At 62.1% G+C, this 57671-nt stretch carries 53 protein-coding genes (2 of these 53 cut by a window edge); 4 read left to right on the plus strand and 49 right to left on the minus strand.

Features of this window, described 5'->3' with window-relative positions:
• The 38 genes from B2U07_RS03245 to B2U07_RS03430 form a co-directional block, all read right to left on the minus strand.
• On the minus strand, window positions 1-1189 hold the 5' portion of the coding sequence (locus B2U07_RS03245) for a chemotaxis protein CheA (protein WP_296275764.1). It extends 1040 nt beyond the left edge of the window; the window shows 1189 of its 2229 coding nt (coding positions 1-1189); it begins with the start codon at window positions 1187-1189; its stop codon lies beyond the left edge, outside the window.
• A 12-nt stretch (window positions 1190-1201) separates the two neighbouring features.
• The gene (locus B2U07_RS03250; RefSeq protein ID WP_161865592.1) at window positions 1202-1990 is read right to left on the minus strand and encodes a protein phosphatase CheZ; all 789 of its coding nucleotides are present in this window, start codon (window positions 1988-1990) and stop codon (window positions 1202-1204) included.
• A gap of 19 nt (window positions 1991-2009) precedes the next feature.
• Window positions 2010-2384 (minus strand): chemotaxis response regulator CheY, encoded by a 375-nt coding sequence (locus tag B2U07_RS03255; protein ID WP_169968482.1) that lies wholly within the window; start codon window positions 2382-2384, stop codon window positions 2010-2012.
• 98 nt (window positions 2385-2482) lie between these two features.
• Window positions 2483-3229 carry an RNA polymerase sigma factor FliA gene (fliA, locus tag B2U07_RS03260; RefSeq protein ID WP_197858206.1) on the minus strand — a complete coding sequence of 249 codons (747 nt, stop codon included), beginning with the start codon at window positions 3227-3229 and terminating at the stop codon, window positions 2483-2485.
• The gene (fleN, locus tag B2U07_RS03265) at window positions 3226-4056 is read right to left on the minus strand and encodes a flagellar synthesis regulator FleN (RefSeq protein ID WP_197858205.1); all 831 of its coding nucleotides are present in this window, start codon (window positions 4054-4056) and stop codon (window positions 3226-3228) included. The genes fliA and fleN overlap by 4 nt, the downstream gene beginning before the upstream one ends.
• A gap of 90 nt (window positions 4057-4146) precedes the next feature.
• Window positions 4147-5457 carry a flagellar biosynthesis protein FlhF gene (flhF, locus tag B2U07_RS03270; RefSeq protein ID WP_296275768.1) on the minus strand — a complete coding sequence of 437 codons (1311 nt, stop codon included), beginning with the start codon at window positions 5455-5457 and terminating at the stop codon, window positions 4147-4149.
• 11 nt (window positions 5458-5468) lie between these two features.
• Window positions 5469-7616: a flagellar biosynthesis protein FlhA gene (flhA, locus tag B2U07_RS03275; RefSeq protein ID WP_296270958.1), complete on the minus strand. Its 2148-nt coding sequence runs from the start codon at window positions 7614-7616 to the stop codon at window positions 5469-5471.
• Between the two features lie 183 nt (window positions 7617-7799).
• Window positions 7800-8936 carry a flagellar biosynthesis protein FlhB gene (gene flhB / locus B2U07_RS03280; RefSeq protein WP_296275770.1) on the minus strand — a complete coding sequence of 379 codons (1137 nt, stop codon included), beginning with the start codon at window positions 8934-8936 and terminating at the stop codon, window positions 7800-7802.
• A 9-nt stretch (window positions 8937-8945) separates the two neighbouring features.
• A complete protein-coding gene (gene fliR / locus B2U07_RS03285) occupies window positions 8946-9722 on the minus strand; it encodes a flagellar biosynthetic protein FliR (RefSeq protein WP_296275772.1) in 777 nt (258 codons plus the stop codon).
• 12 nt (window positions 9723-9734) lie between these two features.
• Window positions 9735-10004 carry a flagellar biosynthesis protein FliQ gene (gene fliQ, locus B2U07_RS03290; RefSeq protein ID WP_013714993.1) on the minus strand — a complete coding sequence of 90 codons (270 nt, stop codon included), beginning with the start codon at window positions 10002-10004 and terminating at the stop codon, window positions 9735-9737.
• 11 nt (window positions 10005-10015) lie between these two features.
• Window positions 10016-10756, minus strand: coding sequence for a flagellar type III secretion system pore protein FliP (gene fliP / locus B2U07_RS03295; RefSeq protein ID WP_419096318.1), 741 nt, complete (start codon window positions 10754-10756; stop codon window positions 10016-10018).
• Window positions 10757-10800: 44 nt separating this feature from the next.
• Window positions 10801-11232 carry a flagellar biosynthetic protein FliO gene (fliO, locus tag B2U07_RS03300; protein ID WP_296275776.1) on the minus strand — a complete coding sequence of 144 codons (432 nt, stop codon included), beginning with the start codon at window positions 11230-11232 and terminating at the stop codon, window positions 10801-10803.
• Between the two features lie 2 nt (window positions 11233-11234).
• Window positions 11235-11702 (minus strand): flagellar motor switch protein FliN, encoded by a 468-nt coding sequence (fliN, locus tag B2U07_RS03305; RefSeq protein ID WP_197858198.1) that lies wholly within the window; start codon window positions 11700-11702, stop codon window positions 11235-11237.
• A gap of 69 nt (window positions 11703-11771) precedes the next feature.
• Window positions 11772-12743 carry a flagellar motor switch protein FliM gene (fliM, locus tag B2U07_RS03310; RefSeq protein WP_296275778.1) on the minus strand — a complete coding sequence of 324 codons (972 nt, stop codon included), beginning with the start codon at window positions 12741-12743 and terminating at the stop codon, window positions 11772-11774.
• Window positions 12744-12755: 12 nt separating this feature from the next.
• Window positions 12756-13274 (minus strand): flagellar basal body-associated protein FliL, encoded by a 519-nt coding sequence (gene fliL, locus B2U07_RS03315; RefSeq protein WP_197858196.1) that lies wholly within the window; start codon window positions 13272-13274, stop codon window positions 12756-12758.
• A gap of 275 nt (window positions 13275-13549) precedes the next feature.
• Window positions 13550-14776: a flagellar hook-length control protein FliK gene (locus tag B2U07_RS03320; RefSeq protein ID WP_296275780.1), complete on the minus strand. Its 1227-nt coding sequence runs from the start codon at window positions 14774-14776 to the stop codon at window positions 13550-13552.
• 67 nt (window positions 14777-14843) lie between these two features.
• Window positions 14844-15197: an Hpt domain-containing protein gene (locus B2U07_RS03325; RefSeq protein WP_296275782.1), complete on the minus strand. Its 354-nt coding sequence runs from the start codon at window positions 15195-15197 to the stop codon at window positions 14844-14846.
• 30 nt (window positions 15198-15227) lie between these two features.
• Complete coding sequence (locus tag B2U07_RS03330) at window positions 15228-16916, minus strand: fused response regulator/phosphatase (protein WP_296275784.1); 1689 nt, start codon at window positions 16914-16916, stop codon at window positions 15228-15230.
• Window positions 16916-17221 (minus strand): STAS domain-containing protein, encoded by a 306-nt coding sequence (locus B2U07_RS03335; RefSeq protein ID WP_161865577.1) that lies wholly within the window; start codon window positions 17219-17221, stop codon window positions 16916-16918. Before B2U07_RS03335 ends, B2U07_RS03330 begins: the two co-directional genes overlap by 1 nt.
• A gap of 85 nt (window positions 17222-17306) precedes the next feature.
• Entirely contained in the window at window positions 17307-17756 is a 450-nt protein-coding gene (gene fliJ / locus B2U07_RS03340) for a flagellar export protein FliJ (RefSeq protein ID WP_013714983.1), read from the minus strand.
• A gap of 49 nt (window positions 17757-17805) precedes the next feature.
• Entirely contained in the window at window positions 17806-19149 is a 1344-nt protein-coding gene (gene fliI, locus B2U07_RS03345) for a flagellar protein export ATPase FliI (protein ID WP_296275787.1), read from the minus strand.
• The gene (fliH, locus tag B2U07_RS03350; protein WP_296275789.1) at window positions 19139-19936 is read right to left on the minus strand and encodes a flagellar assembly protein FliH; all 798 of its coding nucleotides are present in this window, start codon (window positions 19934-19936) and stop codon (window positions 19139-19141) included. Before fliH ends, fliI begins: the two co-directional genes overlap by 11 nt.
• Window positions 19937-19939: 3 nt before the next feature.
• A complete protein-coding gene (gene fliG / locus B2U07_RS03355) occupies window positions 19940-20956 on the minus strand; it encodes a flagellar motor switch protein FliG (protein ID WP_024307703.1) in 1017 nt (338 codons plus the stop codon).
• Complete coding sequence (gene fliF, locus B2U07_RS03360; protein ID WP_296275794.1) at window positions 20949-22733, minus strand: flagellar basal-body MS-ring/collar protein FliF; 1785 nt, start codon at window positions 22731-22733, stop codon at window positions 20949-20951. Before fliF ends, fliG begins: the two co-directional genes overlap by 8 nt.
• A 10-nt stretch (window positions 22734-22743) precedes the next feature.
• A complete protein-coding gene (fliE, locus tag B2U07_RS03365; RefSeq protein ID WP_161865573.1) occupies window positions 22744-23073 on the minus strand; it encodes a flagellar hook-basal body complex protein FliE in 330 nt (109 codons plus the stop codon).
• Window positions 23074-23451: 378 nt separating this feature from the next.
• The gene (gene fleR / locus B2U07_RS03370; protein WP_296275798.1) at window positions 23452-24867 is read right to left on the minus strand and encodes a sigma-54-dependent response regulator transcription factor FleR; all 1416 of its coding nucleotides are present in this window, start codon (window positions 24865-24867) and stop codon (window positions 23452-23454) included.
• 3 nt (window positions 24868-24870) lie between these two features.
• Complete coding sequence (locus tag B2U07_RS03375; protein WP_296275800.1) at window positions 24871-26094, minus strand: sensor histidine kinase; 1224 nt, start codon at window positions 26092-26094, stop codon at window positions 24871-24873.
• 277 nt (window positions 26095-26371) lie between these two features.
• Window positions 26372-27844 (minus strand): sigma-54-dependent transcriptional regulator, encoded by a 1473-nt coding sequence (locus tag B2U07_RS03380; RefSeq protein ID WP_296275802.1) that lies wholly within the window; start codon window positions 27842-27844, stop codon window positions 26372-26374.
• Window positions 27845-28104: 260 nt separating this feature from the next.
• Window positions 28105-28398: a flagellar protein FliT gene (gene fliT / locus B2U07_RS03385; protein ID WP_296275804.1), complete on the minus strand. Its 294-nt coding sequence runs from the start codon at window positions 28396-28398 to the stop codon at window positions 28105-28107.
• Window positions 28399-28423: 25 nt separating this feature from the next.
• Window positions 28424-28804 carry a flagellar export chaperone FliS gene (fliS, locus tag B2U07_RS03390; protein WP_296275806.1) on the minus strand — a complete coding sequence of 127 codons (381 nt, stop codon included), beginning with the start codon at window positions 28802-28804 and terminating at the stop codon, window positions 28424-28426.
• Window positions 28805-28911: 107 nt separating this feature from the next.
• Entirely contained in the window at window positions 28912-29304 is a 393-nt protein-coding gene (gene fliS, locus B2U07_RS03395) for a flagellar export chaperone FliS (RefSeq protein ID WP_296275808.1), read from the minus strand.
• Window positions 29305-29307: 3 nt separating this feature from the next.
• Complete coding sequence (fliD, locus tag B2U07_RS03400; protein WP_296275810.1) at window positions 29308-30774, minus strand: flagellar filament capping protein FliD; 1467 nt, start codon at window positions 30772-30774, stop codon at window positions 29308-29310.
• 77 nt (window positions 30775-30851) lie between these two features.
• The gene (locus tag B2U07_RS03405; protein ID WP_296275812.1) at window positions 30852-31244 is read right to left on the minus strand and encodes a flagellar protein FlaG; all 393 of its coding nucleotides are present in this window, start codon (window positions 31242-31244) and stop codon (window positions 30852-30854) included.
• Between the two features lie 72 nt (window positions 31245-31316).
• Window positions 31317-32801, minus strand: a complete 1485-nt coding sequence (locus tag B2U07_RS03410) for a flagellin (protein WP_296275815.1) — start codon at window positions 32799-32801, stop codon at window positions 31317-31319.
• Window positions 32802-33054: 253 nt separating this feature from the next.
• The gene (locus B2U07_RS03415) at window positions 33055-38613 is read right to left on the minus strand and encodes a glycosyltransferase (RefSeq protein ID WP_296275816.1); all 5559 of its coding nucleotides are present in this window, start codon (window positions 38611-38613) and stop codon (window positions 33055-33057) included.
• Window positions 38614-38684: 71 nt separating this feature from the next.
• On the minus strand, window positions 38685-39095 hold the full coding sequence (locus B2U07_RS03420) for a sugar 3,4-ketoisomerase (protein WP_296275818.1): 411 nt from the start codon (window positions 39093-39095) through the stop codon (window positions 38685-38687).
• A gap of 147 nt (window positions 39096-39242) precedes the next feature.
• A complete protein-coding gene (locus B2U07_RS03425) occupies window positions 39243-40352 on the minus strand; it encodes a DegT/DnrJ/EryC1/StrS family aminotransferase (protein WP_296275820.1) in 1110 nt (369 codons plus the stop codon).
• Between the two features lies 1 nt (window position 40353).
• On the minus strand, window positions 40354-40818 hold the full coding sequence (locus tag B2U07_RS03430) for an acyltransferase (RefSeq protein ID WP_296275823.1): 465 nt from the start codon (window positions 40816-40818) through the stop codon (window positions 40354-40356).
• A gap of 128 nt (window positions 40819-40946) precedes the next feature.
• Between B2U07_RS03430 and B2U07_RS03435 the strand changes: the two genes are divergently transcribed.
• From B2U07_RS03435 to B2U07_RS03450, 4 genes are read left to right on the plus strand one after another with little or no spacing between them, the layout of a single operon-like run.
• Window positions 40947-42011, plus strand: coding sequence for a CDP-glycerol glycerophosphotransferase family protein (locus B2U07_RS03435; protein ID WP_296275825.1), 1065 nt, complete (start codon window positions 40947-40949; stop codon window positions 42009-42011).
• Window positions 42011-42532 carry an adenylyl-sulfate kinase gene (locus B2U07_RS03440; RefSeq protein WP_013714963.1) on the plus strand — a complete coding sequence of 174 codons (522 nt, stop codon included), beginning with the start codon at window positions 42011-42013 and terminating at the stop codon, window positions 42530-42532. Before B2U07_RS03435 ends, B2U07_RS03440 begins: the two co-directional genes overlap by 1 nt.
• Window positions 42529-43101 (plus strand): hypothetical protein, encoded by a 573-nt coding sequence (locus B2U07_RS03445; RefSeq protein ID WP_296275828.1) that lies wholly within the window; start codon window positions 42529-42531, stop codon window positions 43099-43101. The genes B2U07_RS03440 and B2U07_RS03445 overlap by 4 nt, the downstream gene beginning before the upstream one ends.
• Window positions 43098-43823 carry a formyltransferase family protein gene (locus B2U07_RS03450; RefSeq protein WP_296275830.1) on the plus strand — a complete coding sequence of 242 codons (726 nt, stop codon included), beginning with the start codon at window positions 43098-43100 and terminating at the stop codon, window positions 43821-43823. Before B2U07_RS03445 ends, B2U07_RS03450 begins: the two co-directional genes overlap by 4 nt.
• 12 nt (window positions 43824-43835) lie before the next feature.
• Here B2U07_RS03450 and B2U07_RS03455 read toward each other — a convergent pair whose 3' ends face one another.
• The 11 genes from B2U07_RS03455 to flgE all read right to left on the minus strand — a co-directional run.
• Complete coding sequence (locus B2U07_RS03455) at window positions 43836-44576, minus strand: phosphocholine cytidylyltransferase family protein (RefSeq protein ID WP_296275832.1); 741 nt, start codon at window positions 44574-44576, stop codon at window positions 43836-43838.
• Window positions 44577-44583: 7 nt separating this feature from the next.
• On the minus strand, window positions 44584-45186 hold the full coding sequence (locus B2U07_RS03460) for a gamma-glutamyl-gamma-aminobutyrate hydrolase family protein (protein WP_296275834.1): 603 nt from the start codon (window positions 45184-45186) through the stop codon (window positions 44584-44586).
• Window positions 45183-47510 carry a PEP-utilizing enzyme gene (locus B2U07_RS03465; protein WP_296275835.1) on the minus strand — a complete coding sequence of 776 codons (2328 nt, stop codon included), beginning with the start codon at window positions 47508-47510 and terminating at the stop codon, window positions 45183-45185. Before B2U07_RS03465 ends, B2U07_RS03460 begins: the two co-directional genes overlap by 4 nt.
• A 67-nt stretch (window positions 47511-47577) precedes the next feature.
• The gene (locus B2U07_RS03470; protein WP_296275837.1) at window positions 47578-49266 is read right to left on the minus strand and encodes a flagellar hook-associated protein 3; all 1689 of its coding nucleotides are present in this window, start codon (window positions 49264-49266) and stop codon (window positions 47578-47580) included.
• Window positions 49267-49328: 62 nt separating this feature from the next.
• Window positions 49329-51374, minus strand: coding sequence for a flagellar hook-associated protein FlgK (flgK, locus tag B2U07_RS03475; RefSeq protein ID WP_296275839.1), 2046 nt, complete (start codon window positions 51372-51374; stop codon window positions 49329-49331).
• Between the two features lie 9 nt (window positions 51375-51383).
• Window positions 51384-52568, minus strand: a complete 1185-nt coding sequence (gene flgJ / locus B2U07_RS03480; protein WP_296275841.1) for a flagellar assembly peptidoglycan hydrolase FlgJ — start codon at window positions 52566-52568, stop codon at window positions 51384-51386.
• Between the two features lie 14 nt (window positions 52569-52582).
• Window positions 52583-53662 carry a flagellar basal body P-ring protein FlgI gene (locus B2U07_RS03485; RefSeq protein WP_031306690.1) on the minus strand — a complete coding sequence of 360 codons (1080 nt, stop codon included), beginning with the start codon at window positions 53660-53662 and terminating at the stop codon, window positions 52583-52585.
• Between the two features lie 254 nt (window positions 53663-53916).
• Entirely contained in the window at window positions 53917-54615 is a 699-nt protein-coding gene (gene flgH / locus B2U07_RS03490; protein WP_197858175.1) for a flagellar basal body L-ring protein FlgH, read from the minus strand.
• A gap of 39 nt (window positions 54616-54654) precedes the next feature.
• On the minus strand, window positions 54655-55440 hold the full coding sequence (gene flgG / locus B2U07_RS03495) for a flagellar basal-body rod protein FlgG (protein WP_296275843.1): 786 nt from the start codon (window positions 55438-55440) through the stop codon (window positions 54655-54657).
• Window positions 55441-55486: 46 nt separating this feature from the next.
• On the minus strand, window positions 55487-56227 hold the full coding sequence (locus B2U07_RS03500; RefSeq protein WP_296275845.1) for a flagellar basal body rod protein FlgF: 741 nt from the start codon (window positions 56225-56227) through the stop codon (window positions 55487-55489).
• Window positions 56228-56440: 213 nt separating this feature from the next.
• Window positions 56441-57671, minus strand: partial view of a flagellar hook protein FlgE gene (gene flgE / locus B2U07_RS03505; RefSeq protein WP_296275847.1) — the 3' portion only. It continues 140 nt past the right edge of the window; 1231 of the gene's 1371 nt are visible here — the last part of the coding sequence; its start codon lies beyond the right edge, outside the window; it ends in the stop codon at window positions 56441-56443.

A 57671-nucleotide genomic window follows, 5' to 3' on the forward strand; every position in this document is an offset into this window, starting at 1 on the left:
TGGACATGGCCTCGTCGCCACTGTTGAGCCCCAGGCGAACCAGGCGGTTACGTACCAGCACCAGCTCGCCGACCATGTTCATGATCTCGTCGAGGCGCGCGGTATCGACACGCACGGTGGTTTCCGCTTCGCTCGCCGCCGTTGCCTTTTCGGCAGCTGCAGGCGCGGCGCTGGCACGGGCAGCAGCAGGCTCAGCCTTGGCAGGTGCAGGGCTGGCGGGTACGGCGGTCTTGGGCGCCGCAGCCGGTTTGGCCGCAGGCACCGGGGCCGGCGCCGGCTCGCTGGGCGCCACGAACTTGCCCTTGCCGTGCAGTTGATCGAGCAACGACTCGAACTCGTCGTCGGTGATCTCGTCACTGGCCGCAACAGGTGCAGCGGCAACGGCCGCGGCAACCGGCGCCGCGGCTTCGGCTGCGCCAGAGAACTGACCCTTGCCATGCAACTGATCGAGCAGCGCTTCGAACTCGTCGTCGGTTATGTCGTCGCCTGCCGGGGCAGCAGCCGGCGCAGAGGCAACGGCAGCGATCGCAGCAGGCGTCTCGACCATGCCGGAGAACTGCCCTTTGCCGTGCAGTTGGTCGAGCAGCGATTCGAACTCGTCATCGGTGATCTCGTCACCGGCAGCACTCTCCGCACTCGGAGCGGCAGCCGGCGCCTCACCCAACGCGTCGAGCAGTTGCTCGAATTCGCTGTCGGTGATATCGCCCGAGGCAACGGACGCAGCAACCGCCTGGGGCTCCGGTTCGGACTCGGGTTGCGGCTGCGCCTGCTGCACCGATTCAGGGGCCGCTTCGCCGCCACCCGGTTCGGCCAGGCGCGACAGGGCCGCCAGCAGCTCCGGCGACGCGGGCGTCGGCTCACGCCGCTCACGCACTTCGCCGAACATGCCATTGACTGCATCAAGAGCCTCGAGCACTACATCCATCAGCTCCGAATCGACGCGACGCTCACCCTTGCGCAGGATGTCGAAGACGTTTTCGGCGATATGGCAGCACTCCACCAGCTCGTTGAGCTGGAGGAAGCCCGCTCCGCCCTTGACGGTATGGAAACCGCGAAAGATGGCATTGAGCAGGTTCATGTCGTCCGGTCGGCTTTCCAGCTCGACTAACTGTTCGGACAACTGTTCGAGAATCTCGCCGGCCTCTACCAGGAAATCCTGGAGGATCTCTTCATCGGCGCCGAAGCTCATATTGTGTGCTCCTTAGAACCCTAGACTGGACAGCAGGTCGTCGACATCGTCCTGGCTGGAGGCAACGTCATCACGCTTATCGGCATGAATCTGCGGACCTTCACCCCGCGATGGTTCTTTTAATTTTTCCTGTTCGGCGCGCAGCACTTCGTGGTCGTGCTGAATACCGGCGAAACGGTCGACCTGGCTGGCCATGAGCACCAGCTTGAGCAGGTTGCTTTCCACTTCTGTCACCAACTGGGTGACACGCTTGATCACCTGACCGGTAAGGTCCTGGTAGTCCTGCGCCAGCAGAATGTCGTTGAGGTGGCCGGAGAGCTTGGCGCCGTCTCGCTCGCTACGGGCGAGGAACAGCTCGACACGCTTGGCCAGCTCGCGAAAACCATCGGCACCGATTTCGCGGCGCATGAAGCGGCCCCACTCGACACTCAGGCTGTGCGCCTCGTCGCTCAGGTCGTTGACCAGCGGTGCGCTCTGCTCGACCAGATCCATGGTCCGGTTGGCGGCCTTCTCGGTCATGGTCACGACGTAGTTCAGGCGCTCGGTAGCGTCGGCGATCTGCGACAACTCCTGAGCATGAGGCATGCGCGGGTCGAGCTGAAAGTTGACGATAGCGTTGTGCAGCTCACGAGTCAGTTTGCCGACTTCGTGATACAGCCCGCGGTCGCGGACCTTGTTGAGTTCGTTGATCAGTTGCACCGCGGCGCCGAAGTTGCCTTGTTCGAGGCTATCGACCAGATCGCGCGCATTGTTTTTCAGGGTCGACTCGAGGTCACCCAGCGTGGAGTCATCGTGTTCCATAGCACCCTCGCGGCCGGCATCAGCCGTTGACCCGCTCGAAGATCTTTTCGATCTTTTCCTTCAGCACCTGGGCGGTGAAGGGTTTGACCACGTAGCCATTCACGCCGGCCTGGGCCGCCTCGATGATCTGATCGCGCTTGGCTTCAGCGGTCACCATCAGCACCGGCAGGTGCTTGAGACGCTCGTCGGCACGTACGGCACGCAGCAGGTCGATGCCGGTCATGCCGGGCATGTTCCAGTCGGTCACCAGAAAGTCGAAGCTGCCGCTTTGCAGCATCGGCAGCGCCGAGGTGCCGTCATCGGCTTCCGCGGTGTTGGTGAAACCCAAGTCCCGCAAGAGGTTCTTGATGATCCGTCGCATCGTCGAAAAATCGTCAACGATGAGGATTTTCATGTTCTTGTCCAAGTCGACCTCCGTCAGTCCCAAACGTATTGCGCTTGCAACTACGTCCTTTAATCGTGAAACCGTTTCTGCCTGCGAGTACGCTGCGTTCAGCCAGCGCGCCATTCACTCAGCCGCGAGCGCAGACGCGCCGCACACTGGCTGTGCAGCTGACTCACGCGCGATTCGCTAACCCCCAGCACTTCACCGATTTCCTTCAAGTTCAATTCTTCATCGTAATACAGCGCCAGCACCAGACGTTCGCGCTCCGGCAGGCCGGCGATGGCATTGGCCAAGGCCGCCTGGAAGCGTTCGTCTTCGAGGTCCCGCGAAGGTTCGAGGTGGGTGTGCTCGGCGTCTTCGTGCAACCCGCCATGCTCGCCGTCCTGCAACAGGTCGTCGAAGCTGAACAGGCGGCTGCCCAAAGTGTCGCCAAGAATGCCGTAGTAATCTTCCAGACTCAATTGGAGTTCGGCCGCAACCTCCTGATCTTTAGCGTCGCGCCCGGTTCTGGCCTCAACGGCGCGAATGGCATCGCTGACCATGCGGCTGTTGCGGTGCACCGAACGCGGCGCCCAATCGCCCTTGCGCACCTCATCGAGCATGGAGCCGCGAATGCGAATGCCCGCGAAGGTCTCGAAACTGGCACCTTTGCCAGAGTCATATTTACGTGAGGCTTCGAGCAGGCCGATCATGCCGGCCTGGATGAGATCATCGACCTGCACACTGGCTGGCAGGCGTGCCAGCAGGTGGTAGGCGATACGCTTGACCAGCGGAGCATAACGCTCGATCAACTGGTGCTGGGAGTCCTGCGCCTGAGCCTTGTTGTACATACGAAGTCCAGAGGCTGCTGTCATACGGCCGAGTCTGCGGTCGGTTGCTGCACCAGACGCTCGACGAAAAACTCCAGATGGCCACGGGGATTGGCCGGCAGCGGCCAGGTGTCAACCTTCTGAGCTATCGCCTTGAACGCCAGAGCGCACTTGGAGCGAGGGAAGGCTTCATAGACTGCGCGCTGTTTCTGCACGGCTTTACGCACACACTCATCGTAGGGCACGGCGCCGACGTACTGCAGGGCGACATCAAGGAAGCGATCCGTCACCTTGGTCAGCTTAGCAAAGAGATTGCGCCCTTCCTGCGGGCTATGCGCCATGTTGGCCAGGACGCGGAAGCGGCTGATGCCGTGATCGCGGTTGAGCAGCTTGATCAGCGCGTAGGCGTCGGTGATCGAAGTGGGCTCGTCGCATACCACCACAAGGATTTCCTGCGCCGCGCGAACGAAGCTGACCACCGCATCGCCGATACCGGCGGCGGTGTCGATCACCAGCACGTCAAGATTTTCGCTGATATCGCTGAACGCCTGGATCAGGCCGGCGTGCTGCATCGGGGTGAGGCTGACCATGCTCTGCGTACCGGACGCGGCCGGCACAATACGGATGCCCCCCGGCCCCTGCAGCAAGACATCACGCAGATCGCATTCGCCCGCGATGACATCGGCCAGCGTGCGCTTGGGCGCCAAACCCAGCAGCACGTCGACATTGGCCAGGCCCAGGTCGGCGTCCATCAGCATCACCCGACGGCCGAGATCGGCCAGGGCCATGGACAGATTCACCGACACATTGGTCTTGCCGACGCCACCTTTGCCGCCGGTCACCGCGATCACCTGTACGGGATGCATACCCATGTTCTCTTTACACCTTGTCTAACTTCGACTTGGCCATCAGGCCGTTCACTCCCGCGCCAACTGCGCGGGAGGGTGCAACATCTCGCTGTTTCACCCGGCCCGTTGCGCCGGGTTGTGGTAAAGGCCGGCGAACATCTGCGCCATGGCGTCTTCACTCGGTTCCTCTGCCGCCTGCAGCCCTACGGCACGGCTGACCAGCTGATGACTGCGCGGCACTTGCAGATCGTCAGGGATCCGCGGCCCGTCCGTCACATAGGCTACCGGCAGTTGCTGGCCGATAGCCAGACCCAAAACCTCACCCAGACTCGCAGCTTCGTCCAGTTTCGTCAGTATGCAGCCTGCGAGGCCACAACGCTTATAACTATGGTAGGCGGCCTTGAGCACTTGGCTCTGACTGGTTGCCGCCAGTACCAGATAATTCTTCGCCTTGATGCGTGCCGAGGCCAGGCTCTCCAGTTGCAGACGCAGCGCCGGATCGTTAGCCGGCAGGCCTGCGGTATCGACCAGCACCACGCGTTTCTTGGCCAGCGGCGCCAGGGCCTGCAACAGAGACTGACCGGGATCGATCTGGGTCACCGACACACCCAGGATTCGCCCCAGGGTCTTGAGTTGTTCCTGCGCGCCGATACGAAAGCTATCCATGCTAACCAGAGCGACCTGCTGCGCGCCGTACTTAAGCACGTAACGGGCGGCCAGCTTGGCCAGCGTAGTGGTCTTGCCCATGCCAGCAGGGCCGACCAGCGCGATCACCCCGCCCTCTTCCAGCGGCTCGACCTTGGGCGTCTGGATCGCATGCGCCAGATGCGCCAGCAGCATGCGCCAGGCCTGACGCGGCTCGGCGACGCCGGCCACCTTGCCCAGCAGCGCCTGCGACAATTCGGCAGACAGCCCCATGCGCTGCAGACGACGCCACAGGTTGGCCTGCTGCGGACGGCGATTCTGCAATTGGCCCCAGGCGATGGAGCCCAACTGCACTTCGATCAGCTCGCGCAGGCCATTGAGTTCGAAGCGCATGGCATCCAGCGCACGCGGATCGACGGCCGGCGTCGCAGGCGCAGCGACCTCGACCGGACGCTGCGGCTTAACCGGAGTCGCCGGCAGCTCGGGCGCCAGCAACGACTCATTGGCAAAGAGTTGACGGTCCTTGCCCGCGTCCTGTTCAGGCCCGGCGGTCAGCTCGGCATGAGCACTGGCAATGCGTGCCTGGGTCTTGCGCAGCTCGGCCTCCAGCGCCGGGTTCGGGCGCACCGGGACAGGCGCCTGGTAATCCAGCGCAGCAGTCAACTCAACGCCGCCGGCAACGCGACGATTGCCGATGATCGAGGCATCGGCGCCCAATTCGTCACGCACCAGTTTCATGGCGGTCCGCATATCGGCGGCGAAGAAGCGTTTGACCTGCATGACCCTTTACCTCAGTTCTGGCCAACCGTAGCGACTATGGTGACCTGCTTGTTGTCCGGAATTTCCTGGTACGCCAGCACGTGCATGCTGGGTACCGCCAGCCGCGCGAAGCGCGACAGCATCGCCCGGACCGGCCCGGCCACCAGCAGAATCACCGGCTTGCCGAGCATTTCCTGGCGCTGCGCCGCTTCCACCAGGGAACGCTGCAGCTTCTCGGCCATGCCAGGTTCGAGGAGGATGCCATCCTCGCTGCCCTGACCGGCCTTCTGCAGACTGTTCAGCAAAATCTGTTCCAACCTTGGTTCGAGGGTAATCACAGGCAGCTCCGGCTCTAGTCCCACAATGCTTTGCACGATTGCGCGGGCCAGCGACACGCGAACGGCAGCGACCATGGCGGCGGGATCTTGACTCTTGGGTGCGACGTTGGCGATGGCCTCGGCGATGGTGCGGATGTCGCGCACCGGTACCTGTTCCTGCAGCAGTGCCTGCAACACCTTGAGCAGCGTCGACAGCGACACCAGCCCCGGCACCAGCTCTTCGGCCAGCTTCGGCGAGCTCTTGGCCAGCAGTTGCATGAGCTGCTGCACCTCCTCATGCCCGAGCAGCTCGTGAGCGTGCTTGTGCAGGATCTGATTCAAGTGGGTAGCGACCACGGTGCTGGCATCGACCACGGTGTAACCCAGTGATTGCGCCTGGTCGCGCTGGCTGGGGTCGATCCACACCGCTTCCAGACCGAACGCCGGATCTTTGGCGGCGATGCCATTGAGCGGGCCGAACACCTGGCCGGGGTTGATCGCCAGCTCGCGGTCAGGGTAGACCTCGGCCTCGGCGACGCTGACGCCCATGAGCGTCAAACGATAAGCGTTGGGCGCCAGATCGAGGTTGTCGCGGATGTGTACCGAAGGCATGAGAAAGCCCATCTCCTGCGACAGCTTCTTGCGTACGCCCTTGATCCGCGCCAGCAGTTGGCCGCCCTGGTTGCGATCGACCAGCGGGATCAGGCGGTAGCCGACTTCCAGGCCGACCATATCGACCGGCGTCACGTCGTCCCAACCCAGCTCCTTGACCTCCTGCGCCTTCTGCGCCGGAATCAGCTCCTGCTGACGCTGAACCTCCTTGACCTCTTCCTCCTTGATCTTGCGCTGGCGATGGGCGATCCAGTAGGCGCCACCGGCGGCCACTAGGCCCAGGCTGATAAAGGAGAAATGCGGCATGCCCGGCACCAGGCCCATGGCAATCATGATCGCCGCAGCCACGGCCAGCGCGCGCGGCGAAGCGAACATCTGCCGGTTGACCTGGGCGCCCATGTCTTCGGAGGTGGAAACGCGGGTCACCATCACCGCAGCCGCGGTGGACAGCAACAGGGAAGGAATCTGCGCCACCAGGCCGTCACCGATGGTCAGCAGGGTGTAGACCTTGCCGGCGTCGGAAAAGGCCAGTTGGTGCTGCAGCACGCCGATGGCGATACCACCGATGAGGTTGATGAACAGGATCAGCAGGCCGGCGATGGCATCGCCGCGGACGAACTTGCTGGCACCGTCCATCGAACCGTAGAAGTCGGCCTCCTGGGCTACTTCCGAGCGGCGCTTCTTGGCTTCAGCCTGATCGATCAGACCGGCGTTAAGGTCGGCGTCGATGGCCATCTGCTTGCCAGGCATGGCGTCGAGGGTAAAACGCGCACTCACCTCGGAAATACGCCCGGCACCCTTGGTGACCACCACGAAGTTGATGATCATCAAAATGGCGAACACCACGATACCGACCACGTAGTTGCCGCCGATCACCACCTCACCGAACGCCTGGATCACTTGGCCAGCGGCCCCATGGCCATCATGACCATTGAGCAACACGACGCGCGTCGACGCCACGTTCAGCGCCAGGCGCAGCAGCGTCGCAGCCAGCAGGATGGTGGGGAATACCGCGAAGTCGAGCGGGCGCAGCGCGTAGATACTGACCAGCAGCACGACGATCGACAGCGCAATGCTGAAGGTGAACAGCACGTCGAGCAGAAACGCCGGGATCGGCAGCATGACCATGCCGAGCATGACCAGCAGCAGCAAGGGAATACCCAGGTTGCCGTGACGCAAGCCCGCCAGATTGCTGCGGACATCACCGATTAACTGTGCGCGATCTACTGCCACGTCCCTACCTCGAGCCATTCAATCTTTTGACGCGAAAGTGCGTCCTGAAAGGGTAATGGCAAGAAGCGTTCCAGAAATGAACCGGTCGCTTAGAAGATGCTCAAGTTTCGTAACCCGGATGCAATCCGGGGTTGGCTGAATCTGTCCGGGATTTCATCCAGGTTCCCGCCTCAGTTGCGGCCCAGCCGCCAGCAGATGCCTCTATTCGTCGCGACGCAGGTCCACAGGGATCGGCAAATCCGGTAGCGGTCCAGGGCGTTTGCCCTTGCCGGCGCGGTACTGACGCAACTGATAGACGTAAGCCAGAACCTGGGCCACCGCCAGGTACAGGCCGGCAGGAATTTCCTGGTCCAACTCGGTGGAGTAGTACACGGCCCGCGACAGCGCCGGCGATTCCAGCACCATCACCTGATGCTCCTGGGCGATCTCGCGGATCTTCAACGCCAGGAAGTCGCCGCCCTTGGCCAGCAACATCGGCGCGCCCCCCTTCTCCGGGTCGTACTTGAGCGCCACGGCGAAGTGCGTCGGGTTGGTGATCACCACGTCGGCCTGCGGCACGGCCTGCATCATCCGGCGTTCGGCCATCTCGCGCTGCAGCTGACGAATACGCCCCTTGACCTCGGGCTTGCCCTCGGTGTCCTTGTATTCGTCGCGCACTTCCTGCTTGGTCATCATCAGCTTCTGCTTGTGACTCCACAGCTGGAACGGCACATCCGCGGCGGCGATCAGGATCAGCCCACAGGACAACCAGAACGCGCTCCAGCCGACCACCGTGAGGCTGTGCATAATGGCCGGCTCGACCGGTTCGTTGGCAATCGCCAGCAAATCGTCCTGATCCACGGCAAGCACCATCAGCGCCACCGCGAGAATCACCAGGAATTTGGCCAACGCCTTGACCAGCTCGACCAGGGCCTGAACCGAGAACATGCGTTTGAGCCCCGCCAGCGGATTCATCCGGCTGGCCTTGGGTTGCAGCGCTTCGGCGGAGAACAGCCAGCCGCCCAGGGCGACCGGGCCGGCGATGGAAGCGATCAGCAAGGCGATCAAGAATGGCTGCACCGCTACCAGTGCCTCCTTGCCGGAGGCCAGCAGATACAGCGCCATGCTGCGTTCGCTCATCAACACGTCACGCGGCAGGCTGAAATTGCCACGCATGATGTCCATCAGCACATTGCCCATATAGGCGCCGAAGATGATCAGGGCCACGGTGCCGGTGAGGGTCACCGCCAGGGTGTTGAGCTCCTTGGAGCGAGCGATCTGGCCTTTCTTGCGCGACTCTTCAAGTCGCTTGCCTGTGGGTTCCTCGCTCTTGTCGGCGCCGCTCTCGCTCTCAGCCATGCTCGCCCCTCATCGCGTCAAGGCGAATTCGCCCAACTGCTGCAGGGCTTCGCTGGCCAGCGCCTGAAACAGGTTGCCGAAATCGGAGAGCCCCACCCAGAAAATCACCAGGCCCATGGCCAGGGTCAGGGGGAAGCCGATGGAAAAGATGTTCAGCTGCGGCGCGGCCCGGGTCATGACCCCGAACGCCAGGTTGATCACCAGCAGCGCAGTGACCATGGGCAATGTCAGCAGTAGCCCGGCACCGATCACCCAGCTCAGCTTGCCGGCCAATGTCCAGTAGTGATTGACCATCATGCCCTGCCCCGGCGGCAGGCTGACGAAGCTTTCGGCGAGGATTTCCAGCACCACCAGATGCCCGTTGATCGCCAGGAACAGCAGCGTCACCAGCATCAGCATGAACTGGCCGAGCACCGGCACCGACACGCCGTTGGTAGGGTCGACCATGGAAGCGAAGCCCAGGCCCATCTGCATGGCGATGATCTGCCCGGCAACGCTGAAGACATGAAAGAACAACTGCAGAATAAAGCCGAACATGACCCCGATCAGCACCTGTTCGAGAATCATCATCAGGCTGCGCAGGCTCAGCGCGTCGACCTGCGGCATCGGTGGCAGGCTAGGCACCAGCACCACACTGATGGCAAGGGCCAGGTAGAGCCGCACACGCGTCGGCACCAGCTGGGTACCGATGATCGGCATCACCATCAGCATCGCGGCGATACGAAACAACGGCAGCAGGAACTGGCCGACCCAGCCGCTGATCTGCTCGTTGCTCAACTCCAGCATCGTGCCCTGCCCTCAACCTATGAGGTACGGAATGTTCTGGATCAACGTCTGGGTGTACTCCATCAGCTGGCTCACCAGCCACGGGCCGGCCCAGATCAGGGTGATCAGCATCACCATCAGACGCGGCAGAAAGCTCAAGGTCTGTTCGTTGATCTGCGTGGCAGCCTGGAACATGGCTACGATCAGACCGACCACCAGGCTCGGCACCACCGCCAGGCCGACGATCAGCACGATCAGCCACAGCGCTTCGCGAAACAGGTCAACCGCCACCTCGGGAGTCATCGAAGGCCTCGCTATATCGTGCCGAAACTGGCAGCCAGTGTACCCATGATCAACGCCCAGCCATCGACCAGGACGAACAGCATGATCTTGAACGGCAGGGAGATGATAAGCGGCGACAGCATCATCATACCCATCGCCATGAGGATACTGGCGACCACCATGTCGATGATCAGAAACGGAATGAAGATCATGAAGCCGATCTGGAACGCGGTCTTCAGCTCGGAGGTGACGAAGGCCGGCACCAGGATGGTCAGCGGCACGTCCTCGACCCCCGCCAGGTCGGTACGCTTGGACAGACGCACGAACAGGGCCAGGTCGCTCTCGCGGGTCTGCGCCAGCATGAAGTCGCGGATCGGCCCCTCTGCTCGGCTCAGCGCCTCCTGCGCAACGATCTCCTCGTTGAGATAGGGCTGCAGTGCGTCGGTGTTAATCCGGTCGAAAATCGGCGCCATGATGAACATCGTCAGAAACAGCGCCAGACCGACGAGTATCTGGTTGGATGGCGTCTGCTGCAGGCCTAACGCCTGACGCAGAATGGAAAAGACGATGATGATCCGGGTGAAGCTGGTCATCAGCATGACGAACGCCGGGATGAAGCTCAGCGCCGTCATGATCAGCAGGATCTGCAGGCTGACCGAGTACTCCTGCTGGCCTTCCGCGTCCGTCGTCAGGGTGATCGCCGGGACCGATAGCGGGCTGTTGCCCTGCTGAATCAGCGAGCCGGCCCCGGGCGGGTCTTCGGCGAACGCCATTGAAGCGGCCAGGCTCAACACCAACACCAGCAACAAGCGCAGCATCAGGATTTGTCCTTCTGATCCTTGCCCAGCAGTTCCATCAGGCGCTGGGCGAATTCCGGTGTGGCCGGCTCGGCATCGGTCAGATGCACAGGCTCCTTGAGCACGTGCAAAGGCGCGATACGCCCGGCGGACAGGCCCAGCAGAATCTGCTCGTTACCCACCTGCACCAGCACCAGGCGATCACGTGGCCCCAGCGGTTGCGTGGCCAGCAGCTTGATCACCTGCCCGCCACGCGGCGCCAGCTGCTGCACGCGGCGCAGCAGCCAGGCCAGGACGAAGATCAGACCGATGACCAGCAGCAACCCCAGCAGCAACTGACCAAGCTGACCGGCCACATCGCTACCGGCCATGGGCGTGGCGGCCTTGCCCGCAGGCTCGGCGGCCAGCGCCAGCCCTGGCAGCGCAAGTAACAACGCGAAGAGTCGGGTCATGATCAGCGCAGCTTCTTGATACGTTCGCTGGGGCTGATCACGTCCGTCAGGCGGATGCCGAACTTCTCGTTGACCACCACCACTTCACCATGAGCGATCAGCGTGCCGTTGACCAGCACGTCGAGCGGCTCGCCAGCCAGGCGATCGAGCTCGATCACCGAGCCCTGGTTGAGCTGCAGCAGGTTGCGGATGGTGATATCGGTGTTGCCCACCTCCATGGAGATGGACACCGGAATATCCAGAATCACGTCCAGATTCGGCCCGTCTAGGTTGGCGGGCAGGTTACTGGGCACCGGTGCGCTGCCGAACTCTTCCATCGGCGCCCGCGGGGCCGCCGGCTGCGCTGCGGCCTGCCCGGCGAGCATCGCATCGATATCGTCCTGTCCCGCATCGCCCGCCTCGGCCAACGCTGCGGCCCATTCGTCGGCCAGCGCCTGTTCCTCTGGGGAAGTGTTTTCTTCGTCTGCCATCGTCTTTCCTCGCCTGGCTCCAGCTATTCGTTTGCCTCGGGCCTGTTGACCCTACGGAGTTCCAGCGCCTCAGCGCTGGCGTTCGATTGGTTCGAGCACCTGCAGGGCCAGATTGCCCTTGTGCGCGCCCAGCTTGACCTTGAACGTCGGCACGCCATTGGCACGCATGATCACGTTCCCCGGCAGCTCCACCGGGATCACATCGCCCGGCTGCATGTGCAGGATGTCGCGCAGCTTCAATTGACGACGCGCCACCGTAGCGGCCAGCGGTACGCTGACATCGAGGATGTCTTCGCGCAGGGCCTTGATCCAGCGCTCGTCCTGATCGTCGACATCGGACTGGAAGCCGGCATCGAGCATCTCGCGGATCGGCTCGATCATCGAATACGGCATGGTGATGTGCAGGTCACCACCGCCGCCATCCAGTTCGATATGGAAGGTGGATACCACCACCACCTCGCTGGGGCTGACGATATTGGCCAGCGCCGGGTTGACCTCGGAGTTGACGTACTCGAAGTTGATATCCATCACCGCGTGCCAGGCCTCACGCATGTCGACGAAGGCCTGGTCGAGCACCATACGCACAACACGCAGCTCGGTAGGGGTGAACTCACGGCCCTCGATCTTGGCGTGGCGCCCGTCGCCGCCGAAGAAGTTGTCCACCAGCTTGAACACCAGCTTGGCGTCGAGAATGAACAGGCCGGTGCCACGCAACGGCTTCATCTTCACCAGGTTGAGACTGGTGGGCACGTAGAGCGAATGCACGTATTCGCCGAACTTCATCACCTGCACACCACCGACCGCGACATCGGCCGAGCGGCGCAGCAGGTTGAACATGCTGATGCGGGTGTAACGGGCGAAACGCTCGTTGATCATCTCCAGGGTGGGCATGCGCCCGCGAACGATACGATCCTGACTGGTCAGGTCATATTGCTTGACGCTACCCGGCTCCGCGGCGTCCTCGGTTTCCACCAGGCCGTCATCGACGCCATGCAACAGCGCATCGATCTCGTCCTGGGAAAGCAGGTCTTGCACGGCCATCTTCGGCTCCCGCTACTGCAATACGAAATTGGTGAACAGCACCTGCTCGACCACGGTGCTGCCGGTTTCCTTCTGCGCCAGCTCCTGCACGCTGGCCAGCGCCTGCTGCAGGAGCATCTCCTTGCCCAGCGGCGTTTGCAGCGCGGCGAAATCCTGCCCGGAGAGCAGCATCACCAGGCGGTTGCGCAGCACCGGCATATGCACCTTGAGCTTCTCCATCCCGGCGGCATCGCGGCTCATCAGGGCCATGCTCACCTGCAGGTAGCGGGTACGGTTCTGGTAATTGAAGTTGACCACGAAGGCCGGCATCAGGTCCTGGTAAAGGGCCGGCTGACGGACAGGCGCAGCGGCGGCTGCCTCTTCAGGCTTGGCCTCCTCATGCTTGTCGCCCTTGCTGAGAATGAACCAGGTACCGCCAATGGAAAGACCAACGGCCAGGAGCAACCCCACCACGATCAGGATGATGAGTTTGAGCTTGCTCTTGCCGGCGGGTTGTCCATCGGCAGTCGATGCCGCTTCTTTCTTAGCCATGCCAATAATCCGTCAGTGCCTGGGTTCTTTCCGCATTCAAAGGGTTAGGAGCAAGTGTTATGCCAGCATATGAGCAGGCTTGTCTAACTCTGGGCTGCGGATTTAACAGCGCCAGCTGCCTGCTGTCACCCCAAAATGCATTCGCCCGGGCACCTTTCGGCAACCCGGGCAAATACAAGTCTAGCGGAGGAATACCGATCATCAGGCATTGCCTCGCGCGATGCAGCGCTATCCGTTACGTCAGAAGGTCGCCAGGAACATGCGCGAGGCGCCTTTCACGCGTAGTAATCGACCAGACCACGGCCCGCGCTCAATCGCTCGCTGCGCACCTCCTGTTGAGCGCCGGGCTGCAGCTCTTCGCCGGCAAGCAGGCCGTCACGCGAGCCGGAGCCGCCGCGACCACCCTCGCCCTGCCCCTGCCAGCCGCGGTTGAGCGACTGATCGGAAACGTTGGCATCGGCCAGGTTCATCCCTTGCTGGGCGAACAGCTCACGTAGGCGATGCATCTGCCCTTCCAGCGCCTCACGCACGCCCGCATTGGGGCTGGCGAAGGTCACCTGGGCCTGATCCTGAGTCAGATTCACGCGCACCTCGAGGCGCCCCAGCTCGGCCGGATCAAGCTGAATCTCGGCCGACTTGAGGTTCTGGCTCGACAGCCACATGACGCGGTCGACCACCGCCTCGCTCCAGCCGCCCTGCTGCATCGCCACCGGTTGGCCCGGCACCAACGGCACGCGTTGCGCGGCGCCAGCCTGATGGTTGAGCGCCTGGGTCAGCGCATTGAGCTTGCTGACGAACTGATCCGGACGGTTGGGCTGAACGCTGTCCTTGAGGCTCTCCAGCGCGTCCTTGGCCAGGCTTTCCAGTGGCAGTTCCAGCGTCGACTCCTCGCTGCTCTCGGCGGTCTCCTCGCCCTTGCCCATGGCGGCCATGGCAGCGGCAAAGTCTGTGCTGGTCGCCACGCGCGAGCTCTTGATCGCAGCGTCCTGCGAGGCTTGCGCCTTGCTCGCCTCTTCCGCCGGTTGCTTGAGCAGTGCCAGCGGGTCGAGCGCGTCGTCCTCCAGCACCGGCTCGGCCTCCTCAGTGACACCAGCGGTGGCGCCGGTAATCACCAGGGCGGGCATATCCGATGCCGCCTCGGTGCTCGCAGCCTCCTGCGTCTGAGCCTGGATGCCGCCCAGCGCCATCGCCAGCAGCGGATCGAGCTCTTCTTCAGCGCCCTCTTCGGTCGGCAAGGAATTGCCGGAGGCGGCAACTTCAGGCTGCTCGGCGGCAGTCGACGCGGTATCAGGCTCACCAGAAGCTGGTGCCGAGTTCTGCTCCTGGCTGGGTTTATCGGTACTGCCAGCGCGCTCGCCAGGCTTGGCCTGACGCTCCTTGGCATATACCTCGGCAAAGCTGGAAGCACCGCTGTTGCTGGGTTCCGGCGCTTTGGCCGGCTGCTTCGCTTTGCTCTTCACCTCAGGCGTGGCCTGCAGGCGAATATCGGGCAATGCGGACATGGACGCTCTCCGTCTGTTGGGTCGTGACGGGATCAGAGCAAAGGGCGGGCCAACTCTGGAAAAGTTGTCAGGGGCGGAAGCGCTGCCGCTCGGACTTGAACAGGATGCGCACGATGGCGAACTCGCGCTCGATCTGCTCGACCAGCCCCGGAACCAGTTCCAGCGCCTCGCGCCGCCCGGCGTCCTCGAGTTCCTTGCACAGGCTGGCCAACAGGACCGCGCCCATGTTGCTGCAACTGCCCTTGAAGCTGTGCGCGGCCAGGCGCAGACCCTGCGCATCGCCCTCAGTCTGAGCCTGATGCAACAGGCGTAGACGCTCCTCTGAGTCGGCAACGAAGGTGTCGAGCAGAATCGGGTACTCGTCTTCCATGACGTCCTGCAGGGCCGCCAGGACGGCATCGTCGAGATGGATATCGGACACCGGGTCACTCCCTGAACTACAAGGCCGGAATTATGCCTCAGTGGTCCAACAAAACTCCACGGTGACGCCCCGACCGTCGGGGCCGCAAGCAAAACCGTCACTCAGCTCGCGCACCAGGGCCAGCCCGCGGCCGCACAGTGCATCATCTCGCGTGGCCATGAGCCTGGCCGGATCGAAGCCAGGACCGCTGTCCTCGATCCCAACGATAAGACGACCGCCATTTCCCTCCGGCAGCATCTGCAGGTGAAAGCGCACATAGCCATCGCGCAATGACGCCAGACGCAGACGCCGCTCCCGGTAGTACTCGGCAAAGCCGCTGGCATCCTGCTTGAGCGAGGAATCGAGGCCCATCACGCCATGCTCCAGCGCATTGGAGTAGAGCTCGGCGAGCACCGTATACAGTTCGCCACCACGCGGGCGCAGTGCCTGCACGTCCAACAACAGCTGCAACAGAAATGGCAGCGGATTGAAATGGCGCAGGCTCAGCGCGCGAAATTCGAAACTGGCTGACCAGTCCATGACGCTGCTCTGGCCGCTATCGGCGAAGGCCAGCGGCCGCGGGCGCTCGTCGTCTTCGGCGAGCCCGACCTGAACCAGGCTGACATCGTCCTGCTGCTCGCCGCGAAATGCCGTCAGCGCCTGCTGGATTTCCTCGAACAGCGCCTGCGGCTGACGATTGGCATCCAACAGCCTGAGCAGTCGCTCTTCGCCGAACAGTTGCCCGTGCCGGTCACTGGCCTCGAGCACACCGTCGCTGAGCAGGAAGATGCGATCTCCCTGCGTCAGCGGATAAACCTCGCAGCGATCACTGAACGCCGCGGGCTCAAGGATGCCAAGCGGCAAATGACGCGACACCAGCGGCTGACGCGGACGGCCATCGCCATGCAGCAGATAGCCATCCGGCAGCCCGCCATTCCACACCTCGAGCAAACCACGCTTGTTGCTGATGTTGAGCAGGGTGGCGCAGCAGAAAACCCCCACCGGCAGGATGCGCTTGAGCTTGGCGTTGATCTCGCGAAGGATCTCGGCCAGTGAGTGCCCCTTGGCCGTCATGCCGTAGAACACCTCGGCCAGCGGCATGGCGCCAATCGCTGCAGGCAGACCATGGCCGGTGAAGTCGCCGAGCATCACGTGCATGCCACCGGAGGGCTTGTAGGCCGCCAGCAGTAGATCGCCATTGAACAGAGCGTAAGGCGATTGCATGTAGCGGATGTTCGGCGCATCCAGGCAGCCGGAATGCGCCACCTTGTCGAATACCGCCTTGGCCACGCGCTGCTCGCGCAGCAGATGCTCATTGTGGCGGGCGATCAGGTCACGCTGGCGCAACACCGTGTCGTGCAGACGGCGCAGACGATCCATCGCGCCGATTTTCGCCTCGAGTATCACCCGGTTGTAGGGCTTGGCGAGAAAGTCGTCGCCCCCGGCCTCCAGACACCGCACCAGCGCCTCGCCTTCGGTAAGCGAGGTGAGAAAAATGATCGGCACCAGCGACTCGCCGGCCTGCTCCTTGATCCGTCGCGCCGCCTCGAAGCCATCCATCACCGGCATCAGCGCGTCCATCAGGACCAGATGCGGACGCTCCTGCTCGAACAGGGCGACCGCCTCCAAACCATTGCTGGCGGTGAGCACACGGTGGCCCTGACGACTGACGATGGTGGACAGCAGCATGCGATCAGCCGCGTTGTCCTCGGCAATCAGGATCGCAAGACGATCAGGCATCAGCTGATCTGGAACAACTGCTCGAAATTGGAAATGGCGAGAATCTTGCGCACGTCACTGCTGCAGTTGAGCAGGCGAATCTGCGCCGAATCGCCGCCCGCGTGATCGCGCAGGAGCAGCAGCATGCCCAGTGCCGAGCTATCCAGGTAGCTGGTGTCGCGCAGGTCGACCTGATAGCGCCTGGGCGTCACGTTGACGCGCTCGTAGGCGTCACGAAATTCCTGGTGGGAGGCGAAGTCGAAGCGTCCTCGAATCACGATGGTCAGCTCTTGCCCGTCCGCCGACGGTTGCGAGGTGATGGCCATGTTTACTCCTTTGTCGAGACTTTGCCGGATAGGGCGGTTCACGACTGAAGGTGTAGCATCTGGCAGGCGCCGAAACAACTTCTAATCAAGGTTCGCCCCGGTCGACCAGGCGCTGCGCCAGTTCGTCGAGCAGTTTCTGCTCGCGCTTGTCCTCGGCCAAACGGGCTTCGTCGATGTAACGCTGTACCAGCTTGCGCAGCCCCTCGAGGCGGGCATAGCGCTGCTGCCACACCGCGCGCACCTTCTCCAGATTGGCTCGATGCCACTCCAGGCTTTGCTGCTGCTGGCCGACCGCCGTCTCGAGCTGCGACAAAAAGCGCTGGTAGTTCATCAGCCACTGGCCGGAAACGCCCTTGCTGCCCTCGCTGATCCATTGCTGCTGGTAATCGCCACGAAAGCGCTCCAGCTCCCCCAACTTGGCCTCGGCCTGGCCGACCAGGCCCTGGCAATGCCCTAGCTGGCGCGCGGCCTCGCGCTCGGCCTTTTCTGCCATCTCGACAACCGGCTGCAGGCGTTTGGCGCGGCTGAGGCTCATTGCGTCACCGCCTTGATGGCCGCGAAAGGATCGTTAGCCAGCGCCATCATTACCCCAGCACGGCGGCCAGTTGCTCACGGCTTTGCGGCATGCCCACGCTTTCATCCAGCCCCTGACGCAGGTATTGAGCCATGGCCGGCTGGCGTGCGATGGCCAGGTCGGTATCCGCATCACCGCCCGGCACATAGGCGCCGACGCTGATCAGATCGCGGCTCTGCTGGTAACGCGACCACAGCTGCTTGAAACGCTGCGCCTGCCTGAGTTGCTCCGGCGGCACCACCTGCGGCATGACCCGGCTGATCGAGGACTCGATATCGACTGCCGGATAGTGCCCCTCCTCCGCCAGACGCCGGGACAGCACGAAGTGGCCATCGAGCACGCCGCGCGCGGCATCGGCGATGGGGTCCTGCTGATCGTCACCCTCACTCAACACGGTGTAGAACGCGGTGATCGAACCGCCGCCGGCCTCGGCGTTACCGGCGCGCTCGACCAGTTTGGGCAATTTGGCGAACACCGAAGGCGGATAGCCTTTGGTGGCCGGCGGCTCACCGATGGCCAGGGCGATTTCGCGCTGCGCCTGGGCGTAGCGCGTCAGCGAATCCATCAGCAACAGGACATTCTTGCCCTTGTCGCGAAAATATTCGGCGATGCGCGTGCAGTACTGCGCGGCGCGCAGCCGCATCAATGGCGCATCATCGGCCGGCGAGGCCACGACGACGGAGCGCTTGATCCCCTCTTCACCGAGAATCTCGTCGATGAACTCCTTGACCTCGCGCCCGCGCTCCCCGATCAGCCCGACGACGATGATATCGGCCTCGGTAAAACGCGTCATCATCCCCAGCAACACCGACTTGCCGACACCGGTGCCGGCGAACAGGCCCAGGCGCTGACCGCGCCCGACGGTGAGCAGGCCGTTGATCGAACGAATGCCGACGTCCAGCGGCTGGCTGATGGGGTCGCGATTGAGTGGGTTGATGGTGGGGCCATCCATCGGCACCCAATCTTCGGCTTTCATCCCGCCTTTGCCATCGAGCGCCCGGCCAGCGCCGTCGAGCACACGGCCGAGCATGGTCATGCCCATCGGCAGGCGCCCGGCATCAGGCAGCGGCACCACGCGCGCGCCCGGCGCAATGCCAGCCAGGCTGCCTACGGGCATCAGGTAGATCTTGCCGCCGGAGAAGCCCATCACCTCGGCCTCGACCTGGACCGGGTGGTAGCTGTCGTCATTGATTACCAGGCAGCGGCTGCCAACAGCCGCGCGCAGCCCTTCGGCCTCCAGGGTAAGGCCGACCATGCGCAGCAAGCGACCCTCAAGTATGGGCTGGCTGGGCAGGCTGATCGCATCGCTGTAACCCTCCAGACGCCGGGCGAAGCTCACGCGATCAAGACGCATCGTCGCCATCCAGATCCAGGTTGATGTCCGCCTCCGGCAACTGGGTGCTCTGCGCGCGCTGTTGCTCGAACAGTTGCTTGAGGGCCTGCGCCATGCGCGTCTCGACGCTGGCGTCGATCTGACTGTGTTCCGACTCGATGCGGCAACCGCCAGGCAGCAGACTGTCGTCTTCGAGAATGCGCCAGCTTTCTTCATGGCGCTCACGCAGCGCCCTGATCGTTTCGAAGTCCTGCGGGTTGACCTGAATGCGCACGTTGTCCGCGCCCATCGGCAGCAATTTGAGTGCCTCGCGCAGAACCTGGCGAATCTGGCTGGAGTCGCTGCTCAGTTCGCGCTGAATCACCTCGCGCACCATATGGCTGACCAGACGCACCATGGCCACTTCCATTTGCTGGTCCTGCTCGGCAATCGGATCGAGCAGCTGAGTCATGAGCTTTTCCAGGCTGCCGACCTTCAGCGCCAGGGCAGCGTCGGCTTCCTGCTTGGCCTTGATCTGGCCGGCATGAAAGCCGTCCTTCTCACCGGTGGCGAAGCCTTCGTTATAGGCATCCTGACGGATGGCTTCGAGTTCATCGAGCGTCAGCGGTTTGACATCCTCGATAGCGACCTCTTCAACCTGCCCGGTTTCCTGGGCTTGGGCCTCGACAGGTGAAGACGCAGGCTCATCGGCCGGAACTTCAGCTTCGGCCGGTTCCTCGCCCGGCGCGTCGAAGCTGGGCAGCGCCCAGCGGTCGACGGCGCCCAGATCCTTGGCGCGAATCAGCTCGCTCTCAGGCTCCTTGGCCATGGTTTAGACCATCTCCTCGCCACCCTTGCCGCCGAGCACGATCTCTCCGGCCTCGGCCATGCGACGGGCGATGGTGAGAATTTCCTTCTGCGCCGCTTCCACGTCGCTGACCCGCACCGGGCCCTTGGCTTCCAGGTCGTCGCGCAGCAGCTCGGCCGCGCGCTTGGACATGTTCTTGAACACCTTGTCCTTGATCGCATCGTCGGCGCCCTTGAGAGCCAGTACCAGCACCTCGGACGAGACTTCACGCATCAGCGCCTGAATGCCGCGGTCGTCGACATCGGCCAGGTTGTCGAAGACGAACATGAGGTCCTCGATCTGCGTCGACAGGTCTTCGTCCACCTCGCGAATGGAATCCATCAGTTGGCCTTCCACCGAGCTGTCGAGGAAGTTCATGATGTCCGCCGCGCGCTTGACGCCGCCCATGGTGGCGCGCGTGGTGTTGGCACTGCCGGAGAACTGCTTCTCAAGAATCTGGTTGAGCTCCTTGAGCGCAGACGGCTGCACGGTGTTCAACGACGACACACGCAGAATGATGTCCAGGCGCACCTTGTGATCGAAATGGCTGAGCACCTCGCCAGCCTGATCCGGGTCGAGATAGGCGACAACGATGGCCTGAATCTGCGGGTGCTCGTAGCGAATCACGTCGGCAACGGCACGCGGCTCCATCCATTTCAGGCTGTCCAGGCCACTGGTGCTGCCGCCGAGGAGGATACGGTCGATGAGATTGCCGGCCTTGTCCTCACCCAGTGCAGCGGTGAGCATCTTGCGGATGTAGCCGTCGGAACCGACGCCCAGGCTGGTCTGGTCGCCGACGATCTCGACGAACTCGCTCATGACCTGCTCGACCTGCTCGCGATGGATGTTGCGCATGCCGGCCATGGCCACGCCGACGCGCTGCACTTCCTTCGGCCCGAGATGACGCAGCACCTGGGCGGCATCGGTCTCGCCCAGCGAGAGCAGCAGGATCGCGGCCTTGTCGACCTTGGTCAGCTTGGTAGCGGTACGATTGTCACTCATCTGCGTTGATCCACTCTTTGACGACCTGGGCTACGCGGCCAGGATCTTCCGCCACCAGGCTCTTGATAGCGTTCAGTTGCGCATCATACCCCTCACTGGGGCTGGGCAGCAGCATGCTCTGCGGCCCACCGAGGCTGACGCGATCATCGGACAGCTCGCCATCCAGGCCGGCCATCTCGCCAAGCTCTACATCGCCGGCACTAGCCAGCTCCTTGCCCCTGCCGCCGCCAGTGATGTTGTTGAGCACCGGACGCAGCACGCCGAACACCAGCACCAAGATGAACAGCACGCCGAGCACCTGCTTGACGATGTCCCAGAACCAGGGCTGGGTGTAGAACGGAATATCAGGAATTTCCTCGCCCTGCGACGCGTTGAAGGCCGTGTTGATCACGCTGACGCTATCGCCACGGCTGGCATCGAAGCCCACCGAGTCCTGTACCAGGCGGGTGAAGCGCGCCAGGTCGTCGGCTGTCCACGGCACGCGGGTGGTCTCACCGGTGGCCGGATCGACACGTACCTGATCGTCCACCACCACCGCGACGGACAGGCGACGCAGGCGACCTTGTTGCTGGCGGGTGTAGCTGATGGAACGGTCCAGCTCGAAGTTGCGGGTGGACTGCTCACGCTTGTCCGCCGGGTACGGCGCCAGCATCGGCTGGCCGGTAGCCGGGTCCATGATCTGCTGGCCGTTGGCATCGACCAGCGGCTGACCCGCCGCTACCGGGCCAGCCGGAGCAGCGGCACCAGCGGCCTGCTCGGGAGCGGCGGCCGGGCCTGGCGGTTGATTGGACAGTGCACCCGGCACCCCTTGCGGCGGCAGGCTGCTCTGACGCTGCTCGTTGACCTGCTGCTCGCTGCGCAGCGCCGGCTGGTCGGGGTTGAACATCTCGGAGGTGGACTCGACCGAGCTGAAATCCACATCAGCCGACACTTCGGCCTTGTAGCGACCGCTGCCCAGCACCGGCAGCAGGATGTTGTGCACACGCTGGGTGAACAGTCCCTCCATGCGCCGGGTGTAGTCGAACTGCTTGCCAGCCATGGTCAGCTCGGACAGTTCCTGCTGATCGGAGAGCAGGTTGCCCTTCTGGTCGACCACGGTGACCTGGCCCTTGTCCAGCTCGGGTACGCTGGTCGCCACCAGATTGACGATCGCCATCACCTGGCTCGGCTCCAGTGCGCGCCCCGGATAGAGTTCGACCAGGACCGAAGCCGAAGGCTTGCGCTCGTCACGTACGAACACGGATGCCTTGGGCATGGCCAGATGCACGCGCGCTGCCTTGACGTTATTGAGGCTGGCCACGGTACGCGCCAACTCGCCTTCGAGGCCACGGCGATAGCGGGTCGCTTCCATGAACTGACTGGTGCCCAGCCCCTGTTCGCGGTCGAGGATTTCGAAACCCACACTGTTGTCGGTCGGCGCCACGCCGGCAGCGGCCAGACGCATGCGCGCACGCGCCAGATCGTCTGCCTTGACCAGCAGCGCACCGGAGTTGGGTTCGATGGTGTAGTCGATGCCAGACGCGGTCAGGGTCTCGACCACCTGCGTCGCATCCATACCGTTGAGGCTGCCGTAGAGCGGACGGTAGTCCGGCTGCTGCGACCAGAGCACCACGGCAAAGCCGATGGCCACGCTGGCGGCAAGGCCGACCAGCAGGCCGAGCTGACGCAGCACTGACATCTCTGCGAGATTTTCCAGGAAGCTAAGGCCCAGCAGGGGCTTCTTGGGCTCACCCGCTTCGGCCTTGACCGGTACGTTTGCAACTGCTGCTTCAGCCATTAATCAACCCTCAGACCGGCATCTGCATGATGTCTTGATAAGCCTGGACCAGCTTGTTACGCACCTGGGTCATGGCTTGAAAGGATACGCCGGCTTTCTGCGAGGCGATCATCACATCGGTCAGATCGACCCCGCTCTGGCCCATCTCGAAAGCCGTGGCGAGCTTGCTGGAGGCCTGCTGGGTTTCGTTGACCTTGTTCACCGCCTGACCGAGCATTTCCGAGAAACTCGGCGCCCCCTGCACCGGCTCGCTCGCAACAGGTTTCTGACGCGACATGGCCTCAGCCTGCATGGAACGCATTTCCAGCATCAAGCGATTGAATTCGACACCCTGGCTCATCACATCCTCCACTGCCCGCTTTTTGACGCTAGCGGCGCTATGCAGAGGTATTAGCAACAAGGGTGCCAAGAAGTGAAAGGCCAGGTGAAGGGATGCGCAAAAGCCGGGCGACGCCCGGACCAGAAAGCCTTCAGGAGTGTAGTCAGAGGAACTCGCGGACAAGTCCGCTCCCACAAGAAGCCAGCTCATGACCAAGATGAAACTAGATACACCCCGGCAACCTGGCCCGCATACGGGCTTGCTACTCTTTACCCGTCAAAGGGAACAGAAGCGCCGCCCGACCTGTAGGAGCGGACTTGTCCGCGAAGCTTTTCGTTCAATACGCTTACGAAAACCGCCGATAGTGCGAGCGATTCGCCAGTCAGCGGGCCACGACAATCAACTGGCGTACAGATACGCCTCCACATCCATACCCGCATCGCGCATCTGCGCCAGCTTGTAGCGCAGGGTACGCGGGCTGATGCCCAGGCGCTCGGCGGCTTCCTTGCGGCGACCGCGCTCGGCGCGCAGGGTATCGATGATCACCTGAAATTCGCGGCGACGAAGATCCTCCCCTAAGGCACCGGCGTCCACCGCAGCGGGCGACTCGACCGGGGACGCCGGGGGCGGAGCGACATTCGGCACGACCGCCAGACGCGGCGCAGCACTCTGCACCGTTTGGCCGTTAGGCGCATGCAGGCAGAGATCCTGCGCCTGAATCACCCCGCCCTGCTGCAGAATCAGGGCACGCTGAATGGCGTTGTCCAGTTCGCGCACATTACCCGGCCACTGGTGCTGCACGAGGCTGTGCGCAGCGGACTCAGACAAACGCACCGGTGCCTGATTCATTTTTTTGACGTGCTTGGCGAGCAGGCGCTCGGCCAGCGGCAAAATGTCGGCGGGCCGCTCACGCAGCGGTCGCCAAGCCAGCGGAAACACCGACAAACGATAATAAAGGTCCTCGCGGAACCGCCCGGCTGCCACTTCACTGGCCAGATCACGGTTGCTGGTGGCCAGCACACGAATATCCAGATTGATCGGCTTGCGCGCCCCGACCCGCTCCACTTCACGCTCCTGCAGCACCCGCAGCAACTTGGCCTGCAAACCCAGCGGCATTTCGGAAATTTCATCGAGCAGAATGGTGCCGCCATCGGCCAGTTCGAACTTGCCCGGCTGCGCGGTAACGGCACCCGTAAACGCACCCTTCTCATGGCCGAACAAGGTGGCCTCGAGCATGTTGTCCGGAATCGCCGCACAGTTGATGGCAATGAAGGGGCCGGATGCGCGTGGCGATTGCTGATGGATATAGCGCGCCAGCACCTCCTTGCCGGTGCCGGACTCGCCAGTGATCATCACCGTCGAATCGCTCTGCGCAACGCGTGCGGCCAGCTCGAGCAACTGCACGCTGGCCGGTTCCAGCGCCACCGGACCGTCACGATCGCTTGCCGGCAGCTTGCCAAGGGCATGTTTGGCCACCAGCTCGAGCAACGTACGCGGCTCGAACGGCTTGACCAGATAATCGGCCGCACCCTGGCGAATGGCATCCACCGCGCGCTCCACGGCGCCGAAGGCCGTCATCAACAGCACCGGCAATTGCGGGTAGCGAGCGCGAATCTGCGCCAGTAGTTGGTGGCCGTCCATGCCCGGCATGTTGACGTCACTGACCACCAGCCCGAACGGCTCCTCGGCCAGGGCAACCAGTGCCGCCTCGGCACAATCGACCGCCCGATAATCATGCCCGCCCAGGCACAGGGTATCGGCCAGGGCTTCGCGCAGTGCGCGATCGTCTTCAACCAGCAGGACTTTGGCAGCCATGGGTTACTCCTGATTCGAGTGAGGCGCTGCATCGAGCAGCGGTAGAGAAACGATGGCGCAGGTACCACGACCTGCACGTGATTGCAGCAGCAGCTGGCCTTGGTGGGCACGCGCCACCGCTTTGACCACTGCCAGGCCGAGGCCGGTGCCGGTGGTCTTGGTGGTGAAGAAGGGTTCGCCCAGACGCGCCAGGGTTTCCCGGCTCATGCCGGGGCCGTTATCGCTGACGCATAGGCGCAACTGGCTGTCACGGCGATACAGGTGGACTTTCAGACGCGCATCGCGCCCGGCCGCCTGGATAGCGTTGTCGACCAGGTTGAGCACGGTGCCGACCAGCGTGTCGCGGTTGCACAGCAGTTCGCCGCCCTGCACATCGCACTGCCAGCGCACGGCCATGCCGCCCACATGCGCATCGGCGGCCGCACGTAGTGCATCGAACAAGGCCGATGGCGTCAGACGGTCCGGCAATGGCAGTTCGCCTCGGGCGAAGATCAGCATGTCACGTACCTGGTTCTCCAGCTCGTGCAGACGCTCCTTCAAACGCCCAGCGAAGCGCTGCTGCTGGTCGGCAGGAAGAACCTGTTCATTGAGGTGGCTGGCGTAGAGCAGCGCGGCGGACAGCGGCGTGCGGATCTGATGCGCGAGGGAAGCGACCATGCGCCCCAGCGCCGAAAGGCGCTCATGGCGAGACAGTTGATCCTGCAGGCGACGGGTTTCCGTCAGGTCGGTCAATAACACTAATTGCCCAGGCTCTCCATGCAGGGAGCGGGTCGCGATGGATAGCCGACGCCCATCCCGCATGGAGATTTCATGACCATCGTCTTCGCGCGGGGCGAAGTTGCGGGCGATCACCTGACGCCAGAGCATGCCCACCAGCGGCTGGCCGAGCAACGCACGCGCAACAGGATTGGCCTCACGCACGACACCCTGGCCGTCGATGACAATCACGCCGCCGGGCAGAAGGTCCAGCAGACTTTGCAGACGATGCGCCAGACGTTCTTTCTCTGCCAGCTCCTGCATGCGCTGAGCACTGACCAGAGCCAACTGCCCCTTGAGCTCATTGACTCGCGCCTCGAGCAGGCTGTAGGACTCGCTGAGCTGGCTGGACATCTGGTTGAACAGGGCAAAGGCCTGTTCCAGTCCTGCGCGGCTGGCTTGTTCAAGCGGCGCGGCAACGGCTGGCTCGGCTGGCTCGGCTGACTCGGTAGGACGAAGGTTGGCTTCCATCTGCTTCTCTCGTACGACGCACCGTCAGAAGACGGTCGGATACGAGAGCATTAGCAATCCCCGTGCCTACTTTTTTATTCTTATATTTCAATCACTTGAAAAAACGAAGCCGGAGCTAGCGTCAAAGCTCCGGCTTTCCTTGTAGCATGGGCCTGCGCACCGTGCTTGCGATGGTGGTACGCGCAGCCTAGAAATTTAGGGCGGGTGAAACCCGCCAGAGCGCGATGGCGGGTTGCACCCGCCCTACTGCTCCAAGGGCGCAAATACAGGACGACACTCAGTCGCCCTGCTCATCCTCTTCGCGGCGTGTCATACCATACTTGCGCATCTTTTCCACCAACGTGGTCCGACGAATGCGCAGGCGCTCGGCCGCACGGGCGACGACACCACCGGCATCATCCAGAGCCTGTTGAATGAGACCCTGCTCCAGGTTACCGAGATAATCCTTCAGGTCCAGGCCTTCCGGCGGCAGCATAGCCGGGGTGTCGAGGCCCGGCAGTCCGGCCATGATCGCCGCGCGCTCTTCCATCTCGTCACGCAGGCTGGCAGCAAGCTGCTCATCCTCGTCATCGACATGACGGAATTTCTTCGGCAGTTCGCCAACACCGATCACGCCGTAGGGGTGCATGATCGCCATGCGTTCCACCAGGTTGGCCAGCTCGCGCACATTGCCAGCCCAGTCGTGGCGACACAGCGACATGATGGCAGCCGAGTTGAAACGAATGGAGCCTCGCTTCTCGTGCTCCATGCGCGAGATCAGCTCGTTCATCAACAGCGGGATGTCTTCGATACGCTCACGCAGCGGCGCCATCTCGATGGGGAAGACGTTGAGGCGGTAATACAGATCCTCGCGGAAACTGCCGTCCTCGATCATCTTTTCCAGGTTCTTGTGCGTCGCGGCGATGATGCGCACATCGGCGCTCTGGGTCTTGTTGCTGCCAACGCGCTCGAAGGTGCGCTCCTGCAACACGCGTAGCAACTTGACCTGCATTGGCAGCGGCATGTCACCGATCTCGTCGAGGAACAGCGTGCCGCCATTGGCCAGCTCGAAGCGCCCTGCCCGACTGGTAATCGCGCCAGTGAAGGCACCCTTCTCATGCCCGAACAGCTCACTCTCCAGCAATTCGGCCGGGATGGCACCGCAGTTGACCGGGACGAACGGCGCGTCGCGACGCTTGGAGTGATAGTGCAGGTTGCGTGCGACCACTTCCTTGCCGGTACCGGACTCACCGAGAATCAACACGCTGGCTTCGGTATCGGCCACCTGCTGCATCATCTGCCGCACCTGCCCGATGGCACGACTGGTGCCGACCAGGCTGCGGAATAGATTGGGTTCGCGCTGGCGACCCCGATCGCGAGCCTGGTCATACATCTCACGATAGACTTGGGCGCGATGCTGGGAGTCGAGCAGCTTGTTGTAGCTGAGCGGAGTTTCCAGGCTGGCCAGTACGCGCCTGCGCAGGTCTTCCGGCCACTCGGCGAAGCTGAATTCACCAACCGTCAGCAGCGGCAGAAACTCATCCCAACCGGCAATCTGCTTGGTCAGTTCCAGCGCACCGCCCTTGGCCTCGACATCGCCAAGTACGACGCTGAGCACCTCCCGGCTGGACTCAAGCTCGGCCACCGCATTGCGCCAGTTCTGACTCGAGCAGGCCAGGTACTCTTCCCCGAGAAAACTCAGAATGATCGCCAGTTCGTGGCGACGCGCAGCATTGTCATCGATCAGCAGGATTTTGGTTTCACGCCACATCTTGTGTTTGTCTGACCCGAGGATTGAGGGAGATTGCGCGCCAGATCTTCGGCGCACACCGGCAACTGGCCACTAGTAAAGTCAAAAAATTGAAGCCAGTCAATTTTATGACGTGATTTTTTTGCTTGTCGAGAATGACAGCTAAGCAGCTGCTGGAATAAGGGGGATAGATAAAACGGATAAAAAGGACGGAAAAGACAAACAGATAGTGACGAAAACCGAGCCGAACCTGCTGGTTAAACTCGGTAAACGCAAGGCAATCAGCCGAAAAGCTGATAAACCTTGGCCCCCTGACGGGAATGGTTGAGCTGGACCAACTCGCCGGCCAGGCGCTGCTGCTCGTTCTGACAAACGGTCACAAGCTCACGGTACAAAGACAGAAGATTTTCAAGGCCATTGCGCAGCTCTTCTTCGTCACGGCTATCGGCCATGGCCGCTTCGACTGCCATTCGGCACTGCAGATCGAGCTCGCCAATCGCGGCCCAGTCCTGCTTGGCCAAGGCATCGCGCATCGCCGAACCGGTCGCTTGCAAATGCTGGACGGATGAACTCATTCGCTTCTCCTCCGATGCCCGCTCGTTACTGAGCGATGGCATCCCAACCCTGTTTGATGTTACGCAGCAGCATCGATACTTCTTCAAGAAGTTCGGGTTCATTGCTGACATTGGCTTCGGTCAGACGGGCGATCATATATTCGTACAGGCTATCGAGATTACCTGCCAGCTCGCCGCCCTGGCGGTGGTCCAGACTTTCCCGCAAACCGGCAATGATGGCAATACTCTTGCCGATCAACTCGCCTTTCAGCGCAGTCTGCTCGCGCTCCATGGCGCCACGCGCCTGAGCGATGCGAGACAAGCCGCCCTCCATCAACATCTGAATCAGACGATGAGGGCTGGCCTCTGCGGCCTGCGCTTGGTTGTTGACGGTCTGATACTGTTTAAGGGCCGCCATTGCGTTCATAATCGCTCTCGCTTTACCGGTGGGCTGATACTCTGAATATCGGCCCCACCCTGTAAAGCTTTAGCGTTTTCGTCGCTCGAAATGGCTCTGCCCAAGCGGCAGGCAAATCAGCCAGCTGACGCCGGCTCGACCTCAGGCCCGATGGCATCCCAGGCGATCTTGATGTCGGTCAGAAGCGCTTGCACTTCATCCAGAGAACGCGGCGTGCTATCCAGCGCCACCCCCGCCAAGCGGCGAGTCATATAGTCGTACAATGCGTCCAGATTCTCGGCAATTTCACCGCCAAGCTCCTTGTCCAGAGCTGCCTGGAGCACGCTGAGAATGGTGATGGTACTGCCTACCGCCATACCGCGAATCTCGGTATCACCTTCAGCCTGAGCGTGCTTTGCCAGCATCACTCGCTGCAGCGCACCTTCCAGCAACAGCTGCACGGTGCGGTAGGGTGAAACTTCCTGGCTGGTCTTGACCTGTTTGTAGGCATCTATAGGGTTCTTGCCCATGACTTAATCCTTTTTCACGAAACCAGGGAGGTTGGCCAGCATACCGCCCAGGCTTTCGCTGGTCCGCTTAAGCTGCCCGACCAGCGAGTCCATGGCGTTGTATTGGGCATACAGGCGCTTTTCCAGACTTTCGACACGCTTGCCCAACGCCACGCGCTGCTTATCGACATCCATTTTCGTCGACTGCAAAGCATCAGTGCGTTGCTTCAGTACACCGTCAGTCGCCACATAACCTGAAACGAAACCGGACAAACGCCCCATCAAGCCATTGTCGCCAGTAAGATAAGCGCCAACCTGCTCGAAATTGTTATCGAGCGCTTCTGTCAGCACGGCGTCATCCAGAGAGAGCTTGCCATCCTTGCTGGTGGTAATACCCAAGTTAGCCAATGCACGAATGTTACTTTCGCTGCCTCCGGTCATCTTCACGATTTCATTGCGCAAACCAGACATCACATTGCGCACCGTGGAATCGCCGACCAACGGGCCAGTCACCGGCTCATTGGAGCCATCAACCTTTACCACGGCAGTCAATTGAGCGGTAGAAGATATCAATGCGTTGTAGGCATCGACGAACTTCTGCAGATTGGTTTTTACACTGCCCTTGTCTACGCCCACGGTCAGGCTGATCGTCTTGCCATCAGCGAGGTCGGTAGCGCTTTGGGCGGACGCCAGATTGAGCGTAACGCCTTCCAGGGCGTCCTCGATCTTGTTGCTGTCACGCACCAGTTGCAGACCATCAATGGTCAGCTTGGCGGACTTGGCCTGGGTAATAACGCCACCCGCTCCGGTCTCCGAGCTGGGCTTTAGAAAGGCATCCGCGTTATCAGGATCAACCTCGGCGGTAAAAGCCTGGCCACTGAGCGAGTTGGCACCCGACGTGATACCATCCTCAGTAACCGCCACTTTAATGTCATTGCCCGCGCCTGTCTTGGTCGAGCTGAGCACCAGGCGAGAGCCGGAGTCATCGGTGATGATGGCTGCGCTTATGCCGTCATCCTTACCGGCCTCGTTGATGGCGTCTCGCATACCCGCTAGCGTGTTATTGGCTGCAGTGACATCGACACTGATGCTGGACTTCCCAGCGGAAATTTCCAACGTGCCACTGTTGAAGGTCGCCCCGGTCCCGCCGGATACCGATTGCAGCGCCACCTTGCTACTAGTGGCCAACTGCTGAACCTGAACGCTGTAAACTCCAGCAGGCGCCGTGGTGGCCGCCGTGGCTTTCAGCACGCTACTACTGGAAGTGCTCGCAGTGCGCGACTCGAATAAGGAAGGCTTGTTAAGCGCGTCCAAGGCCGTCTTGAAGGTATTCAATGCGCCAGTGAGAGTGCCCATTGCCGAGATGCGCGTGGTGGTCTGTTTCTCGAGTTTGTCGAGTTGATTGGTCTTCGGAGCCCGCTCCGCATTGACCAACGCCGTGACGACCTCGTCAATTTTGATGCCCGAACCGAGCCCAGTGATTCCCACCATAATGTTGCACCTCGTCAAAAATTCGACTGAACGCTATCCATAACAGAAGGCCAGTCAATATTCATGCCAGGCTACAATTACGCCTCGGCCTTGAATAAAAGGCTGCGTACTTCAGACAGGTTCTCTGCCAGTTTGAGCGCTTCTTCGGACGGAATCTGCCGGATCATATCGCCCGATCCCGAATCCGTCACCTTGACCACGACACGTCCGGAGCCATCGTCTACCGCGAAGTTGATGTTTCGGCGGACCGACTGGACGAACTCCTGAATAGTTGCCACTGCGTCCTCGACTTGCTCACGACTGACATCCTGAGCAGGAGAGACAGAACGAGTGGTCGATTGCTCGTCAGCCACGCTAGCCGCAGCAACACCTGAAAGGCCCTGCTTTTGGCGAGAATCCGCAGCATTGGAGACGCCACCATCGCGGACAACCGTGGAGTTGACCTGAGGTTTGATTGAGCTGACGTCCATAAGTTACTCCTCAGAATGAGGTAACGGGGGGAAGAGCCAAGCCCTTCCCCCCGTAGTCTAGCGCCTTCGAGCTTAGCCCAGGAGACTGAGAACAGCCTGTGGCAGCTGGTTGGCCTGCGACAGGATCGCGGTACCGGCCTGCTGCAGGATCTGATTCTTGGTCAGTTCCGAGGTTTCGGCAGCAAAGTCAGTGTCGCGAATCCGGCTACGAGCAGCGGAGGAGTTTTCAGCGATGTTCTGCAGGTTCGAGATGGTGTTCTCGAAGCGGTTCTGCACGGCACCGAGCTGAGCACGCTGGCTGTCGATGTTGGAGATCGCACCGTTGATGATACCCAGTGCGTCCTGAGCCCCTGTCGCAGTACTGATATCGATGCTATTGACCGCATCGAGCTCACTGAAGCCGTCTGCGCCCAGGCCGCCGCTCATGCCACTAACCTCGAAAGCATCAGCTGCTTCGAATTGCACCTGACCATCAGCGCGAGCACCGCCACCCGCGACGATCGTGGCAGCAGTGCCGACATCGTCTTCACCATCGAAGCTTTTCGCCTGCAAGGTTGCGCCACCCGAACCGGCGTAGTTGGAGATGCTGATCGCATCACCACGCGAGCTGACCAGTTCGATGGTGTCACCCTTGGAAACAGCCGAGATACCGGTTTTACCAGTTTCACGGTTGATGGCGTCAGCCAGCGAGGACAGTTGGGTTGTATCGGTTACTACGGCGGACACGGTAGCAGCGTCGGCCTCCAGCGACTTGCTGGTAAGACCAGACAGGTTGAACGAAACGGTGCCCGAAGCGGTGATGCCACCCAGGACGGCAACGGTACGAGCGTTGGCAGTTACGCCAGTTTCATCGCTCTTGGCGTTGACGGCGCGAGCTACTTCACTGGCCGAACCACTGGCAGCACCGGAGATTGCGACGTCACCATCAGACAGCTTGGAGTTAATGTTGAACGAAGCACTGCCGTAGGCGCTGCCGGAAGTAGCACTGAAAGCGGCACCGGAAGCAGTAGCAGCAGCACCAGCGCCTTCAGTGGTGAAGCGGTTGATACCGATGCGGTCGGTCGCAGCCGAGCCAATCGAAACGTTGATGGTTTCGTAAGCGTTGGCACCCACCTGGAAGCTCTGCGAACCGAAGCTGCCGTCGAGGATCTTGCGACCGCCGAAGCTGGTGGTATCAGAGATACGGTTTAACTCCTGCTGCAGTTGGGCGACCTCACCCTGAAGCGCGGCACGCTCGGTAACGCCGTTGGAACCGTTGGCCGATTGCAGGGCCAGGTCACGCATACGCTGCAGGATGCCAGTGGACTGTTGCAGAGCACCTTCAGCGGTCTGGGCCAGGGAGATACCGTCGTTGGCGTTACGGGTAGCGACGCCCAGGCCAGAGATCTGGCTGGTGAGGCGGTTGGCGATCTGCAGACCAGCAGCATCGTCTTTGGCGCTGTTGATACGGAAGCCGGTGGACAGGCGCTGGAGGGAAGTATCCAGGCCTTTGGACGAGCTGTTCAGGTTACGCTGAGTGTTGAGGGACGCAACGTTAGTGTTGACTGTAAGGGCCATGGTATTGCCTCCAGATGACCTAAGAACCGTTTGTCTGAGCTTGCGAGCTCGGGCCTGCATGCTCAGACGCCCAGAGAGTTCGCATTCGATCTCTTTATCGGCGCGTGTCTAAGGAGCTTTAGAGAGAATTTTCAGCTTTTTTTATGTCTTTAAAGTCAAGCACTTAAGCAAGTAACACGCGCCTCCCCGACGACTTCCATCGCGATTCATCCAGCACGTGTGCCACTCCAGATGAATCGGATGGGCCAGACACTCAGTCAGGCATCCACGCCCTGCGCCACCGCTGCAGGTTCTCGCCCTCAAGCATCCAGTCGCGATAGACCGCCTCACGCAGACGATCCCCCGCCTTCGCAGCAGCATCCAGATCGCTGACGTGCATGCGAATGGCATCGACCCAGTCGCGGAAGCGGTTCTTTACCCGGGTCACCGGCAGATCACCGCGATAGCACACCAGATCACTACAGATAACCGGGAAACCACAGGCTCCATACTCAAGGAGGCGCAGATTGCTCTTGCACTCGTTGAACAGATTAGGCTCCACTGGTGCCAATGCCAGATCGAGATCCAGGCTCGCGAGCGCAGTGGGATAACTCTCGATATCGACACCACCGTGGAATTCATTAACGTACGGCCTGATCGCATCGGGGCACATTCCCATGAATACCCACTCGACCTCTCCCGCAAGCTCGCGAACGACATCGACGATCAGCTCAAGGTCTCCGGTATGACTGATCCCGCCCGCCCAGCCGACCCTGGGCTTGCGACCACGGCGGCGCTGGCTTTCCAGGCCCTTCCACCATTTGGTCGGCAGTCGGTTCTCGATCACCCGGATGTCGTCATGCAGGCCGGCGAAAGCCTCCGCTAGCGGCTGGGTGGAAACCACAAAGCGATCGACGAACTCCAGCCCGCGACGCAGCGACTTGAGGATATCTCGCGGCATCTGATCCCGATGCACGCTCTTGAGCGGCAAGTTGGGCAAGTAGTCGTCCAACTCGTACACCTTGAACGCCTGCGAGAAACGCTTGATACGGCGCATGGCATCGAGCCGCTCCTCGCCGATCTGACGCTGTAGTACCACAACGTCGGGCGCATAACGCTCCAGGTCAGTGACCTGCAGCAAGCCCATGGACAGCGTGCCGTCAATCAGCCCCCGAGCCTTGAGCGCGGAGAACGGCTGAATGACGCGATAATGGCCACAGCCCCAGGGGTCGGCCGGATGAGCGAGCACCACCGGCAACGGTCGCCAGCTAAGCGGACGCCAGGTAAGTGCCACATCACTTTCCAGGTCAAAACCTCGTCCACTCAGGGCCAGATTGCGGTTATAGGCAGGATCGCCGACCAGTTGCGGCAGGTGCCGGTCGTAGAAGTGATCCTGCGCTTCGGTATCGGCTGCTACCGGCTGAGCTTCGTTCAGTATGATGGCGTTCGCCGCCCACACCGTCAGGTACCCAGCCTCGCGCACGCGAAGACAAAGGTCGACGTCGCGGAAGGCGGCCAGCGACGCATCCATTGCGCCGACCTGGTGGAATACCTCGGCGCGAATCATCAGGCAGGCTTCGCCGACCGCGCTGTAATTTTGGTCGACCTGGAGGCGGTGCAGATAACCCGCCGCGTCCATCGGCTCGCCAGCGAAGGCCGGGCTGGCCGGCCCGTTGACCCCCAATAGCAGCCCGGCCTGCGCGATACGCCCATTTGCGCTCAGCAGCTTGCCGCCAACCACGCCGACCTCGGGTCGTAAGGCATGATTGAGCAACTCGTCCAGCCAATCGGCGTTGACGATCGCGGCCTCTCCGGAAAGCAGCAGCAGATAGTCACCGCGCGCCTGTTCTGCAGCACGATTTTGTGCCAGCCCGGTGCCCGCAGCGATCACTCGTACCTTGTCGTCACTCAGGGCGGCTACGTCACGTAGCCAGGCGCTGACGTCCGCACGGTTGCCGCTATCGGCCAGCAGCAGTTCGTACTGACCGTAGGCCGTGTTTTCCAGCAGGCTGTCGGCGCAGCGCTGCAGGGCTGCCAGGGGTACGTCAGTGGCGAGAATGATAGATACAAGCGGGGTCGCATCGTGACCGTAGTGCACCCGATAGCGCCCTGGTAGACCGGGTACGACCCGTGCCCGATAACCGCGGTTGCTCAGATGGCGCTCGATCACCCGACGCTCGTCGGGGTTGTCGCGCAACTGCGGTGCCTCGGTGATCAGCAGCGGCTCGTCGATATGCCCGAGGCCCCCCAGTCCGCCCTGCTCGATGAAACGGGTCAGCAGGTCGAATTCGATGGCATCGGCAAATGCTGGGTCGAAGCCACCGGCAGCGAGGAACAGGTCACGGCGATAAAGCCAGTGACGCGCCATCACCATCGGAAAACTGAGCAGTAGATCGAGATTGAAGCCCGGTAAAAAAGCGCCGCCCAGGCTACCGTCCGGCAGGCGTTGCAACTGATCACCATACACCGCACGGCATTCGGGGTTGCCAGCCAGTTCCAGGCCCGCCACCATCAGGCCGCTTTGGGTGAACTCATCGCCGGCACGCGCCAAGGTGAACCACTGGCAATCGCTTGCCTCGACCGCACGGTTGATCTGTATCGCCAGAGGCTCATCGGTCGTGCGCAGAAAATGCAGCTTATCCGCCGCCGAGGTGGCGGGCACTTCGGACGGGGTGATGACCAGGATACGCAGGGTGGCGTAGAGGCAGCGCTCACCAAGCAGGCTCTTGAGCGTAACCATCAATGGCTCGGACTGGCCTTCTGTGTCGAGCACTACCACACCAATCATCGGCCCACCCTGATGATCTTCCAGGTAGTCGGCGATCAGGCGGTTTTCGGCGGCTGTCGGCAGGCGTTGGGCCAGCCAGTCCGCGATCCCGCCCCTGGGACGCTCACCGAGGCTTTCGAGCATCTGCTGGCGGCCAAGCTGCAGGCCATCGCTGGCAGAACCGCGGTAACGCTCGTAAAGCTCGCGGTACAGGGCGGGAAAATTCTTACGCTCACGCCCCAGCATGTGGTCTGCACCAGCACCAGGCGCCCGCGTGTGAACCTCGCTGGTTACGGTCGGTACGTGCACGAATGGATAACGCGTGGCCAGACGCAGGAGCATGTCCCAGTCTTCGAAGGCGGCCAGCCCCGTGTCGAACTCGCCGACGCTGGCGAGCATCGCGCGCGGGTGCGCCCAAGTGTTGACCGGAATGTAGTTCTGCACGAATAGGCGATCATGATCGAACAACTCATGCTTGAACGGCTGACCACGGCCCAATTCGATGCGTCGTCCGCCCTCGAGTTTTTCATTGACGTATTCGACGCCGGTATAGATGACGCTGTCCGGATGCTGCTCGAAGGCCTCGCTCAGCACTGCCAAGTGGTTGGGCAGATAGATATCATCATCGTCGAGGTAGACGATGTATCGCCCACGCGCCAGTTTGAGGCCGGCGTTACGCGCGGCTGACAAACCCTGGTTGCGGCCCTGGCGGATATAGGTGATGGGGAACGCGTAATCAGCCAGCAGGTGTTCGACCGGCTCGCCGTTGTCGTTGATCAGAATGACTTCGAAATCACGCAGAGTCTGGTTGCCAACGCTGGCCAGGGCATCCGTCAACAGATCGGCACGGTTGTAGGTGGTGAGAATGATGGAGAACAGGCACGTCGCAACGTCATTATGGCTGTTCTGCTCCAGCAGCGCACGGCGGACGGCATCGATGCGCACCTGCAGCGGCGCCCTAACCTCGGCCGGGTAGGCCTCGAAACGCTGACGGTAGAGCTGCCAGATCGGTTGCGCGGCGCCTCGCATGCGCACCCGGGTCGGCGCGTCATCCAGGCACATTTCGAGAATCTCGGTGTGCTCGCGCAGCGGACGGTCACTGCCATAGAAACTCTTGGAGATCTGTCCGCCGTGTACCCGATAGCCGACGCTGGGTTGGCGCAGGAATACGAAATCGGGCGCTACACGGGCCAGGCGAATCCACAGTTCCCAATCGCCGGCGAGCATGTCGTGGCGGTGGATGCCGCCTTCCGGCAGTGCGACGAGATGCAGTGCACTACGGCGCAACATCGCGGCGGACGGCGTGATGTAGTTGTCGAAACACAGCAGGTCGATTACTTCGTCGCGTCCACCACAATACGATGCGCGCCGGTGCCCCGGATGATCCGCGTACTGCTGGCGTACCCCCTGCTCATCGATCCAGTAGCACTGGGTATAGCCCAGCGCAGCCTGCGGACTGGCATCCATCGCCTCGACCAGCGAGGCCAGGTGGCCCGGGTAGAGCACGTCATCGGAACCCAGTACCACCACATAACGACCGCGCCCGGCCGCCACGCACTTGTTGTAGTTTCCGGTCATGCCCAGGTTCTCGGCGTTGACCTCGAAATGCAGGCGCGGCTCGCCGGCATAGCGTTTCAGCACCTCCAAACTGTCGTCTTTCGAACAGTCGTCGTAGACCACCACTTCGAGCCGCACACCCTCCTGAGCCAGGATCGAATCGAGGGTCTGAGCCAGGAATGCGGCATTGTTGTAGGACATCACCGCAACGGTGACGTCTACGCCTTCTTCCTGTGGTTCGACAGAAAGCGGCTCGGGCAGCGTTCTGCGGCGCCGCCCGGCGAGCTCACTCTGCAGAGTCGCGACGCCCAGTGGCTGCTCAGGCAGCGCCTGACTGGCGCGCTGTGCATCCTGGACCAGCCATTGGCGCAGGGCCTCGATGGGAATTTCCACGTTCCAGTGGTAAACGACGCTGTGGGTGCCAGGCAACCCCTTGACCGGGTGATAGACCAGACGCACGCCAACCGCAGCCGCCAGGGCGTGGAAGAACCAGTACCACATCTGCGGATTGTCCTGGATCAGCATCACCAGGGTGCCGCCGCGGGGCATCCACAGAAGGTTGGCGGCAGCCGCCCCGGAGCCGAGGATCACCAGTTCGCAACCGGCTAGCGCACGCACCTGCGAGGCAAAGTCGCGCACCTCCGGCTGAAAGGCCTGGAAGCCATCGCGACTGAGCTCACGGATCAGCTCCTGCTGGTTGATGATGGTACGGCCGTTACCGCCTGGCGGCCGAATCAAATAGGCCTTGTCATGGCCCTCGACCGCAGCGCAGCGGGCCTTGACCTGGCTCGCCATCCAGGCGATGGCCGGCGGGTAGAGATGGTATTCGTCACCGCGATAGACGTAGCCGGCACGCGGCTCCCAGATATCGGCGGTGTCAGAGAAGTGATGCAGCACCTCCACCTGACAAGCACGCCCCGGCTGCACACATAGCGTACGTTCACGCGGCCAGAACAGCGCCAGCGCCTCCATGATCGAAGCTGGCAGCCCGGCCTCCACCAATACCACGGTGTCTTGCGGCAGGTTCGCCTGCTCGATCCAAAAAAAACGCCCGAGCTTTTCACTCAGCCAATGCGCATAGTTGCCGTTTTCCCAACCGAAGAAGCTGATGGCATTAACCACGCGCTGCGGTTCGCCCTGCCCGGCAAAGAACTCGCACGCTCCGCTGTCATCGAGACGCAACCCGTGCTTTTCGTACCAGGCATTACTCACCCGTCCAAGGTTGTCGTAAACACCGTCGCACACGTACTCGCCGTTGGTAATGTCACCAATCCCGGCCATGCCGGCGACCAGGCGCACGTCGTAAAAGAGTCCGCTGAACTGGGCCAGCGCGGTCTGCTCGGCCTGACGCACGCTTTGCGGCAGTGAAAAGCCCACCATCTCAAGCGGTGCTGGCGCCCACTGAGTGACGGTGGCCAGCTCGGTCAGATCGACACAGCCCTTAGCGCTCCGCGCGGGAACTACCCTGGCGCCGACCACTACGTCTGGCAAATGACTTCCCTGGGGCATGCAGAAAACTCCGATCAAAAAAAGTGAAGACGGCCAGCCTGAACACGGCGGCCCTGTGCGACGTCAGCGAGCTATTTGCCGTTGGCAGCCAGGCAGAACTGGTCATAGTCGCGGTAATAGTCGTCTTCGCTGTAGTGCTCGGACGCCAGCACCATGCACACCGACCCACTGGAGAAGTTGTCAATTTCACGCCAGATCATTGGCGGAATGTAGAGGCCGTAATAGGAGCGATTGAGGTGATACTTGAATTTGGTTCGCCCGTCGTCCAGCAGAATGTCGAAACTACCCGACATGGCAATCAGCAATTGATGCAGCCCCTTGTGAGCGTGGCCGCCGCGGTGAGAGCCGCCGGGAACGTCATAGAGGTAGTAGACACGCTGGATATCGAAGGGAATATGTCGCCCTCCCTCGATGAAAGTGAGGTTGCCACGACGATCCTCGACGATTGGCAGATCGATGATCTTGCAGTGCTGAAGAGACATAGAACGCTCCAAATACGCTGGTGTAACCCATTCCCGCCTGCCTCTCGATCACCTTCCAGGTGACCGAGCCCCATGCAGTCGCTGCGTCAAGAAAACATGATCGACAGGGTCGTTATGCTCCAAAGCAAAACTCGAACCACCTTCCCATCAGACGCGGAAAGCGTTGCATGCTTCAATGGTCTGCTCGCCCCATTCATTTGCCATTCCCGGGTATAGCGGCAAGCTGAGCACCTCGCCAGCCAGGCGTTGCGAGAGCGGCAGGTGCCGATCAGCAAACTCGGCATATGCGGCCTGGCGATGGATGGGAATCGGGTAGTGGATCAGGCTCGGTACGCCGTGACGCTCGAGATGCGTCTGCAAGGCCTCTCGTGCTTCGCAGCGTATGACGAACTGGTGCCAGACGTGGCTCCCGAACACGTGCGGAGCCTGGGGCAGTTGCAGATGCGGGTTGTCGATGCCGGCCAGATAACGCGCCGCCAGGTCGCGTCGGGCCTGGGCATCATCGGCCAGGCGCGCCAGCTTTACCCGCAAAAGCGCAGCCTGCAACTCGTCAAGGCGCGAATTAATACCCTGCAACTCGTGCACGTACTTGCGGCTGGAGCCGTAGTTACGCAGCTTGCGCACCTGCTCGGCCAGGGCATCATCGTTGGTAGTCAGAGCACCGGCATCGCCAAGTGCGCCAAGGTTCTTAACCGGGAAAAAGCTGAAGCCTGCCGCATCGCCGAGGGCACCCGCAGCATGCCCGTGGGCGTCCACTGCGCCATGCGCCTGAGCCGCATCCTCGATCAGCAACAGCCCGTGCTGATCGGCGAGTGCGCGCAGACGCTGCATGTCAGCCAGACGCCCATACAGGTGCACGGCGATGATTGCCCGTGTGCGCGAGCTGATTGCGGCCTCGACGGCGGCCGGATCGATGTTGAACGTGTCCGCCTCGGGCTCGACCAAGACCGGCGTCAGCCCGGCCTCGCTGACGGCCAGCGCCGTGGCGACGAAGCTGTTGTCGGGCAGGATCACCTCGTCACCCTCGGCCAGGCGCCCCAACTGCCGATAACCGCGCAGAATCAGGGTCAGCGCATCCAGGCCGTTGCCTACGCCGATAGCATGCGCCACCCCGCAGGCAGCCGCGTATTCAGTCTCGAACGCTGCGACCTCGGTGCCCAGCACATACCAGCCGGAGCGCAGTACCCGCTGAAACGCCTCGGTCAATTCGGCCTCATCGCGCCGGTTGATCCCGGCCAGATCGAGAAAAGGGAACATGTCATTCTTCCAGGTAACGCACGATACGTGCAGGGTTGCCAACTACCAGCGCGCGGGCGGGAACGTCGCGGGTCACCACCGCGCCAGCGCCGACCATGGCACCGGCGCCGATGGTCAGGCCTGGCAGGATGACCGCCGCGGCACCAATGGAGGCGCCGCGTTCGATCACGGTCTGCGCGAAGCTGTCGGGATATTGCTTGGAGCGCGGCAGTCGGTCATTGGTGAAGGTGGCGTTGGGGCCGATGAAAACATCGTCGGCGACACGCAGGCCGTCCCACAGGTACACGCCGCATTTCACCGTAACCCGATCACCAAGCACCACGTCGTTCTCGATGAAACAGTGAGCGTTGATATTGCAGTCGCGGCCGATGCGCGCCTGCGCGAGGATCACCACGAACTGCCAGACCGAAGTACCCTCGCCTATCGACTGGCTTTTGACGTCCGCGGACGGATGGATCGATGCCATGTATGAACTGCCCTTGAGTGAAGTTTCGAGCGTAGCAAGCCTAGCCTGAAGCGTCACGGAAGAAGCGCCTCAACCGCCGGTTAATTTCCAGTAACATGGCGCATCGGTAATCGCCAGGACGGGACGGCATGGCTAGCGAACTCGAACGCTTCGGTTTTCTGATCCACAACCCTGAGATGTTCAATCACTACCACGCGGTCTGGCAGCATCTGCCGGCAGGCAGCGTGGAGATCGCCGTTACCGGCAAGACGCAGCAGGACATCGACGCGGTGGTCGCCGGCTGTCAGCAGCACCGGCTGCCATGGCGTGACGCGCGCGAAATGCTCGCCCGCAAGGAGAGCTACACCACCCTGGTGTCGAACTTTCCCCAGCATTACCTGCGTGGCCCCGACTCGCCCTACCTGCCCAAGTCCATCGGTCGCTACAACCTGCGCTTCATGTACGCCAACGGTAAGGCTGGCTGGAACTTTCAATCCTGGAATCAGGTGTACGACAGCATTCTCTGCTTCGGCCCTTATCAGGCCGAGCACCTGGAGTTCTGCCAGGACACGTTGAAGATCCAGATGGGTTACCCCCGCTTCGATCGTTTCTTCAACCAGCCGCTGGACCGTGCGGCGCGTCTGAGCGAGCTGAAGCTCGACCCCAGCCGGCAGACCGTGGTGTGGCTGCCGACCTGGAGCACGCTCAGCTCGATCGACCTGTTCGCAGCCGCCGTCGCGCGCTTGCAGGCGCGCTACAACGTCATCGTCAAACCCCATCCGATCACCATCACCGACGAGCCGGCGCGTATGCGCGAGCTGGAACGCTTCGCCTGCGTGATCCGCGAACATATCGACAACGTCGAGCTGTTCCAGCTCGCCGACTTCCTGCTCTGTGACTACGGTGGCTCCGCCTTCGGCGGCATCTACACCGATCGCAACGTGCTGCTGCTCGATTTGCCCAATGCCGAGGCCGACCCTCTGATGGGCGAGGATTCCTCAGACATCTGGCTGCGCAAGTACCTGCCACATCTTGGCAACCAGCAAAGCGGTCGCCTCGAAGAGTTGTTGGAGGATGCCAGCCTGTGGGAGGCCCAGCGACCGATTCGCAAGACCCTCAGCCAGTACTATTTCGCACCGTTCTACGGTTACGCCGGTCAGGTGGCCGCCGTGGCGATCGCCAACAGTGCCCGCTCCCTGGCAGGGAGAGGCTGATGGTCATCTGGTTGATCGGCCTGTCCGGCTCGGGCAAGACCACGCTCGGTCGCGAAATCACCCGCCAATGGAAGCAGCAGGCAGCCAATACCCTGCTGGTGGATGGCGACGAGGTTCGGCGCATCTTCCGCCAGGATACCCAAGCCGCGGACTACAGCCTGGCAGGGCGGCGCCTCAACGCCGAGCGCATCTTCGAGCTGTGCGCCTGGCTCGATGCCCAGGAGATAAACGTGGTATGCAGCATCCTGTCGATCTTCCCCGATCTGCGCGCGCTCAACCGCACACGCTTTCGCCACTACTACGAGGTCTACCTCAATCCGCCCATGCAGACGCTGGTCGAACGCGACACCAAGGGCCTCTACCGTCAGGCGCTGGCCGGCGAGATGAGCGATATGGTGGGCGTGGATATCCCCTTCCCGCCCCCCAGCGCAGCGGATCTGGAAATCGACACCAGCCAACCGGCCGACATCGCCGAATTGGCCCGTGACATCCTCCAACGAGCACAGGGGTCGATGGCATGAGCGATATCGACTACCTCTACAGCCAGGGTGATCGGCTCGAGGAACGCAACACCTACTTCTACAGCCAATACCACGGCGCGGCCTTCTTCCCGGCCTGGCGTGCGAGCCGTCAGACGGCGCTGGCGCAACTGCCGCCAGCCCAACCTGTGCCGTTAGCCGTGGCCGCCGAACGCGACGAACACCCTGCGGATACGGCTGCGCTGCTGGCCAATCTCCTGCACACGACCCCGGAAGCACCCGAGCGGCGCTTGGCCAAGCGCTTGCTGCAGCGTTTCGAGGTCAGCAAGCGCCTGCACCGTCGCTATGACATGAACTTCAAGGCAGTCGCTGACAGCGGCTACGACGATCTGGATCTCTATCTGCAATTCGCCGCGTTGTGCCTGCATCAAGCCGAGCAGCCTGGTGCCCTGCCCTTTCTCAATGGGCTGCTCAAGGTTGTCGATAGCCTGATCTCGATTCACCCGCGCCTGAGTCCGCCCCAGGGCGCTCAACTCGCCTGGCTTATCACGGCCGAACAGGATTGGGTCGCTCGCGTGGCAGCGCAGGCCAACGTGGAGCTCGCCCCATGACCCACCTCGACGACGTTCTGCTGATCGCAGCGCACAGTGCACGCAGCCAAGCCTATGTGCAGACCCTGGCCACCCACGGCCTGATGCCGTCCCATGCCTTGCTGCTGGGCGAGGCGCCGCAGAGTTCCACGGCGCCGAGCGAGCCTGCCTGCGAGTTAATGGGGGTTCTGCTGCCGGATCTGGGCATCCCGCTCAGCCTCACCCTGGCCGACTGCGATGTACCCGTCACCAGCCTGGCGACACGCGACATCAACGATCAGCAGGTCATCGACGCCGTGCGTGAGCGGGCACCGCGCCTGGTGATCTTCTCCGGGTATGGAGGGCAGATCGTTAAGCCGCCCCTGATCGAACTAGGCATCCCGCTGCTGCACGTGCACAGCGGCTGGCTGCCCGACTACCGTGGCAGCACGACCGTCTACTACAGCCTGCTGGAAGAAGGTGTCTGCGCCGCCAGCGCTATTCTGCTCGATACCCAAATCGACACCGGCCCGGTACTGGCTCGCAAACGCTACCCGGCACCGCCGCTGGGCACCGACATCGACCGCCGCTACGACACGGCGATCCGCGCCGATCTGCTGCTGGAGGTGCTGCGCCGCTATCAGGCCAGCGGCGAACTGGACGTGGTGTTGCAACAGGACGCCGAACAGGGCAACACCTACTACGTCATTCACCCGGTGCTCAAGCACCTGGCGCTGCTCAGCCTGCCCGGCGCGGCAGACTGAACACACAGTCGTTCAGGCGTGTAGCGCCTCTGGGGTGAACAGCCGGTGATAGAGTGCCAGGTCATCGGCAGCGTCTACCTCCCCCCAGGGGCCTTGTACCGGTGACACAGTGATTGGCAGGCCGGCCTGCAGCAGCAAGCGCAGCAGGCTCGTCATGTCCAGACGGTCTATCGCCTCGTCGCCACGCTGCAGCAACAGCTCGCGCACCTTTGCCCAGCCGGCCGGGGTGAACTTGAGCAGCCCCATGTACTGTCCCTCGATCTCGGCGACGTCCTGACAACGCTCACCGATGGTCGCCAGATTGCCACTCGCATCCAGGCGGAAGCTCTCGGCATCAGCCAGCGGGTCGGCAAAGCGTTGTGACCACAGCGCATGCCAGTGCGGATCGTAGGCAATCGCCAGGTCGGCCTCGACCCGGCTCAGTGCCGCTACGGTGGCGGCGCTGAAGAAGATGTCGCTGTAACTGACTATGCAGGCCTCCGCCGCCAGCCAGGCGTCTGCGGCCAACAGCGTGCGCACCATGTTGCTCTGTTGCCAGCGGGGGTTTTCGAAGTAGGTCAGCGGCTCGTCAAAGCACTCGCCGCGATACCCCCGCACCAGAGCCAGGCGCTCGATACCGGCGCCCCGCAGCGCCTGCAGTTGCCAGTCCAGCAGGCGACGACCGTGCAGGCGAGCGAAGCACTTGGGCTGCTCGGCGGTCAGTTCGCCCATGCGGCTGCCACGCCCGGCAGCGAGGATGATGGCACGTGTCATGGAAAGCTCATTCCTTGTTCAAACAGCGATTCAGGAGCAGGCCGTCCAGCTCGGCGAAGGGCGCTTCCCGCTCGGGGTGCCACATCACGCCCAGCAGCGGCAGCTGCGGGTGAAAGAAGACCTCGATCACGCCATCTTCACTGCGTGCCAGGACTTCCAGGGGCGCGGCCAGCGAGCGGCAACCCCATTGGTGGTAGCTGTTGACCTCGGTCTCACGCCCGTCGATCACCAGATGGTGACGCGTACCGACATGCCCGGCCACCCGCTCCAGGCGATTGCCGAAGGCATCGAGCAGCAGTTGCGCGCCACGGCACAGGGCAAACAGCGGCACCTGTTCAACCATGGCCCGCGCCAGCAGCGCGCGCTCGACAGCGTCACGTTCCGGGGCATCGCCGCCATACTCAGCCAGGTCATTGCCGCCACTGAGCACCACGGCAGCGGGCTTCAGGCGCGTCCACAGGACGTCCAGACGCTCTGCCCGATTGGGCACGGGCACCGGCAACAACCCGTGGCTCGCCAGCCAGTCCGCCAGGCGCTGATCCAGTGCATCGCGGCGCTCGCCTCGGTCGGCCAGCACATCGACGCGCTGGCTGACCAGCACCACCCTCACCGTAACACCTCGACGCGTCGGTTGGCGCAGTCGATGTTAAGCATCTGGGCCCCAGCCCACTTGCGATAAAGCAGCTCGCCGGCACCGATCACAGCCGGCAGGCCGAGTTCGTTGGCGCGGATGGCCATGTGCGAATTAGTGCCGCCGTAAGCGGTGACGAAGCCGGCGATGCGGTGGGAGAAAATCCAGTCGAAACCCGGATCTGCGCTTGGAATCATCACGATGGCCCCCTGCAACTCGTCGCGCTGGTGGTAATCCATTACCGCGCCTGTCACCTGACGCTGGGTGATGAAGTTCGGCTCGGCCTGCGGCAGGTGGAAGCAGAAGGCGTCCTCGGGGCCGGTAATCAGCGGCGGTAGCACGATTTGACAGGTTTCGCCATATCGCCGGCGCCCTTCCTCGATGCTGGCAGCGATCAGCTCTCTAGGGTCCGCGCTGGCAGCATGCAGCTCCTTGATCACCTGAATGTTGGCGTAGGACATGTCCTCGGCGCTGAAACCCAGGTCATGGCCCAACTCACGGAACAGGGACAACGCATCGGACAGATTACGCGTGAACACGAACTTGGCGTACTCGCGCAGCTCGATACCTGCCTGAAGGAAATCGAACAGTCCCACTACATCGTGGGACAGCCCGTGCTCGCTCAGCAGGCGGCTGATCTCACGCATCTGCGCCAGCGACAGGGCGAAACGGGCGCGCTCATGACGCACCTCGACTGCCGGGCTGTGCCAATCGAAATAGAGATCGGGTGCCTCGTCGTAACGTGGCGACAGGATGTCATAGGTGCCCGGCCGCAGGTGGCCGTAACGCGCCAGAAAAGTCGTGCGATCCAGCTGCGCCAGGTCCTGGGTCATCTGCCCGCTGACAGTGGACAGACCGTTGAGAAAGGCATCGTATTCGCTCTGATCGAGCACGCCCACGGTGACCAATGAACGCAGCAGTTGCACGGCGATGAAGCCGGCGCGCGCCAGTCCGGCGAACGGCAGCGTGCCGTAACGCCGGCAGTCCTCCAGCAGCCAGTAGATGCGGGTCACCGGATCGGTGTCGGCGCCGAGTATCTCGTCGCGCCTGGCCAGCAACACATCGAGCTTCTGCCGGTCGGTGCGCCACAAGCCGGTTTCGTTGTGGACGATGCGATTGGTCAGCTCGCGCAGGCTGTCCGCCAAACGACCACACTCGGCCTCGGTGAAGCCGGCGTCCTGCAGAGCCTGCAGACGTTGCGGCAGATCCAGCGTGTAGCAGGAGAAGACGATCTCGAACTCGACCTTGTCATGCAGATTCGGTGCGGCCAGCAGACGCTCGATGTAGTAGTTGACCAGCTTGTCGGCCAGCGCACCGTCTATGTCGCGCGGGATGAAGGAATTGAAGCTGACGCGCACGTCGATGTAAGGCAAGCCATGGAAATGCAGCATCAACGGAAAACTACGCAGGTTGCGGTAGCCGTAGTTGTTGCGCTGGTAAGCCCAGATCATGTCGGTGACCAGCTCACGGTAAAGCGACAACGCCAGCGGACGTGGCCGCACACCGATGATCTCGGCCGGGTTCCAGTCAGGCATGACCCCAAATACGGTGCGCTCGCCGTGCAGAAAGGGCTGCGGCCGAATGCCCTGCACAATTCGATCATGGATCAGACGCACCATCTTGCCGTGTGCCCGAGCATCGACCGGCTCGGCACCGAGCACCAGTGGCCGAACCTGCAGCAGGTAAAGTTGGGCCTGTGCATCCGTGGCGAATTCGATGTCGATGGCCTGGCGACCGAACAGCGCCTGCAACTCGCGCAGCAACGCCACAACCGGTGCCAGCGAGGGCGGCAAATCGCTGCCGGCGTGATGGGCATAGAACGTGCGCAGCTCGTTGGATCGCCCCGAGGTCACCGCGTCGGTACGCCCACTGCGTTCGTCATAGTTGATGACGAAGTAAGGCGCCAGGGTGGCCGGGTCGAGGCCGAAACCCACTCCCGCCATGCTGACCGAGCCAACCATCGGCTGGACAAAGATCTGATCAGCCCCGCTGGCACTCTGCCCGCCCATCGACTCGAGCACCTGCGCGATAGCGCCCAGCAAACCGTCAGGTGTCACGTTCAGGCAGGAGTCGAACGCACCGGCCGCCGAGCCCTGTTCGCCATCCTCACGGCTACTGCTGCTGCGCACGGCCATGTTTGCCCAGCCTTTGGCGCGTATCTCGGCCAGACAGGCCTCGGCATTTTTGCGCCACTGGATGACGCTGAAGATAACTTGCGGCAGCACGCAGGCGCTGTGCAGCCGCCCTTCAAGCAGAGCAAGCGACTCCGCTTTGGTAGAAAAAGCCAGTTTCTGTTCGGTCATGCCGCCGCCATATCCATGATGAGTAAAACGTGCCTCGCCGCTAATCGAGCGGCCATGCGCTGGCGGCTCAACGCAGCTGATTGAACAGATTCAATCCCGCGATCTTTACATAACTCTGCTGCGCCGCTTCGAGCACGATGGTCTGGAACGACAGACGCGACAGAGCCTCGGCGTAATCCAGTTCACGTAGTTCAGCCTGCACGGATTTGTTCACCAGAGTGACGTCCTCGTTATCGACCTGAGTAGTCTCGATCAGGTTGCGCCGGGCGCCAATCTCGGTGCGCACTTCGTCGACATTGGCGATGCCGTTGTCGAAGTTCTTCAGGGCGATGGCCACTTCATCACGAATGGCCAGGTTGCCGGCAGGCGAGCTCGGCGAGGATTCCAGCGTCTGGCGCAGGCGCGCGATGCTGTCGAGGATGCTGCGCTGTTCCTGAAACTGCGGCTGGATGCCGAACTCGTCACCGCCGGCCGCGGCGGCCGGACCGGACATGGTGAACTGCGCGCCGTAAACGTCGAAGGTCGCCGGATAAGGTGCGGTCACCGAACCGGTTGTGAGCACGGTACTGTTAGGCCCCAACGGCTGGGCATAAACCTCGTAGTCGGTGTCGTTGGTGAAGCGCACCACCACACCTGAGGTGGGGAACTGGCCATCGAACACGCCCTGGTTGACGATGCCGCCCCCCGACACCACGGCTGCCGAGGTATTGGTGGAGGACCGGGTCACGGCGAAGTCGGTGGGAGCCGACTGCAGGGTGAAGCTGTGGGTTCCCGCGCCTGGCGTGCCAGCGGTAGCCGGGGGCTGGATGTCAGCCACCAGATTGTTGAGGTCCTGCGGGTTGTCCCCTTCCTTGAGCACCACGTCGAGCTGGAAGCGCATGCCACGGAAGTTGATGGTGTTGCCGTTGCTGGTCAGCGGATCGATCTTGCCGCCACCCGGAATCTCCGAGGTCACGTCAGCGCCGGAGGCGTCATAGATACGAAACTCGTTGCCGCTGACGAAAGTGAGCGAGTACGGCTCGCCGTTGCGAAAATTGGAGTTGAAGGCACGGTCGTCTTCGACTAGGCCGGGGGACATAAAAACCCGCTGCTCATCGGCCGGCACTGGGGCGATGATGGTGCCCGGCAGCGGCGGTGACGGCAACGCCGGATTGTTGACACCGCCGTTGCTGGCCGTGCGATTGGCGTTGCTCACGCTCTCGAACAGGCGCTTGCCGTTGTCATTGATCGCCACGTTGGTGGAGCTGGCGACCTGCAGGCTGCGCTGGCCTTCGTCACCCATGTAGGAATAGGTGCCGTCGGGATTACGCACGAACGGCGCGGTCTTGCCCAGGTTGCCGCTGAACAGGTACTCGCCACGGGCGTTCTGGCTGTTCATCAGGTTAAGCAGCTCGCCCTCGCGCTCTTCCAGTTCCTTGGCGATGGATTGCCGGTCTTCAGCCGACAGCGCGCCGCCGCCAGCTCGTACAGCCAGTTCGCGCACGCGCTGCATGACGGTGTTGATCGAGTTGAGGGTGGCTTCCTCCTGCACCAGGCTGTTGTCTGCTGCGGTGAGGTTGTTCTTGTACTGGGTGAGCATGGCCTGCTGCTGTTCGAGTTGCAGCAGGCGTACCGACGCGACCGGATCGTCGGCGGGCGTAAGGATGCGGTTGCCGCTGCTGATCTGCTCCTGGGTGCGGATCAGGTTCGAATAGTTGCGCCCCAGGCCGGAAACGCCGTTGTTGAACGCCTGGATGGAGGAAATGCGCATAACCATGGGGCTTGCCTCTTGCCGAGCCTGTTTTCACAGGCTACCCCTTCCCGCAGGAAGGGCAACTATCAGAATGAATTGATCAGGGTATCGAACAAGCTGCGCGCAACTTGAATGATCTGCGCCGATGCCTGGTAATACTGCTCGAACTGGATCAGCTTGGCGGCCTCTTCATCGAGGTTCACGCCGGACACCGAGTCGCGGTTGTCGGTGGCCTGCTTGAGAATCGCGCCAGTCGCCTCGCCATCGACCCGCGCCTGGCTGGTCAGCGTGCCCACCCGTTCGACCAGGTCACCATAGGCGTCGGAGAAACTCGCCCCCGTGGTATCCGGCGCCGCCGGGTTGATGCCGATCACCGATTTCTTCTGCAAGTCGACCAGGTTCAGGGCGTTGCGGTTATCCGAAACACCGTTGGTGTTGAACGACACCGAAAAATTGTCGCCCTGCGAGGGGCGCCCGCCGATACTCACTTCGTAGGCGAAGGCGCTGGGCACGTTCGGCGGATTGGCCGGCACGTTGATGGTGATCTTGTTGCTCTGGCCGGGCGTGATGTTGCCGCTGTTGATCACGTTGCCGTTGATGTCCAGCACTTCATAAGATTGGGTAGCACCGCCGGCGGCGCCCATGACGATGCGCATCGGCGGGGCATTGCGCAGGCTGGTTTCCATATCGGCCTGGGCTGCTGGATCGTAGATGTCGATCTCGGTGCTGAGCTTGGGCTGACTGACGGTACCGGTGCCGGTATTGCCCGGGCTGGACTCGGTCTTCAGCGGAGCGGCGAAGGCCAGTTCCTCCGAATTTTTCATGTCAGCACGAGTATCGCGCGCCGCGTTACGGGTCGGCATCACGGTGAAGCGGTCGCCAGCCGCGAAGGTGCCCTGTGCCACACTCAGGGAAAAACCGTCGACTTCCGGCGCGGGCACCGCGTTGATGTCGAAGGTCGCCGGACTGGCGGGGAACACAGCGCCATCGGAAGAACGCCGCACCACATATTCGGTGGCGCTGGTGAACTGAACTTCGTAATCGCTGGTGGTCAGGCGCGTAGTGTCGGTGATGCTGACATTGAGGTTGGCCATCGGATCGCTATTGCCGATGCGCGCGAGGCTGCGCTGGGCCAGCAACAGTGGATCATTGATCGGACGGAACAGCTCCTTGCCGAACTCACCATTGAGGTCGAGCCCCTGGCCCAGCTGGCGATTCATCTGGTCGGCGATGGATAAGGACAGGCGGCCGATGGAATTCATCGATGTGTCCAGCACGTCCTGCCGATAGCGCAGCAGGCCGCCCATTTCGCCCCCGGTGATCAGCGAGCTGACATTCTGCCGGGAGTTGCCGCTGACGAACTGGATCTCGCTGCGCAGCGGGTCGGACTGCCCCGGCGTCACCTCCAGGCGCGCGGCATTCTTGCCCACCACCAACGGCTGGCCGGAACCGATAAAGAGGTTGTAGGTGTTGTCATCCTGCGGCACCACGGTCACGCCGACGAACTCGGATAGCTTGCGCACCGCCTCTTCACGGGCATCGAGCAGGTCGTTAGGGGCCTGGCCATTGGATGACGCCACGGCGATCGCATCGTTGTAGCCGGCAATCGAGGTCGCCAACTGGTTGACCTGATCGGTCACCGCCGAGAGCTGCTTGTTGATGAAGGCGTTTTGCTCGTACAAGCGGTCGTAGATGTTGTTGAAACGCTTGGCCAGGCCTTCCGCTTCGGACAGCACCAACTGCCGGGCCGGTACGTTGGCCGGGTCTTCCGCGGCGGTCTGCAGGGCTGCGAACAGCTTCTGCATAGCAGGAGTAATGCCCGTATTACTACCAGCCAGGAGCGAATCGAGCTGGTTGATCTGACTCAGGTACGCCTTGGTATCACTGTTGAGCGCCGTGCTGCTGCGCACCTGGGTATTGAGGAAGTCGTTATAGATGCGCCGTACGTCGGTCAGGGTCGTGCCCGAACCGATATAGCCGGCACCACTGAACTGCGGCGTACGCGTAGCCTGGATCGTCTCCTGACGAGAGAAGCCCGGCGTATTGACGTTGACGATGTTATGGCCGGTAACCGCCAGCGATGTCTTGTTCGCAGCGAGACCGGAAAGACCGATGTTGAGTAGGTCAGCCATGATTCAACCTCAAGTCCTTGTAGTGGCGCTATCGGCAGCGGCGATTGCCTGATAGGTCTGCATCTTGCGAGCGATCTGCGAGATCTTGCGTGCGTAGTTCGGGTCGGTGGCATAACCGGCCTGCTGCAGTTCCTTGACGAAACGCTCGGGGTTCTCGGTAGAGCTCAGCGCTTTGTCGTAGCGCCCATTGTTCTGCAGGAAGCTGACGTAATCGTCGAAGCTCTGCGCGTAGGAGTCATAGGCGCGGAAGCTGGCCGCCTCCTTGACCGCCTTGCCGCCTTTGTATTCGGTCGTCAGAACACGGGCCGACTCACCCTCCCAGCCGCCATGGGATTTGATGCCGAACAGGTTATGGCTGCTATCGCCATCACGGGTACGGATGATCGACTTGCCCCAGCCGGTTTCCAGCGCGGCCTGGGCCACCAGATAACGTGGGTCGACACCGATCTTCTCGGCAGCCGCTTCCGCCATCGGCAGCATGGTGGCGACGAATTCCTGCGGCGAACTGAACGCGGCCTTGCCCGGTGCCAACGGCGGTTGGGCGATACGGCGCCCGGTCAAGGCATCGCTGTTGCCAAGACTGAGGCCTTTATCCTTGGGCGCGGCGCTGGCCTGCGCCGGAATCCAGTCATTGCCCGAGAGTGCCTTACCCTCACCCTCTCCGGCTGACGGTACGATGCCGGCCAGTAGACGATCCGCCAGCTTGCCCGGCACGGCCAGACGCCGACGATTGATCAATGCCGCGTCATCACGGAAGCCTTCGCTGCTGGCGACTTTGTCGGCCTTCGACTCGCTCGCCGCGGCAAGCGGCTGCTCGACCTGCGCGAAAGGGTTGGGACGGCTCGACGGCTGCTTGATTTTCGACATCTGCCGCACCATCACGTCGGCCAGACCGATACCGCGCCCTTCCTTGGAAAGAGTTACGGCCAGTTGCTGGTCGTGCATGTCCTGATAGGTCTTGCTCTCGTTGCTGTTCATGAAGTTGCCCTCGCCGAACGCAGCGTTGGCAGAACGCATGGCCTTGAGCATTTCGTTCATGAACAGCGATTCGAACTCCTGAGCGACCTTGCGGATGTTCTGCTCGGTATCGCCGCCTACCTTGAACTGGTTGAGGCGGTTCAGGTCGGTAAAAGAACCGCTGTCGATCGGGCTTTTGCCGTTGCCGAGCAGACCGGCTGAGAGTCGAGAATCCATGGCAGCAATCCTCCTCAGATCACGATCAGATCGGCCTGCAGGGCGCCGGCTTGCTTGAGCGCCTCCAGGATGGCCATCAGGTCGGAAGGTGCAGCGCCCACCTGGTTCACCGCCCGCACGATCTCGTCGAGACTGGTACCAGGGCCGAATTTGAACATCGGTTTGGCTTCTTCCTCGGCACCCACACGCGAGCGCGGCACCACCGCAGTCTGCCCGCCGGAAAACGCTTCAGGCTGGCTGACGATGGGGTCTTCGGTGATGGTCACGGTCAGGCTGCCGTGGGTGACGGCGGCCGGCTGAACCTTGACGTCCTGGCCGATGACGATGGTGCCGGTGCGCGAGTTGATGATGACCTTGGCCACCGCCTTGCCCGCCTCGACCTGCAGGTTTTCCAGAATCGACAGATAGTCGACGCGCTGATTGGGATCGAGCGGCGCACTGACACGAATCGAGCCACCATCGATGGCCTGGGCAACGCCTGGGCCAAGCAGGTCGTTGATCTGATCGACGATATTCTTCGCCGTGGTGAAGTCGGGGCGATTGAGGTTCAGAGTCAGGTAGTTGCCCTGATCGAAGCCACTCGGTACCGGACGCTCCACAGTGGCACCACCGGGAATACGGCCGGCAGACGGAACGTTGACGGTGATTCGCGAACCATCGGCGCCGCTGGCATCGAAGCCACCGACCACCAGGTTGCCTTGGGCGATGGCGTAGACGTTGCCGTCGATCCCCTTGAGCGGCGTCATCAGCAGGCTGCCGCCACGCAGGCTCTTGGCGTTACCGATGGAGGAAATGGTGATGTCGATGGTCTGCCCCGGCTTGGCGAACGCCGGCAGGTCAGCATGCACCGAAACGGCTGCGACGTTCTTCAACTGCACGTTGCCGCCCGGCGGCACCTTGATGCCGAACTGCGCCAGCATGTTGTTGAAGGTCTGCACGGTGAAAGGCGTCTGCGTGGTCTGGTCACCGCTACCATTGAGGCCGACCACCAGGCCGTAGCCGATCAGCTGGTTGCTGCGCACGCCCTGAATCGATGCCAGATCCTTCAGACGCTCGGCCTGGGTCGGCAGACTCAGCAGCAGGCACGCAAGCATGGTCGCCAGCAGCACCCAATCGTTGGCGCCGCGATGACGATAGCCACGATGGGCGACAGCGAACTGGCGACGGCAGTCGCCGGCCTGTGCCGATTCGAGACCATGGACGCGCAGCCCTCGCTTGGCAGTCGAGGTCACTGCAAATGCCTTGCGCGCAGACCCGCTTGCCGTGGCTCGCGTGTAGCCTTGGGAAAGCAGGTTGAACAGCAGGGACGAGGCATGAGCCAGCCAGGATTTCATCGATAACACCCCGATCAGAACGGCCACAGCGGGCTGACGAAGAAACGGCTCAACCAGCCAGGCTGGCTGGCATCGGCGAACGCGCCGGTGCCCGAGTACGTGATGCGCGCATCGGCGATGCGGGTGGAAGCCACGGTATTGTCGGTAGCGATATCGTCAGCACGAACCAGACCGGAGATACGCACCAGCTCATCACCAGTATTGAGGGTCATCCACTTCTCGCCACGCACGGCGAGAATGCCGTTGGGCAGCACTTCGGCGACGGTCACGGTAATCGAGCCGGACAGGCTGTTGCTCTGCCCCGCCTGGCCGGAGCCGCTGGCCTCGCGCTCGCCATTGAATTGGACGCCTAGGTCCATCTTGCTACCCGTCAGCGGATTGGTAGCCGAAGGGGTCGAACCAAACAAGGACGTCACGCCAAGGTTGGCGTTACTGTCCTTCTGAATATTGCTGTTGGCGTTCTTGCTGGCCTGGGTCCGCTCGTTGAGGGTGATGGTGATGATGTCACCAATGCGGAAGGCCTTGCGGTCGTCATACAGGCCATTTTCGAAGCCGGCCTGGTAGATCGAACCGTTGTTCTGCGCGGCCGGCAGCGGCGTGCGCGGCAGTACCGGCGCGTAATAGGGATCGTCCGGCTTGGCTGTCGGCGCCACGCAGCCGCTGCTGAGCAGCAGGCCAGCCAACAGGGGGAAACAGAGAATTTGCCGGTTCATAACCACTACCTCGCGGCGTTCACAACAGAGTCAAAAGGATCAGAGGTTCTGCGTCACGAAGGACAGCATCTGATCGGCGGTGGAAATCACCTTGGAATTCATTTCATAGGCACGCTGGGTGGTGATCATGTTCACCAACTCCTCCACCACGCTGACGTTGGAGTTTTCCAGGGTGTTCTGCAGCGTAGTGCCCAGACCGTTGAGGCCCGGATTGCCGACTTGCGGCGCGCCACTAGCGCCTGTCTCCAGGAACAGGTTGTTGCCGATGGCCTCCAGCCCCGCCGGGTTGACGAAGTCAGCCAGCTGGATGTTGCCAATGATCTGCGGCTGCGGGTTGCCGGCAGTGGTCACCGAAACGGTGCCATCCTCACCCACGGTGAAGGTACGCACTTCGTTGGGAAGCACGATCGCCGGCTCCAGCGCAAAGCCCTGGGAGGTGACGATCTGCCCATCCGAGTTCAGGTGAAAGCTGCCATCACGGGTGTAGGAAACGGTGCCGTCGGGCTGCAGGATCTGGAAAAAACCGCGACCGTTGACAGCCATATCCAAAGGTTGCTCGGTGGTCTGCAGACTGCCGGCAGTGAAGATTTTCTGCGTACCCACCACCCGCACACCGGTCCCCAACTGCAGACCGGAAGGCAGCTCGCTGTCCTGGCTGGACTGACCGCCAGGCTGGCGGCGAATCTGGTACAGCAGATCCTCGAACTCGGCACGATCGCGCTTGAAGCCCGTGGTGGAGACGTTGGCCAGGTTGTTGGAAATGGTGGTCAGGTTCATGTCCTGGGCGGACAAACCAGTCTTGCTGACCCACAGTGCCGGAAGCATATCGTTTCTCCTCGGGTGCCGGTTTTACGGCGCCGCGTGCTGGTAATTAGCTAATCTGCAAAACCCGCGCCATGGCCGACGAGTTGTCTTCGGCGGTGCGCATCATCTTTACCGACAGTTCGAACTGACGGGACAGGGACAGGATGGCGGTCATTTCCTCGACGGCATTGACGTTGCTCGCCTCGAGAAAGCCGGAAGTCACCTGAACAGTGGCGTCGGCCTCGACCTCTGGCTGACCCTTGACGCGAATCAGGCCATCGGTGCCCTTCTCCATGCTTCTGGGATCAGGGTTGACCAGCTTGATGCGGTCCACCTCAGCCAGCACGTTGGGGTTCTCGCCCAGCGCTCGAATGCTGATGGTGCCGTCCTGGCCGATTTCCACCTTCTGCTCCGGCGGCACGGCAATCGGCCCGGCGTTGCCCATCACCGGCAAGCCATTGCCGGTACGCAGCACACCCAGAGCATCGATGTTCAGGCTGGCGGTACGCACGTAGGCCTCGCTGCCGTCAGGCGCCTGCACGGCGATCCAACCCTTGCCGCCGATCGCCACGTCCAGGTCGCGGCCGGTTTCCTGCAGCGATCCCGGACGGAAATCGGTGGCTGGGCGCTCGGTCATGGCGAACACGCGCGCCGGATAGCTTTCACCGAACAAAGGCATCGAACGCGCCTGCTCGAAATCGCGACGGAACCCCGAGGTGGAAACGTTCGCCAGGTTGTTGGCGTGGGCGCGCAGGCTCAGCGTGTTGTTCTGCGCTCCGGTCATGGAGACGTACAGCATCTTGTCCATGGTAATTCTCCGAGTGGGCGACGTGCCCTTGGCTCTTTGCAAGCTATATAGCAAGCACCATGCCAGACCCGAAAAAACAAATTCAAGACACTGATTTAAAAGGATTTTAAAAGATATAGGGAGCTTCGAGGATGATGTCGGCGGCGAGGTTTTGCCGGCACTGGAACGGCAAAGCGGCAAGCCCGGCTTGCCGCTTTGCCTCAACCGTTATCATCAACGCAGGTTGATGATGGTCTGGGTGATGGCGCTTTCAGTTTCGATGGTCTTGGCGTTGGCCTGGTAGTTGCGCTGAGCCACGATCAGGTTCACCAACTGGTCCGACAGCTCGACGTTGGAGTCTTCCAGCGCGCCAGCCTGCAGGGCACCCAGGGTGCTGCTGCGCGGTGTACCGATCACAGGCTCACCCGACTCGAACGACTGCACCCAGGCGGTCTTGCCAACGGGAGTCAGGCCCTGCACGTTGGCGAAGTTCGCCAGTAGCACCTGACCCTGCACCTTGGACTGACCATTGGTGTAACGAGCGAAGATCACCCCGGTATCGTCCACCTCCACCCCGGCGAGCTGGCCGGTGGTGTAGCCATCCTGGCTGACCGAATTGACGGCGAACGACGCGGCGTATTGAGTCGAACCGCGCATATCGAAAGTGAAGGCCTCGCTATCGGCGCCATTGGCCACCATGCTGCCTGGGTTAGCCGGGTCCTTCTCGGCTGGAGTCCAGTCCGCCTCACCGAGCGTGAATATGCCGTTAACCGTACCCGCGGCGATGGCTGGCGCATCCAGCGCCGGGTTTGGCGGCGTCGACAGAATCGGCGTCATGGCCGGGTTGTTCAACTGCCCCGCTGCATCGTAGCCCATGGAATAGCTGTAAGGCTGCGTGCTGCTTGGATCGCGTGGATTCACACCATCGACCAGCACATGCATGGTCCAGCCATTGTTGGCCGGCGCCTCGTTCTTCACGAAGTACTGGGTCATGACGTGGGCGTTGCCCTGAGCGTCGTAGATATTGGTGGAAGTCGACCAGTTGAAGGACTTGGAATCGCTCGGATCGAAAGTCGGCGCCGCCATGGTGCCGGCGTTGGCCGGGCGCACGGCGTTGGAATTCAGGTTGATGGTCTGGGTCACCGAGGTGGTGGCCTTGGGTTCCTGCTGACCAGCACTGACGCGCAGGTCGGCCTGTACCGGCAAGATATTGCCGCTGTCGTCAGCGGAGTAGCCCTGCAGGCGGTAGCCGAAGTTGTTGACGATATAACCATCGCGATCGGTACCGAAGTAGCCGGCACGGGTATAGCTGATCTCGCCGTTATTGCTGGTAACGAAGAAGCCGTTGCCGTTGACAGCCATGTCCAGGGCGTTCTGCGTGTAGTTGATGTTGCCTTGGTTGAACATCTGCGCCACATCGCCCAGCAGCACGCCACTGCCCTGCGGGTTCTTGCCGGTGCCGAGC

The organism is Pseudomonas sp. UBA7530 (assembly GCF_002479365.1).
Taxonomy (GTDB): domain Bacteria; phylum Pseudomonadota; class Gammaproteobacteria; order Pseudomonadales; family Pseudomonadaceae; genus Aquipseudomonas.

Excerpts from the sequence above, each read along its gene's own strand:
- B2U07_RS03250 (WP_161865592.1), bottom strand. The coding sequence starts at position 1,990 with ATGGAACACGATGACTCCACGCTGGGTGACCTCGAGTCGACCCTGAAA.
- B2U07_RS03255 (WP_169968482.1), bottom strand. The coding sequence starts at position 2,384 with ATGAAAATCCTCATCGTTGACGATTTTTCGACGATGCGACGGATCATC.
- fliA (WP_197858206.1), bottom strand. The coding sequence starts at position 3,229 with ATGACAGCAGCCTCTGGACTTCGTATGTACAACAAGGCTCAGGCGCAG.
- fleN (WP_197858205.1), bottom strand. The coding sequence starts at position 4,056 with ATGGGTATGCATCCCGTACAGGTGATCGCGGTGACCGGCGGCAAAGGT.
- flhF (WP_296275768.1), bottom strand. The coding sequence starts at position 5,457 with ATGCAGGTCAAACGCTTCTTCGCCGCCGATATGCGGACCGCCATGAAA.
- flhA (WP_296270958.1), bottom strand. The coding sequence starts at position 7,616 with ATGGCTCGAGGTAGGGACGTGGCAGTAGATCGCGCACAGTTAATCGGT.
- flhB (WP_296275770.1), bottom strand. The coding sequence starts at position 8,936 with ATGGCTGAGAGCGAGAGCGGCGCCGACAAGAGCGAGGAACCCACAGGC.
- fliR (WP_296275772.1), bottom strand. The coding sequence starts at position 9,722 with ATGCTGGAGTTGAGCAACGAGCAGATCAGCGGCTGGGTCGGCCAGTTC.
- fliQ (WP_013714993.1), bottom strand. The coding sequence starts at position 10,004 with ATGACTCCCGAGGTGGCGGTTGACCTGTTTCGCGAAGCGCTGTGGCTG.
- fliP (WP_419096318.1), bottom strand. The coding sequence starts at position 10,756 with ATGGCGTTCGCCGAAGACCCGCCCGGGGCCGGCTCGCTGATTCAGCAG.
- fliO (WP_296275776.1), bottom strand. The coding sequence starts at position 11,232 with ATGACCCGACTCTTCGCGTTGTTACTTGCGCTGCCAGGGCTGGCGCTG.
- fliN (WP_197858198.1), bottom strand. The coding sequence starts at position 11,702 with ATGGCAGACGAAGAAAACACTTCCCCAGAGGAACAGGCGCTGGCCGAC.
- fliM (WP_296275778.1), bottom strand. The coding sequence starts at position 12,743 with ATGGCCGTGCAAGACCTGCTTTCCCAGGACGAGATCGATGCGCTGTTG.
- fliL (WP_197858196.1), bottom strand. The coding sequence starts at position 13,274 with ATGGCTAAGAAAGAAGCGGCATCGACTGCCGATGGACAACCCGCCGGC.
- B2U07_RS03320 (WP_296275780.1), bottom strand. The coding sequence starts at position 14,776 with ATGTCCGCATTGCCCGATATTCGCCTGCAGGCCACGCCTGAGGTGAAG.
- B2U07_RS03330 (WP_296275784.1), bottom strand. The coding sequence starts at position 16,916 with ATGCCTGATCGTCTTGCGATCCTGATTGCCGAGGACAACGCGGCTGAT.
- B2U07_RS03335 (WP_161865577.1), bottom strand. The coding sequence starts at position 17,221 with ATGGCCATCACCTCGCAACCGTCGGCGGACGGGCAAGAGCTGACCATC.
- fliJ (WP_013714983.1), bottom strand. The coding sequence starts at position 17,756 with ATGAGCCTCAGCCGCGCCAAACGCCTGCAGCCGGTTGTCGAGATGGCA.
- fliI (WP_296275787.1), bottom strand. The coding sequence starts at position 19,149 with ATGCGTCTTGATCGCGTGAGCTTCGCCCGGCGTCTGGAGGGTTACAGC.
- fliH (WP_296275789.1), bottom strand. The coding sequence starts at position 19,936 with ATGGCCAAGGAGCCTGAGAGCGAGCTGATTCGCGCCAAGGATCTGGGC.
- fliG (WP_024307703.1), bottom strand. The coding sequence starts at position 20,956 with ATGAGTGACAATCGTACCGCTACCAAGCTGACCAAGGTCGACAAGGCC.
- fliF (WP_296275794.1), bottom strand. The coding sequence starts at position 22,733 with ATGGCTGAAGCAGCAGTTGCAAACGTACCGGTCAAGGCCGAAGCGGGT.
- fliE (WP_161865573.1), bottom strand. The coding sequence starts at position 23,073 with ATGAGCCAGGGTGTCGAATTCAATCGCTTGATGCTGGAAATGCGTTCC.
- fleR (WP_296275798.1), bottom strand. The coding sequence starts at position 24,867 with ATGGCTGCCAAAGTCCTGCTGGTTGAAGACGATCGCGCACTGCGCGAA.
- B2U07_RS03375 (WP_296275800.1), bottom strand. The coding sequence starts at position 26,094 with ATGGAAGCCAACCTTCGTCCTACCGAGTCAGCCGAGCCAGCCGAGCCA.
- B2U07_RS03380 (WP_296275802.1), bottom strand. The coding sequence starts at position 27,844 with ATGTGGCGTGAAACCAAAATCCTGCTGATCGATGACAATGCTGCGCGT.
- fliT (WP_296275804.1), bottom strand. The coding sequence starts at position 28,398 with ATGAGTTCATCCGTCCAGCATTTGCAAGCGACCGGTTCGGCGATGCGC.
- fliS (WP_296275806.1), bottom strand. The coding sequence starts at position 28,804 with ATGAACGCAATGGCGGCCCTTAAACAGTATCAGACCGTCAACAACCAA.
- fliS (WP_296275808.1), bottom strand. The coding sequence starts at position 29,304 with ATGGGCAAGAACCCTATAGATGCCTACAAACAGGTCAAGACCAGCCAG.
- fliD (WP_296275810.1), bottom strand. The coding sequence starts at position 30,774 with ATGGTGGGAATCACTGGGCTCGGTTCGGGCATCAAAATTGACGAGGTC.
- B2U07_RS03405 (WP_296275812.1), bottom strand. The coding sequence starts at position 31,244 with ATGGACGTCAGCTCAATCAAACCTCAGGTCAACTCCACGGTTGTCCGC.
- B2U07_RS03410 (WP_296275815.1), bottom strand. The coding sequence starts at position 32,801 with ATGGCCCTTACAGTCAACACTAACGTTGCGTCCCTCAACACTCAGCGT.
- B2U07_RS03415 (WP_296275816.1), bottom strand. The coding sequence starts at position 38,613 with ATGCCCCAGGGAAGTCATTTGCCAGACGTAGTGGTCGGCGCCAGGGTA.
- B2U07_RS03420 (WP_296275818.1), bottom strand. The coding sequence starts at position 39,095 with ATGTCTCTTCAGCACTGCAAGATCATCGATCTGCCAATCGTCGAGGAT.
- B2U07_RS03425 (WP_296275820.1), bottom strand. The coding sequence starts at position 40,352 with ATGTTCCCTTTTCTCGATCTGGCCGGGATCAACCGGCGCGATGAGGCC.
- B2U07_RS03430 (WP_296275823.1), bottom strand. The coding sequence starts at position 40,818 with ATGGCATCGATCCATCCGTCCGCGGACGTCAAAAGCCAGTCGATAGGC.
- B2U07_RS03435 (WP_296275825.1), top strand. The coding sequence starts at position 40,947 with ATGGCTAGCGAACTCGAACGCTTCGGTTTTCTGATCCACAACCCTGAG.
- B2U07_RS03440 (WP_013714963.1), top strand. The coding sequence starts at position 42,011 with ATGGTCATCTGGTTGATCGGCCTGTCCGGCTCGGGCAAGACCACGCTC.
- B2U07_RS03445 (WP_296275828.1), top strand. The coding sequence starts at position 42,529 with ATGAGCGATATCGACTACCTCTACAGCCAGGGTGATCGGCTCGAGGAA.
- B2U07_RS03450 (WP_296275830.1), top strand. The coding sequence starts at position 43,098 with ATGACCCACCTCGACGACGTTCTGCTGATCGCAGCGCACAGTGCACGC.
- B2U07_RS03455 (WP_296275832.1), bottom strand. The coding sequence starts at position 44,576 with ATGACACGTGCCATCATCCTCGCTGCCGGGCGTGGCAGCCGCATGGGC.
- B2U07_RS03465 (WP_296275835.1), bottom strand. The coding sequence starts at position 47,510 with ATGACCGAACAGAAACTGGCTTTTTCTACCAAAGCGGAGTCGCTTGCT.
- B2U07_RS03470 (WP_296275837.1), bottom strand. The coding sequence starts at position 49,266 with ATGGTTATGCGCATTTCCTCCATCCAGGCGTTCAACAACGGCGTTTCC.
- flgK (WP_296275839.1), bottom strand. The coding sequence starts at position 51,374 with ATGGCTGACCTACTCAACATCGGTCTTTCCGGTCTCGCTGCGAACAAG.
- flgJ (WP_296275841.1), bottom strand. The coding sequence starts at position 52,568 with ATGGATTCTCGACTCTCAGCCGGTCTGCTCGGCAACGGCAAAAGCCCG.
- B2U07_RS03485 (WP_031306690.1), bottom strand. The coding sequence starts at position 53,662 with ATGCTTGCGTGCCTGCTGCTGAGTCTGCCGACCCAGGCCGAGCGTCTG.
- flgH (WP_197858175.1), bottom strand. The coding sequence starts at position 54,615 with ATGAACCGGCAAATTCTCTGTTTCCCCCTGTTGGCTGGCCTGCTGCTC.
- flgG (WP_296275843.1), bottom strand. The coding sequence starts at position 55,440 with ATGCTTCCGGCACTGTGGGTCAGCAAGACTGGTTTGTCCGCCCAGGAC.
- B2U07_RS03500 (WP_296275845.1), bottom strand. The coding sequence starts at position 56,227 with ATGGACAAGATGCTGTACGTCTCCATGACCGGAGCGCAGAACAACACG.